At 72.9% G+C, this 57,287-nt stretch carries 48 protein-coding genes and 2 tRNA genes (2 of these 50 cut by a window edge); 10 read left to right on the forward strand and 40 right to left on the reverse strand.

Annotated elements, in window-relative coordinates; genetic code table 11:
- Both ACFV9M_RS01680 and ACFV9M_RS01685 read right to left on the reverse strand, forming a co-directional pair.
- On the reverse strand, positions 1–1,095 hold the 5' portion of the coding sequence (locus ACFV9M_RS01680; RefSeq protein WP_385065306.1) for an MFS transporter. The gene continues 249 nt to the left of window position 1, outside the view; the window shows 1,095 of its 1,344 coding nt (coding positions 1–1,095); it begins with the start codon at positions 1,093–1,095; its stop codon lies off the left edge, out of view.
- A gap of 129 nt (positions 1,096–1,224) precedes the next feature.
- The gene (locus tag ACFV9M_RS01685; protein WP_385065057.1) at positions 1,225–2,514 is read right to left on the reverse strand and encodes a glucarate dehydratase family protein; all 1,290 of its coding nucleotides are present in this window, start codon (positions 2,512–2,514) and stop codon (positions 1,225–1,227) included.
- 171 nt (positions 2,515–2,685) lie between these two features.
- Here ACFV9M_RS01685 and ACFV9M_RS01690 point away from each other — a divergent pair, with 171 nt between their 5' ends.
- The gene (locus ACFV9M_RS01690) at positions 2,686–3,477 is read left to right on the forward strand and encodes an IclR family transcriptional regulator (protein WP_385065060.1); all 792 of its coding nucleotides are present in this window, start codon (positions 2,686–2,688) and stop codon (positions 3,475–3,477) included.
- A 215-nt stretch (positions 3,478–3,692) separates the two neighbouring features.
- Positions 3,693–5,039, forward strand: coding sequence for an MFS transporter (locus ACFV9M_RS01695; protein WP_385065062.1), 1,347 nt, complete (start codon positions 3,693–3,695; stop codon positions 5,037–5,039).
- Positions 5,040–5,216: 177 nt separating this feature from the next.
- Here ACFV9M_RS01695 and ACFV9M_RS01700 read toward each other — a convergent pair whose 3' ends face one another.
- From ACFV9M_RS01700 to ACFV9M_RS01715, 4 genes are all read right to left on the reverse strand, one after another.
- Positions 5,217–7,814: an immunoglobulin I-set domain protein gene (locus tag ACFV9M_RS01700; protein WP_385065065.1), complete on the reverse strand. Its 2,598-nt coding sequence runs from the start codon at positions 7,812–7,814 to the stop codon at positions 5,217–5,219.
- A gap of 90 nt (positions 7,815–7,904) precedes the next feature.
- Entirely contained in the window at positions 7,905–8,441 is a 537-nt protein-coding gene (locus ACFV9M_RS01705; RefSeq protein ID WP_385065067.1) for a hypothetical protein, read from the reverse strand.
- Positions 8,442–8,622: 181 nt separating this feature from the next.
- Positions 8,623–9,651, reverse strand: coding sequence for an HtaA domain-containing protein (locus ACFV9M_RS01710; protein ID WP_385065069.1), 1,029 nt, complete (start codon positions 9,649–9,651; stop codon positions 8,623–8,625).
- Positions 9,652–9,683: 32 nt separating this feature from the next.
- Positions 9,684–10,511: a hypothetical protein gene (locus tag ACFV9M_RS01715; protein WP_385065071.1), complete on the reverse strand. Its 828-nt coding sequence runs from the start codon at positions 10,509–10,511 to the stop codon at positions 9,684–9,686.
- Positions 10,512–10,594: 83 nt separating this feature from the next.
- Here ACFV9M_RS01715 and ACFV9M_RS01720 point away from each other — a divergent pair, with 83 nt between their 5' ends.
- Entirely contained in the window at positions 10,595–11,665 is a 1,071-nt protein-coding gene (locus ACFV9M_RS01720) for a hemin ABC transporter substrate-binding protein (RefSeq protein ID WP_385065074.1), read from the forward strand.
- Between the two features lie 45 nt (positions 11,666–11,710).
- Here ACFV9M_RS01720 and ACFV9M_RS01725 read toward each other — a convergent pair whose 3' ends face one another.
- The 9 genes from ACFV9M_RS01725 to hrcA form a co-directional block, all read right to left on the reverse strand.
- The gene (locus ACFV9M_RS01725; protein WP_385065076.1) at positions 11,711–12,700 is read right to left on the reverse strand and encodes an adenosine deaminase; all 990 of its coding nucleotides are present in this window, start codon (positions 12,698–12,700) and stop codon (positions 11,711–11,713) included.
- A 20-nt stretch (positions 12,701–12,720) separates the two neighbouring features.
- Positions 12,721–13,626, reverse strand: a complete 906-nt coding sequence (locus ACFV9M_RS01730; protein WP_385065079.1) for a ribonuclease Z — start codon at positions 13,624–13,626, stop codon at positions 12,721–12,723.
- 6 nt (positions 13,627–13,632) lie between these two features.
- Positions 13,633–13,986: a histidine triad nucleotide-binding protein gene (locus tag ACFV9M_RS01735; RefSeq protein ID WP_385065081.1), complete on the reverse strand. Its 354-nt coding sequence runs from the start codon at positions 13,984–13,986 to the stop codon at positions 13,633–13,635.
- Between the two features lie 284 nt (positions 13,987–14,270).
- The gene (locus ACFV9M_RS01740) at positions 14,271–17,495 is read right to left on the reverse strand and encodes a S41 family peptidase (RefSeq protein WP_385065084.1); all 3,225 of its coding nucleotides are present in this window, start codon (positions 17,493–17,495) and stop codon (positions 14,271–14,273) included.
- Positions 17,496–17,629: 134 nt separating this feature from the next.
- Complete coding sequence (locus ACFV9M_RS01745; RefSeq protein ID WP_385065087.1) at positions 17,630–18,232, reverse strand: hypothetical protein; 603 nt, start codon at positions 18,230–18,232, stop codon at positions 17,630–17,632.
- Between the two features lie 339 nt (positions 18,233–18,571).
- Positions 18,572–19,318, reverse strand: a complete 747-nt coding sequence (locus tag ACFV9M_RS01750; RefSeq protein ID WP_385065089.1) for a 16S rRNA (uracil(1498)-N(3))-methyltransferase — start codon at positions 19,316–19,318, stop codon at positions 18,572–18,574.
- Positions 19,315–20,403 carry a nitronate monooxygenase gene (locus ACFV9M_RS01755; RefSeq protein WP_385065092.1) on the reverse strand — a complete coding sequence of 363 codons (1,089 nt, stop codon included), beginning with the start codon at positions 20,401–20,403 and terminating at the stop codon, positions 19,315–19,317. Before ACFV9M_RS01755 ends, ACFV9M_RS01750 begins: the two co-directional genes overlap by 4 nt.
- 197 nt (positions 20,404–20,600) lie before the next feature.
- Positions 20,601–21,737 (reverse strand): molecular chaperone DnaJ, encoded by a 1,137-nt coding sequence (gene dnaJ / locus ACFV9M_RS01760; RefSeq protein WP_385065095.1) that lies wholly within the window; start codon positions 21,735–21,737, stop codon positions 20,601–20,603.
- Complete coding sequence (gene hrcA, locus ACFV9M_RS01765; protein WP_385065098.1) at positions 21,738–22,754, reverse strand: heat-inducible transcriptional repressor HrcA; 1,017 nt, start codon at positions 22,752–22,754, stop codon at positions 21,738–21,740.
- A gap of 164 nt (positions 22,755–22,918) precedes the next feature.
- Between hrcA and ACFV9M_RS01770 the strand changes: the two genes are divergently transcribed.
- Positions 22,919–23,650: an MBL fold metallo-hydrolase gene (locus ACFV9M_RS01770; protein ID WP_385065100.1), complete on the forward strand. Its 732-nt coding sequence runs from the start codon at positions 22,919–22,921 to the stop codon at positions 23,648–23,650.
- A 46-nt stretch (positions 23,651–23,696) separates the two neighbouring features.
- On the forward strand, positions 23,697–24,575 hold the full coding sequence (locus ACFV9M_RS01775; protein ID WP_385065102.1) for a DUF3097 domain-containing protein: 879 nt from the start codon (positions 23,697–23,699) through the stop codon (positions 24,573–24,575).
- Here ACFV9M_RS01775 and ACFV9M_RS01780 read toward each other — a convergent pair.
- From ACFV9M_RS01780 to lepA, 5 genes are all read right to left on the reverse strand, one after another.
- Positions 24,544–25,122, reverse strand: coding sequence for a Uma2 family endonuclease (locus tag ACFV9M_RS01780; protein WP_385065104.1), 579 nt, complete (start codon positions 25,120–25,122; stop codon positions 24,544–24,546). The two genes, ACFV9M_RS01775 and ACFV9M_RS01780, sit on opposite strands and share 32 nt — an antisense overlap.
- A gap of 100 nt (positions 25,123–25,222) precedes the next feature.
- On the reverse strand, positions 25,223–26,455 hold the full coding sequence (gene hemW / locus ACFV9M_RS01785; protein ID WP_385065107.1) for a radical SAM family heme chaperone HemW: 1,233 nt from the start codon (positions 26,453–26,455) through the stop codon (positions 25,223–25,225).
- 366 nt (positions 26,456–26,821) lie between these two features.
- Entirely contained in the window at positions 26,822–28,786 is a 1,965-nt protein-coding gene (locus ACFV9M_RS01790; protein WP_385065109.1) for a SpoIIE family protein phosphatase, read from the reverse strand.
- A gap of 492 nt (positions 28,787–29,278) precedes the next feature.
- Complete coding sequence (locus ACFV9M_RS01795) at positions 29,279–31,162, reverse strand: AMP-dependent synthetase/ligase (protein ID WP_385065111.1); 1,884 nt, start codon at positions 31,160–31,162, stop codon at positions 29,279–29,281.
- A 373-nt stretch (positions 31,163–31,535) separates the two neighbouring features.
- Positions 31,536–33,404: a translation elongation factor 4 gene (lepA, locus tag ACFV9M_RS01800; protein ID WP_385065114.1), complete on the reverse strand. Its 1,869-nt coding sequence runs from the start codon at positions 33,402–33,404 to the stop codon at positions 31,536–31,538.
- Positions 33,405–33,624: 220 nt separating this feature from the next.
- On the opposite strand from lepA, the gene rpsT reads away from it, so the two are divergent.
- Positions 33,625–33,891, forward strand: coding sequence for a 30S ribosomal protein S20 (gene rpsT / locus ACFV9M_RS01805; protein ID WP_015660447.1), 267 nt, complete (start codon positions 33,625–33,627; stop codon positions 33,889–33,891).
- Positions 33,892–34,242: 351 nt separating this feature from the next.
- Here rpsT and ACFV9M_RS01810 read toward each other — a convergent pair whose 3' ends face one another.
- Both ACFV9M_RS01810 and ACFV9M_RS01815 read right to left on the reverse strand, forming a co-directional pair.
- Positions 34,243–34,641, reverse strand: a complete 399-nt coding sequence (locus ACFV9M_RS01810) for a nuclear transport factor 2 family protein (RefSeq protein ID WP_385065117.1) — start codon at positions 34,639–34,641, stop codon at positions 34,243–34,245.
- A 166-nt stretch (positions 34,642–34,807) separates the two neighbouring features.
- The gene (locus ACFV9M_RS01815) at positions 34,808–35,143 is read right to left on the reverse strand and encodes an EthD domain-containing protein (RefSeq protein WP_385065119.1); all 336 of its coding nucleotides are present in this window, start codon (positions 35,141–35,143) and stop codon (positions 34,808–34,810) included.
- Positions 35,144–35,210: 67 nt separating this feature from the next.
- Here ACFV9M_RS01815 and ACFV9M_RS01820 point away from each other — a divergent pair, with 67 nt between their 5' ends.
- On the forward strand, positions 35,211–35,585 hold the full coding sequence (locus ACFV9M_RS01820; RefSeq protein WP_385065122.1) for a MerR family transcriptional regulator: 375 nt from the start codon (positions 35,211–35,213) through the stop codon (positions 35,583–35,585).
- 40 nt (positions 35,586–35,625) lie between these two features.
- On the opposite strand, the gene holA is transcribed toward ACFV9M_RS01820, so the two are convergent.
- From holA to leuS, 8 genes are all read right to left on the reverse strand, one after another.
- Positions 35,626–36,615, reverse strand: a complete 990-nt coding sequence (gene holA / locus ACFV9M_RS01825; RefSeq protein ID WP_385065124.1) for a DNA polymerase III subunit delta — start codon at positions 36,613–36,615, stop codon at positions 35,626–35,628.
- Between the two features lie 107 nt (positions 36,616–36,722).
- Entirely contained in the window at positions 36,723–36,968 is a 246-nt protein-coding gene (locus ACFV9M_RS01830) for a hypothetical protein (protein ID WP_385065127.1), read from the reverse strand.
- A gap of 113 nt (positions 36,969–37,081) precedes the next feature.
- A complete protein-coding gene (locus ACFV9M_RS01835) occupies positions 37,082–37,972 on the reverse strand; it encodes an arylamine N-acetyltransferase (protein ID WP_385065130.1) in 891 nt (296 codons plus the stop codon).
- Between the two features lie 4 nt (positions 37,973–37,976).
- Positions 37,977–40,661 (reverse strand): ComEC/Rec2 family competence protein, encoded by a 2,685-nt coding sequence (locus ACFV9M_RS01840; RefSeq protein ID WP_385065133.1) that lies wholly within the window; start codon positions 40,659–40,661, stop codon positions 37,977–37,979.
- Positions 40,662–40,807: 146 nt separating this feature from the next.
- Complete coding sequence (locus ACFV9M_RS01845) at positions 40,808–41,953, reverse strand: helix-hairpin-helix domain-containing protein (protein ID WP_385065135.1); 1,146 nt, start codon at positions 41,951–41,953, stop codon at positions 40,808–40,810.
- A 195-nt stretch (positions 41,954–42,148) separates the two neighbouring features.
- Entirely contained in the window at positions 42,149–42,994 is an 846-nt protein-coding gene (locus tag ACFV9M_RS01850; protein ID WP_385065138.1) for a DegV family protein, read from the reverse strand.
- 93 nt (positions 42,995–43,087) lie between these two features.
- Positions 43,088–43,819, reverse strand: coding sequence for a hypothetical protein (locus tag ACFV9M_RS01855; RefSeq protein ID WP_385065141.1), 732 nt, complete (start codon positions 43,817–43,819; stop codon positions 43,088–43,090).
- A gap of 194 nt (positions 43,820–44,013) precedes the next feature.
- Entirely contained in the window at positions 44,014–46,896 is a 2,883-nt protein-coding gene (gene leuS, locus ACFV9M_RS01860) for a leucine--tRNA ligase (protein WP_385065144.1), read from the reverse strand.
- A gap of 507 nt (positions 46,897–47,403) precedes the next feature.
- On the opposite strand from leuS, the gene ACFV9M_RS01865 reads away from it, so the two are divergent.
- On the forward strand, positions 47,404–48,729 hold the full coding sequence (locus ACFV9M_RS01865) for a cytochrome b/b6 domain-containing protein (RefSeq protein ID WP_385065146.1): 1,326 nt from the start codon (positions 47,404–47,406) through the stop codon (positions 48,727–48,729).
- Positions 48,726–50,336 (forward strand): NADH-ubiquinone oxidoreductase-F iron-sulfur binding region domain-containing protein, encoded by a 1,611-nt coding sequence (locus tag ACFV9M_RS01870; RefSeq protein WP_385065149.1) that lies wholly within the window; start codon positions 48,726–48,728, stop codon positions 50,334–50,336. The genes ACFV9M_RS01865 and ACFV9M_RS01870 overlap by 4 nt, the downstream gene beginning before the upstream one ends.
- Positions 50,337–50,579: 243 nt before the next feature.
- Here ACFV9M_RS01870 and ACFV9M_RS01875 read toward each other — a convergent pair.
- The 10 genes from ACFV9M_RS01875 to ACFV9M_RS01920 all read right to left on the reverse strand — a co-directional run bounded on the left by ACFV9M_RS01875 (position 50,580) and on the right by ACFV9M_RS01920 (position 56,144).
- A tRNA-Ala gene (locus tag ACFV9M_RS01875) sits at positions 50,580–50,652 on the reverse strand.
- 163 nt (positions 50,653–50,815) lie between these two features.
- Positions 50,816–51,049 (reverse strand): hypothetical protein, encoded by a 234-nt coding sequence (locus ACFV9M_RS01880; protein WP_385065151.1) that lies wholly within the window; start codon positions 51,047–51,049, stop codon positions 50,816–50,818.
- Positions 51,050–51,052: 3 nt separating this feature from the next.
- Positions 51,053–51,226, reverse strand: coding sequence for a hypothetical protein (locus tag ACFV9M_RS01885; protein WP_385065153.1), 174 nt, complete (start codon positions 51,224–51,226; stop codon positions 51,053–51,055).
- A 396-nt stretch (positions 51,227–51,622) separates the two neighbouring features.
- A tRNA-Ala gene (locus ACFV9M_RS01890) sits at positions 51,623–51,695 on the reverse strand.
- A 251-nt stretch (positions 51,696–51,946) separates the two neighbouring features.
- A complete protein-coding gene (locus tag ACFV9M_RS01895; RefSeq protein WP_385065155.1) occupies positions 51,947–52,621 on the reverse strand; it encodes a histidine phosphatase family protein in 675 nt (224 codons plus the stop codon).
- Positions 52,618–53,064, reverse strand: a complete 447-nt coding sequence (rsfS, locus tag ACFV9M_RS01900; protein WP_385065158.1) for a ribosome silencing factor — start codon at positions 53,062–53,064, stop codon at positions 52,618–52,620. The genes ACFV9M_RS01895 and rsfS overlap by 4 nt, the downstream gene beginning before the upstream one ends.
- Before the next feature lie 121 nt (positions 53,065–53,185).
- On the reverse strand, positions 53,186–54,904 hold the full coding sequence (locus tag ACFV9M_RS01905) for an LCP family protein (RefSeq protein WP_385065160.1): 1,719 nt from the start codon (positions 54,902–54,904) through the stop codon (positions 53,186–53,188).
- 16 nt (positions 54,905–54,920) lie between these two features.
- Positions 54,921–55,547 (reverse strand): nicotinate-nucleotide adenylyltransferase, encoded by a 627-nt coding sequence (gene nadD, locus ACFV9M_RS01910; RefSeq protein WP_385065163.1) that lies wholly within the window; start codon positions 55,545–55,547, stop codon positions 54,921–54,923.
- Between the two features lie 79 nt (positions 55,548–55,626).
- Positions 55,627–55,791: a hypothetical protein gene (locus ACFV9M_RS01915; RefSeq protein ID WP_385065164.1), complete on the reverse strand. Its 165-nt coding sequence runs from the start codon at positions 55,789–55,791 to the stop codon at positions 55,627–55,629.
- Positions 55,792–55,982: 191 nt separating this feature from the next.
- Positions 55,983–56,144, reverse strand: a complete 162-nt coding sequence (locus ACFV9M_RS01920; RefSeq protein WP_385065167.1) for a hypothetical protein — start codon at positions 56,142–56,144, stop codon at positions 55,983–55,985.
- A 140-nt stretch (positions 56,145–56,284) separates the two neighbouring features.
- Between ACFV9M_RS01920 and ACFV9M_RS01925 the strand changes: the two genes are divergently transcribed.
- Positions 56,285–57,287, forward strand: the 5' portion of a protein-coding gene (locus ACFV9M_RS01925; RefSeq protein WP_385065169.1) for a M48 family metallopeptidase. Its footprint extends 92 nt past the window's final position; the window shows 1,003 of its 1,095 coding nt (coding positions 1–1,003); its start codon is at positions 56,285–56,287; the stop codon falls past the right edge of the window.

Raw genomic sequence — 57,287 nt, forward strand, 5'->3', positions numbered from 1 at the left:
GAATCCGCCCAGGTTGCCGATGGAGTTGATCAGGGCGATGCCCGGTGCGGCGGCGCGGGCGTCCAGATAGCTCTGGGGGATGGTCCAGAAGATCGGGGACGCCGGTTTGAAGCCCGCGGCGGCCAGGCAGAGGGCGCCGAGGCCGGCCCACGGCGACACGAACACGGCGAGGAGGGTGCCGCAGCCGCCCAGGACGAGGAGCGTGATCAGGATCGGGCGCCGCTTGCCGATGCGGTCGGAGACCCGGCCGCTGATGTGGACCGAGGCGATCGCGCACAGCCAGGGCACCGCCGTCAGCAGGCCGACCTGGAAGGAGCTGAGTCCGCCGATGTCGTCCACGATCGACGGCAGCCAGAAGGTGACCGCGTAGAGGGCGACGTTGATGGCGAAGTAGATCCACAGGAAGAGCAGCATCTGGGGGTCGGCCGGCAGCTTCCAGCGGGAGACGCGGACCCGGGCGGTGCCGCGCGCCTCCTGCTCGGCGTCGATGACCTCGGCCAGGCCGTGCTTCTCCTCCTGGGTGAGCCAGTCGGCCGTCTCGATGCCGGAGTCGAGGAAGCGGTGGACGACGAAGCCGAGGACGACGGAGAAGACGCCCTCGGTGAAGAACATCCACTGCCAGCCGGAGTGGCCCCAGACGCCGTGCATCTCCATCAGCGCGCCGGAGACCGGTCCGACGATGACGGTCGCCGTGCCCGAGCCCATCAGGAAGATCGAGGTGGCGCGGCCCCGGTGGGAGTCGGGGAGCCAGCGGCTGAGGTAGTAGATGACGGCGGGGAAGAAGCCGGCCTCGGCGACGCCCAGCAGGAACCGCAGGGCGTAGAACATGCCCGCGCTGTCGACGAAGGCCATCGCGGTGGCGACGACACCCCAGCTGATCATGATCCGGGTGAGCCAGACCTTGGCGCCGAAGCGCTCCATCAGCATGTTGGAGGGGACTTCGAAGAGGGCGTACGCGATGAAGAAGATGCCCGCGCCGAGGCCGAACGCGGCGGCCGACAGTCCCACGTCGGCCCGCAGCTCGTCCTGGGCGAAGCCCAGGTTCACGCGGTCCATGTAGTTCGCGACGAACATCACGAAGAACAGCGGGACCACGCGGCGGAAGATCTTGCGGATCGCCGACCGCACGGCCGGCGGGTGTTCCACGGGGGCGGGTGGTGCTGGGCGTACCGCTGGCACGAGCGGCTCCGATCGTGGGCAGGGTGGTGCGGCGGAGGCGGACGATCACCAGCGGGGGACGGTGGGGGTGACCCAGGCGGGGTCGGCGACGCGCATCGCGGCCGTGTCGTCGCGCTCGCGCAGCGAGCCGTCGTCGTCGAGCCAGCGCCGGTGCAGGACCCGCAGCTTCTCGCGGTCCAGCTCGACGCCGAGACCGGGCGTGTCCGTGACGGCGACCTTGCCGCCGGTGAAGGTGAGGCGCTCGGTCAGGACGTCCTCCGACTGCCAGGGGTAGTGGGAGTCGCAGGCGTGGTGGAGGTCGGGGACGGTGGCGGCGACGTGGGTCATCGCGGCCAGGCTGATCCCCAGGTGGGTGTTGGAGTGCATGGAGACGCCGACGCCGAAGGTGCGGCAGACCGCGGCGAGCTGCTGGGTGTTGCGCAGTCCGCCCCAGTAGTGGTGGTCGGAGAGGACGACCTGCACGGCGCCCCTGGTGAACGCCTCCTGGATCTCGGCGAAGGTCGTCACGCACATGTTGGTGGCGAGCGGCACGCCGGTCTCCGCGGCGACCTCGGCCATGGCGGGGATGCCGAGCGCGGGGTCCTCCAGGTACTCCAGGACGTCGCCCAGCTCCCGCGCCACCTTCAGGGAGGTCTCCACGGACCAGGCGCCGTTGGGGTCGAGGCGCAGCGGGTGTCCGGGGAAGGCCTCGGCGAGGGCGCGGACGGCGGCGATCTCCTCCTCGGGCGGGAAGACGCCGCCCTTGAGCTTGAAGGAGGTGAACCCGTAGCGCTCGGTGAACCTGCGGGCCTGCTCGACGACGCCGGCCGGGTCGAGTGCGGGACCCCAGTCGTCCTTCTCGCAGGGCACGCCCTCGGGGTGGTCGGCCCATTTGTAGAAGAGGTACGCGCTGTACTCGACGGCGTCGCGCACCTTGCCGCCGAGCAGCGCGTGCACGGGCAGGCCGAGGGCCTTGCCGAGGGCGTCGAGGCAGGCGACCTCGAAGCCGGAGACGACGGAGAGCCGCAGCTTGTCGGCGGTCTGGACGCCGCGCAGGCCGCCCACGTCCACCTGGCCGAGGACCCGGGACCGGTCGACGGCCAGCTCGTCGGCGACGGTGAACAGGCCGTTGAGGTCGCTGACCTCGCGCCCCTTCAGCCTCTCGGCGAACGGCCGGGCCAGCTCCAGGTACTTGCTGTCGCCGTACGTCTCGCCGACGCCGGTGACGCCGTCGGCCGTCTCCACCTCCACGATCAGTCGGGGGGTGTACGGCTGGTGCACGCCCTGGGTGTTGAGCAGCGGCGGGTCGGCGACGAGGATCGGCGTGAGGCGGACGTCGGTGACGGTGAGGTTCACAGGTCGGCTCCTCCGAGGGCGAGTCCGGTGGCGAGCGGGTTCTTCGGGTCGGCGAGGTCGGCGGCCGATCACTCATCTCCCTATGTAGACGTCATCCACGTATGGAGATGGAGGTTAGGTAGGCGCACCGCACCCGTCAATGGGCCGAAGTGATCGGATTACGATCGGCGCATGTCGGAGACGGTAGGCGGGGGCGGCGTCCGCGAGGTGAAGTCGGCCGCGCGCACGGTCGAGCTGCTGGAACTGCTCGCGGCGCGGGGCGACCGCCCGGCACGGCTCCAGGAACTGGCGGACGAGCTGGGCGTGCCGCGCAGCTCGATGTACGCCGTGCTGCAGACCCTGATCGGCCGGGGCTGGGTACGGACGGACGCCACCGGCTCGCTCTACGGCATCGGCATCCACGCCCTGCTGACCGGCACCAGCTACCTCGACTCCGACACTCGGGTCCGGCTGGTACGACCGTACCTCGACGAGGCGTCCGAGGCACTGGGCGAGACGCTCCACCTGGGGCGGCTGGACGGGCGGGACGTGGCGTACCTGGCGACGCGCGAGTCGCACGCATACCTGCGCACCATCAGCCGCGTCGGCCGGCGGCTGCCCGCCCACGTGGGCGCCCTCGGCAAGGCGCTGCTGGCCGAACGCCCCGACGGGGAGCTGCCCGACGGCCCGTACGAGGCGCTGACCCCGCACTCGCACACCAGCCGCGCCTCACTGGCGGCCGACCTCGCACAGATCCGGGCGCGCGGCTACGCGGTGGACCGCGAGGAGGGCGTCCCCGGCATCGTCGGCTTCGGGTTCGCGCTGCGCTACGAGGTGCCCGCCCAGGACGCGGTCAGCTGCTCGGTGCCGGTGGCCCGGCTGACGCCGGAGCACGAGGAGCGGATCGTCGCGGTGATGCGGGAGATCCGGGCGCGGATCGAGGCCGCGGCGCCGGGGGCGGGCGGGGCCGTCAACTGGCGTTAGCCGCCGCGTCTACCCGCCCTGCCGCACCACAAACCGACAAGTGATCCAGATCATAGGACCCGCGCTTCTGCTCGCACTGCGTGCTTGATACAAATTTCCCGCGCGTTCCTGTCCGTCGACGGTCGGCGCCCTCCCCCTTTTCTTTTCTCGTCTTTTCTCGTCTTTTCTCGAGCTTCTTCTCTCGAGTCGCTCCTTTCGCACGCCCTGGAACGCCCGTGTTCTCCCCCCGCACCACTCCCTGGCCCCTCGTCGCCCTGTTCACGGCCGGGTACCTCGCTCCCTATCTGCTGCCCACGGTCGTGGGCCGGCTGGACGCCGGGCTGCCGCTGTCCGCCACGCAGGCCGGTGCCGTCGGCAGCGCGCTGCTGCTCGGTTCGGCCTCCGCCGGCTTCGCCCTGGCCTCCCGCGTCGAACGGATCGGGGCGCGGACCCTGGCCCGGGCCGGACTGGCGCTCGCCGTCCTCGGATACGGCGGGGCCGCGCTCGCCGGGAGCGTCCCGGCCGTCGTCGCGGGCGCCGTCCTCGGCGGCTTCGGCTCCGGTACGGCCACCACGGTCGCCGCCACCCGGATCGCCGCCCAGCCCGACCCGCACCGCGCCTCCTCGCTCGGCCTGCTGGCCGTCTCCGCGCTCGCGGGCGCCGTCTATCTGACGGTCCCGCACCTCGGCGGGGGCCACGGGCAGCCGCTGGCCGCGATCGCGCTCACCGCGCTCGCGGTGTGGCCGCTGACCGGACGGCTCCCGCGGGCCACGGCCACCGCCCCCGCCCGGCCCGGCACCGCCGACGCCCGCCGTCTGCCCCACCCGCGCTCCGGGCTGGTCCTGGTCGCGGCCATGCCCTGCTGGTCCCTCGTGCAGAACTCCCTGTGGGGCGTCAGCGGGCGGATCGGCCTGACCCAGGCCCACCTCGGCGAGGCCACCGTGGGCGCCGTGTTCGCCGTGGCGCTCGGGGCCGGGCTGCTGGGCGTCCTCGGCGCGGGCGCGCTGGGGCCCCGGCTGGGGCGGGCGGTGCCCATCGGCGGCGGGACCGTGCTGATCGCCGGGTGCGTCGCGGTGAGCGCGTCGGCGACGGGGCTGGCGACCTTCGCCGCCGGCGAGATCGCCTGGAACGCGCTCTACCCCGTTGTCCTGTCGTACCTCATCGGCCTGGCCGCCTCACTCGACCCGCGGGGGCGCTGGGCGGTGCTGGCCGGCTCGGCCGCCTCCCTGGGAACGGCGGCGGGCCCGCTCACCGGCAGCCTGCTGTCGGCCCGCGCCGGATTCCCGGTGATGGGGCTCGTGCTGGGCGCGGGACTGCTGGTCGTGGCCGTACCGCTGACCGCCGTCGCCCTGCACACCGGCGGCCGCCCCCTCCTGCCGGGCACGGTCCGCCGCCGGGGCGGCACCCCGGCCGCCGTGGTCGCCGCGTCCACCGGCACCCCCCAGGGCCCGGTCCCCCAGATCGGCGCCCCCGAGCAGCAGATCGTCGACATCCCGGTACCCGCCCCGGCCCAGCCCGCCCGCGACGCCTACGACACGGCCGGCCCACGCCGGGCCGGGGGCGGGCCGGGGCCCGGAACCTGAGCGGCGTTCCCGGCCGACGGCAGGGAGAGCGGGCCGAGAGCGGCCCGGCACCGGAACCTGAGCGGCGTTCCCGGCCGACGGCAGGGAGAGCGGGCCGGGGGCGGCCCGGCACCGGCCGCACCGGCCGCACGGGCGGAACGCCCGCGCACCCGGCCGGCCGGGCAGCGGCGGTCGGGGTCAGTCGCTCCCGTGGGGTGCCCGGGCGCGGCGGCGGAGGTACCAGCCCGCCGTCGTGAGCAGGGCCGCCGCGGCGGCCGCCGTACCGATCGTGGCGCCGGTCGAGGCGAGGCTGCCGCCGGTGGCGGCCGTCGCGGCCGTGCCGCCCGTCGTGCCGGTGCCGCCGGAGGCGGCCGTGCCGCCGGACGTCGACCCGGTTGCGCCGGACGAGCCGCCGGAGGTGCCGGCGGACGTACCGGCCGACGTGCCGCCGGTGCTCGTGTCGTCGTCCGTGTCCACCGGGTCCTGGCCGACGAAGGCGACCGGGACCTTCACGTCCTGGGAGCGGTCGCCGGAGAGGGTGTGGTCGGCCCGGGTGGCCAGGACGCACTTCGCCTCGAAGCAGTCCGTGTACTCGTCCGCGGCGTCGACGGTCAGCTCGACCGAGAAGGTGCCGCCGGTGCCGTACGGGGTCGCCAGGTCCTCGCCGTAGTCCGGCGGGTCGGAGGAGATCCACGCCGAGCTGTGCGAGCCGCCGGTCATGTCGACGCCGCCGATGCAGGGCGTGGGCAGTTCGCCGTCGCCGTTGTCGACGCAGAGGGCGACGTAGATGCCCTTCTCCATGTCGTAGCCGGAGCCGGTGACCTTGAGGACCTGGTCCTCGGTGGCGAGGCCGTTCACCGGGGTGACCGTGAGCTTCTGGCCGTCGGCTCCGGTGACGGTCCTGGTGCCGGACGGCTCGGTGGCCTCGCCGTCGCCGCCGGTGCCGCCGCCGGTGCCGCCGGTGTCCGTGACGGTCAGGGTGATCGGCGCGGTGCGGGTGGTGCCCGCGGTGTTCTCGAACTCGGCGCGGTAGGCGTAACCGTCGTGCGCCGCCTTCGCGGTGAAGGAGTACGCGTTCTTCGTCGCGCCCTCGATCGTGGACCAGGTCTGGCCGCCGTCCGGGCTGACCTGCCAGCTCACGGTCGGCGCGGGGGTGCCCTCGGCCGCCGCGACGAACGTGACCTCGTCGCCGGGGGCGGCGGTCCGGTCGGTGGGGGCCTGGGTGACCTCGGGGGACATCCGCAGGTCGTACCTGAGGACCTTGCTCTCGGCCGCCCGGGTGAGGTAGACGGACGTGGCGCCGGGGGTGACGGCGACGCCGGCGTAGGTGCCCACCCTGACACTGCCCGGCAGCGGGACCGCGTCGGCGGCCGGCCGGAAGGTCGCGCTGTCGAGGATCTCGAGCGATCCGGTGTCGTCGGTGGTGCCGTCGGAGACGTCCTCGCGCAGCACGAAGGCCCGCCCGGTGGTCCGGTCGAAGGCCGCCGCCATGGCGCGGTCCTCGCCCGTCAGGGTGGCCAGCGGCTCGGCGTTCCGGTCGAAGACGAGCACGGAGGTCCCGTTGCCCACCCAGACGTTGCCGGTCGCCGGGTCCGGCTCGACGAAGGTGAGGACGTCGACGGTGAGCTCGGCCGTGGCGGTGACCTCGAAGGTGGTGGTGTCGACGCGGCGCAGCACCGGCTCGCCCCCGTCGGTGCCGACGGACCACGCGGCGCCGTGGGCGGCGTCCACGCCGAGTTCGCCGCCGCCCTCCAGGGTGACCGTGTCCTCGACGGTGCCGGTGGCGAGGTCGACGCGGCGCAGCTCGGGGCCCGCCGCGATCAGGACGGTGGAGGTGTCGGCGTCCTGGCCGACGCCGGTGTACGACGCGCCGTTGGCCCAGATGCCCTGCGCCGTCGCGTCGCCGGGCCTGGCGGTGCCGATGCCGCGCAGCGGGTAGTGGAAGACCACGCCGTCGCCCGGAAGCGGGGCGACGATCCGGCGGACCACGCGGGCCGCCATCGCGCCGTTCGCGCCGGGGGCCTGGGCGATGTGGCCGAGGGCCGTGCCGTTCGCGGCGTCCAGGACGTACAGGCCCTGCTCGGCCACGTCGGAGGTGTCGGGGATGTTGTCCGCGCCGACGTACAGCTTCCCCGAGTCGGGGTGCAGCAGGAGGTCCAGCGGGCGGCCGGCGTTCGTGGTGGCGAACTCCTTCCCGCCCGCCTCCACATAGCTGACGGTGCCCGGCGGGACGTCCACGCCGTCGCCGCCGCCGTCGCCGGGTTCCTGGCCCTGGAAGGCGAGGGGGACGCGGACGTCCTGGGAGCGGTCGCCGGCAGCGTTGTGGTCGACGCGGGTGACGACCGAGCAGGCGACCTGGAGGCAGTCGAGGCCGCCGTCCTTCGCCTTGACGTCCAGCTCGACGTCGAAGGTGCCGCCCGCGCCCCAGCGGACGGCGACCGTGCCCGCACCCTCGTCGGAGGCGTCCGCGGGGATGATCCACGCCGAGGAGCCGCTGGTCCCGCTCTGGTCGGCGCCGCCGAGGCAGGGGGTGGGGACGCGGCCGTCGCCGTTGTCCTTGCAGACGGCGACGTAGATGCCCTTGGTGTCGTCGTAGCCGGAGCCGGTGACGCGGAGCTGCTCGCCGTCGGGGTCGAGGTTCGCGGACGCGGACACGGTGAGCCTCTGGCCGTTCGCGCCGAGGGCGGTCCTCGGGGTGTCGGAGGCCCGGGCGGCCGTGCCGGTGGTGACGGCGGTCGCCGCGGCGGCCACGAGCGCGGCGGCGCCGAGGAGCGCCGCCGGGCGTCTGTGCTGCATGGGAGTGTTCCTCACTGGTCGAGTGCCGCCGGACGCCGTGGGCCGGGCCCCGGCGTGCGGGGCCCGGCCTGACGGTCGGTCAACCGGCGCTCACTGGAAGGTGATCGGGACGTGGACGTCGTACTTGCGGTCGCCGCTGTCGAAGTGGTCCGCGCGGGTGACGACGGCGCACTCGACGTCCTGGCCGCAGACGCTGCCGTCGTCGAGGGTGGCCTTGACGTAGATGTTCACGTCGAAGGTGCCGCCGGTGCCGAACTTGGAGCTGTTGGCGAACAGCCCGCCGAAGACGTTGTTGACCCAGTGCGAGGCGCCGGTCGAGCCGTTCTCGTCCTGGCCGCCGAGGCACGGGGTCGGCTTGTTCACGCCGGGCGCTCCGTCGACCACGCACAGGCCGACGTAGATGCCCTGGCTCGGGTTGAAGCCGGAGCCGGTGACGTTGATGACCTGGCCGGCCGCGGAGGCCGTGCCCGGGGCGGTCACCGACAGGTTGTAGGTGGTGCCGCCGTCGACGATCGTGCGGGTCGAGGTGGCGGCGGAGGCGGAGGTCGCCAGACCCAGGGTGAGCGCGGCGGAGGCGGCCACGGCGAGGCCGGCACGGGCGGCGGTACGGGCGGTGGGGACTCTCATGGCGGGAACCTCTCCATCGGGAATGGAACTTAGGTAAGGCAAACCTAAATACGATCTGGCGGCAGTTGTCAACGGATCGCAAAAAACACCGCTCGACCTGCGGGAACGCAATATCCAGGCATGCCGAGGAGCGGACCGGCGGTCCGCTCCTGTTTGCCTGCACAAAGGGTCGACACGGCCGTCAGCGCGGCGCTTGGACCTCGAACCGGGCGCTCACGACGGCCCGCTCACCGCTCACGGCCGTCAGCTCCACCGTGTGCTCGCCCGGGAAGGCGCCGGCGTACACGGGGAAGGTCCGGCTGATCCCGCCCTCGGCGTCGGCGACCGCCTGGTAGCGCGTGTCGCCGTCGATCGTGACGAGGACCACCGCGCCGGGCGCGAACCCCGTGCCCGTGACGGTCTGTTCGCCGCCCGCGGCGAGCGCGGCGCGCGCCACGGCGGCGGCGGGCCCAGCGGGTTTCTCCTGCCCGGCGGGCCGCGGTGCCCCCGAGCCCGGGGCCGCCTGCGCGGACCCGCCGGCCGTCGCGCCGGAGGCGGTGCCGGCCGCCGTACCGGAGGCGGTGCCGGACGTGGTGCCGGACGTGGTGCCGGACGTGGTGCCGGACGTGGTGCCGGACGTGGTGCCGGAGGCGGTGCCGACCGTCACGTCGAACGCGCCGAGCGCGTCCCCCGCCGCGAACGGGCTCCCGCTCCAGGCGGACAGCAGCGCGGCCCCCTCCTCGGTGAGCGCGGCCCGCAGGCCGGTCCAGGTCACGCCGGCCGCCCGTACGGCGGGCCCGGCGCCGGAGGCGGCCACCTCGGCCAGTTCCAGCTCCCGCGCCCGCCCGTCGACGACCGCACGGGCGTACAGCGCGCCCTCGCCGCCGGCCAGTTCCAGGCGCAGTCCGGCGAGGACGAGCGGGCGGTCCGCGGGTCCGCCGAGACGCGCCGCGCCGCCCAGTTCCACGTCGGCAGAGCCGCCTTCGGCCGCGACGGTGCCGTCCACGGCCGGGAACCGGGCCTGCCCGGCCGTCCCGGAGGCGGGCGCGGTGACCTCCAGCGAGACGCCCCGCCCGGCCAGGTCCCCTTCGGACGCCGACCAGTTCGCATACCCGCCGGACACCTCACGGGACTCCCCCGCGGCCCGGCCCTGAGCCACCGCCGCCCCCGGACAGCCCAGCGCGAACAGGGCGCCGGCCGCCAGAACGACGGCACCGGGTCTCTTCACCATCTTCGTTTCCCCCTACGGGACATGAGATCGCGTCAGTTCGTGCGGGAGTGGGCGGTGCGCCGCCGGCGGGCCCAGAGCCGGCTCCCGGCGCCGGCCGCGACCAGCGCGGCCGCGGTGAGCCCGAGGGGCACCGCGAGGCCGGATCCGGTACTGGCCATGGAGCCGCCGGAGGCCTTGGCCGTGCCGCCGTCACCGGACCCGCCGGTCGCGCCCGCCGCGGACGTCGCGCCCGCGCCCGGCGTCGCCGCCGAGGAGCCGGAGCCCGCACCGGACCCGGACCCGGACCCGGAGCCGGACCCCGAGCCGCTCTGCGCGCCGCCCGCGGCGGCGAACGTCACGGGGATGCGGACCGTCTGGCTCTGGTCCCCGCCCCGGGTGTGGTCGTTGCGCGTGATGACGGCGCAGGTGACCCCGGCGGCGGTGCAGTCGGTGTTGGCGTCCTCGGCGCGCACCTTGATCCGCACGCTGAAGGTGCCCTTGTGCGCGCTGCCGCCGTAGGGCTTCGCCAGGCCCTCGCCGTAGGAGGGCGGGTCGGAGGAGATCCAGACGGAGGCGCCGGACTCGCCGGACATGTCGACCCCGCCGACGCAGGGCGTGGGTGTCCTCCCGGCGCCGTTGTCGACACAGAAGGCGACGTAGATGCCCTTCTCGGTGTTGTAACCGGAGCCGGTCACGGTGACCGTCTCGCCCGCCGGGTCGAGTCCGGACGAGCGGGACACGGTGAGTTTCTGCCCCTCCGGCCCCGTCGCCGACGCGCCCGCGGCCCGGGCCGGTGAGGCCGTGAGCAGCAGGGCGGACGCCGAGGCGACCGCGAGGAAACAGCCAACTCCGTGGCCGCGCAGGCCACTTGCCGATGTCATGGCACACCCCCACCACCAGATACTAAGGGAAGGCTAACCTAAACTATCCGCTGACTGTGTGCCAGATGAGGGAAGGGAAGATCATGCGCGCATCCCGGAGAGAGCCGTCCGGCAGACGCCCCGCACGAGGCCGCCTCGCCGCTCTCGGACTGGCCCTCGCGCTGCTGACCGGCGCGTGCGCGGGCGGCACCACGGGGACCGGCGGCAGCGCCTCGCAGGCGTCACCGGCGTCCGCGGGCGCGCGGGCCACCGCGGCCGCGGAACAGCTCGCGAAGAACACGGTCGTCCCGCTCGACGGCGCGCCGCCGACACCGGAGCTGCCGGTCACCGTCGACTCCTCCGACGGCCGCCGGGTCACCGTCTCCGACGTCTCGCGCATCCTCCCCCTCAACGGGGGCGTGGCGGAGATCGTGTTCACGCTCGGGCTCGGCGACCGGGTCGTCGGCCGGGACATCACGGCGACCTTCAAGGAGGCGAAGAAGCTCCCCCAGGTCACCAAGGCGCACGACGTGAGCGCGGAGAGCGTGCTGTCGCTGCGGCCGACGGTCGTGCTCGCCGACACCGACACCGGACCGAAGGAGGCCGTGCGGCAGATCCGGGACGCCGGGATCCCGGTCGTCGTCCTCGACCCGGCGACGAAGCTCTCCGACGTCACCACCCGCACCACCCGGATCGCCGAGGCCCTCGGCGTGCCGGAGGCGGGCCGGGCGCTCGACCGGCGGATGAGCGACGACCTGGCGGCGGCCCGCGCGGCCGTGCCGGAGGGCAGCCGGCCCAAGGTCGCGTTCCTGTACATGCGCGGCAGCGCGGCCGTCTACCTCATCGGCGGCAAGGGCTCCGGCGCCGACTCCCTGCTCGCGGCGGCCGGCGCGGTGGACGCGGGCACGGCGGCGGGCCTGGACAAGCCGTTCACCCCGATCACCACCGAGGCGCTGGCCCAGGCGCAGCCCGACGTCATCCTGATGATGACCAAGGGCCTGGAGTCGGTCGGCGGCATCGACGGCCTCCTGCGGATCCCGGGCATCGCCCAGACCCCGGCCGGCCTGAACCGCCGGGTCGTCGACATGGAGGACGGCGTGCTCCTCGGCTTCGGCCCGCGCACGCCGCTCGTCATCGACATCCTGGTGGACCGGATCCACCAGGGGATCGGCTAGAAGACCCGTCGACCAGAGGACGTATCGGCCGGGAAGAAGTACCGGCTAGAAGACGTAGGCGTCCACCTCGGCCAGGTAGCGTGCCCGCCGCTCCTCGTCGTCCTCCAGGAAGGAGGCGGTGAAGGAGTTGCGGGCGAGTTCGCGCAACCGGTCCTCGCCCAGGCCCAGGGTGCGCCGTACGGCGTCGAAGTTGTCGCCCGCGTAGCCGCCGAAGTAGGCCGGGTCGTCGGAGTTCACCGTGCACAGCAGCCCGGCGTCGAGCATCGCCGGCAGCGGGTGGTCGGCGAGGGTGTCGACGGTGCGCAGCCGGACGTTGGACAGCGGGCACAGCGTCAGCGGGATCCGCTCCCGCACCAGCCGCTCCACCAGCGCCGGGTCCTCCATGCACCGCAGCCCGTGGTCGACGCGCTCCACGCCGAGCACGTCGAGGGCCTCGGTGATGTACTCCGGCGGCCCCTCCTCACCCGCGTGCGCCACCCGCCGCAGGCCCAGCGCCGCGGCGGCCTCGTACACCTCGCGGAACTTCACCGGCGGGTGCCCGACCTCGGCGGAGTCCAGGCCGACGCCGGTGATCCGGTCCAGGAACGGCCGGGCCGCCTCCAGCGTCCGGAGCGCCGACTCGGCGGACTCGTCGCGCAGGAAGCACAGGATCAGCCGGGTGGAGACGCCGTGCCGCTCCTCGCTGCGGCCGAGCGCCCGCCACAGCCCCTCGACCACGGTGCCCATCCCCACGCCCCGGGAGAGGTGGGCCTGCGGGTCGAAGAAGATCTCGGCGTGCCGCACGCCCTGCGCGGCGGCCCGGGCGAGGTAGGCGTCGGCCAGGTCCTCGAAGTCCCGCTCGGTGCGCAGGACCGCCATCAGCTCGTAGTACAGGTTCAGGAAGGACTGGAGGTCCTCGAACCGGTACGCCTCGCGGAGCTCGTCCGTGTCGGCGTACGGCAGGGCGACGCCGTTGCGGGCCGCGAGCGCGAACGCCAGCTCCGGCTCCAGGGTGCCTTCGATATGCAGGTGCAGTTCAGCTTTGGGGAGGGGCATCAAAGCATCGTACGGGGATTTCACCGCCGTTTCGGAACCGGCACCCGGAGGAGGTCGTGCGCCACCGTCAGCTGGCCCTCGAAGCCGGCCGCCCGCGCCTGCCGCTCGAACGCCTCGGGATCGGAGTAGCGCTGGCTGAAGTGGGTGAGCACGAGATGCCGTACGCCGGCGTCCCGCGCGACCCCCGCCGCCTGGCCGGCCGTCAGGTGGCCGTGCTCGATGGCGAGTTCCCTGTCCTCGTCCAGGAAGGTCGACTCGATGACGAGCATGTCGCAGCCGTCGGCGAGCGCGTGCACCCCGTCACACATACGCGTGTCCATGACGAACGCGAAGCGCTGTCCGCGGCGCACCTCGCTGACGTCCTCCAGCCGCACCCCGCCGATCGCGCCCTCCCGCTGGATCCGGCCGACGTCCGGGCCCTTGACGCCGTGCGCGGCGAGCAGGTCGGGCAGCATACGGCGGCCGTCGGGCTCGACGAGCCGGTAGCCGTACGACTCGACGGGGTGGGAGAGCCTGCGGGCCTCCAGGGTGTAGGCGTCCGTGACGGCGAGGGGCCCGTCCGTGTCGACGGGCGCCTCGGTGACGCCGACCGTCTCGCGGTAGGCGGTCGCGTACCGCAGCCGGTCGAAGAAGCGCTGGCCGGAGCGGGGGTAGTGCGCGGTGACCGGGTGCGGCACCTTGTCGAGGTTGACGCGCTGGATGACGCCGGCCAGGCCGAGGCAGTGGTCGCCGTGGAAGTGCGTGACGCAGATCCGGTTCAGGTCGTGGGCGGCCACCCCGGCGCGCAGCATCTGGCGCTGGGTGCCCTCGCCGGGATCGAAGAGGAGGCCCTCGCCGTCCCAGCGCAGCAGGTAGCCGTTGTGGTTGCGGTGCCGGGTCGGGACCTGGCTGGCGGTACCGAGGACCACCAGTTCACGGACGGACACGGGGGCCTATCCGGGAGGCCAGTGCAGGCCCCGGCCGCCGAGGACGTGCGCGTGGGCGTGCCAGACGGTCTGCCCGGCGCCGCTGCCGGTGTTGAAGACGACGCGGTAGCTCTCCAGGTTCTCCTGGTCGGCGACCGCCTGCGTCTCGCGCAGGACGTCCGCGGCGAGCTGCGGCGCCTCGGCGGCGAGGGCGGCGGCGTCCTTGTGGTGCGCCTTGGGGATGACCAGGACGTGGGTGGGCGCCTGCGGGTTGATGTCCCGGAAGGCGAGGGTCGTCTCGGTCTCGCGCACGATCGTCGCCGGGACGTGCTTCTCGACGATCTTGCAGAACAGGCAGTCGTCCTGCGGCTCACCTGACATGCGGCCTCCTCCGGGCGGTGATCGCGTACGGGGGCATGCTATCGCCGTCGCCCGCGGGGCAGCGGCGTCGGCTGCGCGCCGGGCGCACGCCGGGGTTGTGGGGGCCGGGCGCGCAGTTCCCCGCGCCCCTTTCACGGCGTGCACCCACCCTGGGCGAGCGGTTGACTCCCGCACCCCTCGCCCCGGCGGGCGGGCGGCCGTCGCACGCTGCGGGCCGTGCGGGGCCGGGCGCGCAGTTCCCCGCGCCCCTTCGGGGCGTGGGGTTGACGCGTGCTTGCGGGGGCTCACGGCAGTGTGGGGGGTGCTTTCGCCGGGGTCTGTTCCAGGGCGGCCAGTGCCAGGCGGATCGCCTCGTCGAGTTGGGGGTCGCGGCCCGCCGCGTGGTCCTGCGGGCGGATCACCACCTCCACGTCGGGGTCGACGCCGTGGTTCTCCACGCCCCACCCCTGGCCCTCCAGCCAGATCGCGTACTTGGGCTGGGTGACCAGTGTGCCGTCCACCAGGCGGTAGCGGCTGTCGATGCCGACGGTGCCGCCCCAGGTCCGCGTCCCGACCACCGGCCCGATCCCGAGCGCCTTGACCGCCGCGTTGACGATGTCCCCGTCGGAGCCGGAGAACTCGTCGGCGACGGCGACGACGGGCCCCCGGGGCGCGTCCTCGGGGTAGCTGGACGGCCGCATCCCGCGCGGCACGTCCCAGCCGACGATGCGCCGGGCCAGCTTCTCCACGACCAGCTGGGAGGTGTGCCCGCCCCGGTTCTCCCGCACGTCGACGACGAGTCCCTCGCGGGCCACCTCGACGCGCAGGTCGCGGTGGATCTGCGCCCAGCCGGGCGCCTGCATGTCGGGCACGTGGAGGTAGCCGAGCCGCCCGCCGGACTTCTCGTGCACGTACGCCCGGCGGTCCGCGACCCAGGCGTGGTAGCGCAGCGGCTCCTCGTCGTCGACCGGGACGACGACGGCGTGCCGCGGCTCGCCCCCGCCCGACGGCGAGATCGTCAGCTCGACGACCCGGCCCGCCGTACCGACGAGCAGCGGCCCGGGCCCGGTGACCGGGTCCACCGGATGCCCGGCGACGGCGACGATCGCGTCACCGGCGCGCACGGCGACACCGGGCGCGGCCAGCGGGGAGCGGGCCTCGGGGTCGGAGGTCTCCGCGGGCAGGACGCGGTCGATGCGCCAGCCGCCGTCCTCGTGGCGGGAGATGTCGGCGCCGAGCAGGCCCTGGCGGGCGCCGCGGCCGCGGCCGCCGTTCGGGACGACGTAGGCGTGCGAGGTGCCGAGTTCACCGTGCACCTCCCACAGCAGGTCGACCAGGTCGTCGTGGGTGGCGATCCGGTCCAGGACGGGCCGGTAGCGGTCCAGGACGCCGTCCCAGTCGACGCCGCCGAGGTCGGGCCGCCAGAAGTTGTCCCGCATGACGCGGCCGGTCTCGTCGTACATCTGCCGCCACTCGGCGGCCGGGTCGACCGTCTGGCGGACGCGGCCGAGGTCGACGGTGATGTTGGTGTCGCTGTCCTCGTCCCCGGAGGCGCGCCGGTCGGCGGGAACGACCTTGAGCTTGCCGTCGGACCACAGCAGGAGCCGTTTGCCGTCGCCGCTGACCTCGAAGCCGTCGACGTCGGCGGCGAGGTGTTCCAGGCGGTGCTGGGCGAGGTCGTAGCGCTCCAGCTCGGTGTGCGGGTCGGGGGCGTCGGGCGTGGCGCGGGAGGCGCCGAGGACTCCGCGCACCGGATGGCGCAGCCACAGCACGCCGTCCTTCGCGGCGCGCAGCCCGGAGCAGCGGCCCGCCTCCACGGGGAACGGGATGATCCGGTCGGCGAGCCCCTCGAGGTCGACGCGGGTCGCCGGGGTGCCCTCGCTGTCGGGGGTCTCGTCCTTGTCGGACGTCTCGAAGGGGCGGCCGTGCCGCTGCGGGCCGAACGGCGAGGGCGTGGTGGCGGCCAGGGTGATCAGGTGCGGCCGGGCGCCGGCGACGAAGGAGAGGTCGAAGGCGTGCTGGTCGTAGACCGGGTCGAAGGCGCGCGTGGACAGGAACGCCAGGTGCTTGCCGTCGAGGGTGAAGGCGGGCGCGTAGTCGCGGAAGCGCAGCGGGGTCGCCTCGGTGACCGACAGGTCGGTGGTGTGGGCGAGCTTGATCTGGCTGAGCGGGCGCGGGCCGGGGTGCGACCAGGCCAGCCAGCCGGAGTCGGGGGAGAAGGCCAGGTCGCCGACGTCACCGTCCTCGCTGCGGTCGACCTCGCGGACCTCGCCGGTCTCCCGCTCGACGAGCAGCAGCCGCCCGTCGTGCGCGGCGACGGCGGCACGGCTGCCGTCCGGGGCCATGGCCAGCTCCAGGACCCGGCCGAGGCGTCCCGCGGCCAGCCGGCGCGGCGCCGCCCCCGCGGCCGGCCCGGTGGCCGGGGCGAACTCCAGGGCGTCCTCGCCCTCGGCGTCCGTCACCCACACCACCCACTCCTCGCCGTCCGCGCGGAAGGTCCGCGGCAGCCGGGCCCGCACCCCGGGTTCGGCGGCGAGCGCGCGGGCGGGACCGGAGCGGTGGGTGACCCAGTGGACGGCGCCGCGCACCTCGACGGCGCTGCCGCGCCCGGTGTGGTCGGGTACGGCGGAACCCAGCCAGCGGGCGGCGCTCACCGGGTACGGCCGCCGGTCGGTGCGCTGCCCGCCGAGCCGCACGTCGAGCCGGCGCGGCTCGGCACCGTCCAGGTCGTCGAGGATCCACAGCTCGCCGGCGCGGACGTACACGACGCGCCGGCCGTCGCCGGCGGCCTGCCGGGCGTAGAAGCCGTCGAGGGGTGTGTGCCGCCGCAGGTCCGATCCGTCGGCGAGGGAGGAGTACAGCGCCCCGGTGCCCTCGTGGTCGGAGAGGAACGCGATCCGCTCCCCCACCCAGACCGGGTGCTCGATGTTCCCGTCGAGGTCGTCGTGCAGCCGTACGAACTCGCCGGCGCCCTCCCCGTCGCGGGCGTCCCGCTCGATCCGCTCGATCCACAACTTGCCCGCCGTACCGCCCCGGTAGCGCTTCCAGTGGGCGGCCTCGCGGCCCATGGACACGGACTGCAGCACGGTGTGCGGGCCGTAGGCGACGGCGCCGACGGGCCCGTACGGCAGGGTGGTCGCCGGTCCGCCGTCGAGCGGGACGGCGCGCGCCCAGGTGCGGCGCAGGCTCGCCCGGTCGTGGGCGCTGAGCGCGAGGACATGGCCGTCGGGGGTCCAGCCGCGCACCTGGGTGCGCCAACTCCCCCAGTACGTCAGCCGGGTGGCGGGGCCGCCGTCCACCGGCGCGACGTGCACCTCGGGGGCGCCGTCGCGGGTGGAGGTCCAGGCGACGGTGGTGCCGTCGGGCGAGATGCGGGGCAGGGAGACCGGCACGTTGTCGGCGCTGACGCGCCAGGCGCGCCCGCCGTCGAGGGGCGCGAGCCACACGTCGTCCTCGGCGGTGAAGACCACCGACTCGCCGTGCAGGTGCGGGAAACGGAAGTACGCAGCAGGCGTCGCGGACTGTGTCACCCGATCACTCTAGGCAAGGGCGCGTGCCGCCGACAGGGGTACGGATCATTCCCCCTGCGGATGACTTGTCGCCGCGTCACTTCTTCTGCGCGTCACTTCTTCTGCGCGTCACTGGGCGTCAGTTCTTCTGGGCGTCACTTCTTCTGGGCGGGGCCGCAGTCGCCGCCGTCCTGGCACCAGACGGTGTGCGTGACGGTCACGGTGACCGTGGGCCGCCCCGGCTCCGCGGGCTGCGCGGGCTGCGCCGAGGCCGGCGGGTCGACGGGCGAGGGCGTCGCGGAGGCGCAGTCGCCGAGCCCGGCGACCCGGAACAGCTGCTTGTCCCCCACGACCGCCCGAAGGTCCCCGCGCACGCAGGAGCCGTCGACCGCGCGCGTGACCTGCCCGTCGACCGTGATGTCCCGCCCGTCGCCGGTCTCGCCCTCGCAGTCGACGGAGGCGACGGAGACGGCGGTCTCCGCACCGGAGCCGCCCGTCCCGCCGTCGCCGTACTCGGCGGTGCACGTCAGCCACCGCACGTCCACGTCCCGCCGTTCGATCTCGGCCGTCGCCGTCTCGTCGGTCGTGTACGCCACGCTCGTGGCACTCAGCCCGCCCGGCTCGCACGCCGCGACCCCGCCCACGGTCACGACCGCGAGCCCCGCGACGGCCACCGCGCGCATCCGGTACGGCCCGCCGTGCCACCGTGCGTGCGGCCGGCCGTGCGGCCGGAGCCGGATCCGTCTGGAAACCCCCATGCGGGGCAGCCTGCCACCGCCGCGACGGCCGCGGTAGAGCACATACCGCCACTCGTCACCCGCCCACTACCGTGACCCCATGAGCTCCTCCCGCCGCGTCCGCACCCTCACCGTCGACGGCCGCGCCCCCGTCCGGTGGACGGTCCGCCACCGGCACGGGGACGGTGACGTGTGCCGGGAGATCCTCGCCCAACGCCGAAGCAGGCGGCGCGGGCGGGCGGCACATGCCGGACGAGCAGCGTCGGTCAGGACGAGCAACGTCCGTCACGGCAGGCGACGTCCGCCAGGACGAGCGCCGTCCATGGGCACGGGCAGCGCCCGCCGGATCGGCACCGTCCGTCAGGACCAGCGGCCGGTCCGGCCCAGGACCAGGGCGGCGGCGGCGGTACCGGCGGTCGACGTCCGCAGCACGCTCCGGCCCAGCCGGTACGCCTTCGCGCCGGCCTCCTCGAAGAGCGCCAGCTCCTCCGGGGAGACGCCCCCTTCGGGGCCCACGACGAGCACGATCTCGCCCTCGGCGGGGAGCGGGACGGTGGCGAGGGGCTCGCTGCGGTAGTCGCGGTCCTCGTGGAGCACGGCGGCGAAGTCGGCACCTGCGAGAAGGGCCGCGACCTGCCGGGTGGTCGCAGCGTCGGCGACCTCGGGGAAGCGGACCCGGCGGGACTGCTTGCCGGCCTCGCGCGCGGTGGCCCGCCACTTGGCGAGCGCCTTCAGCCCGCGCTCGCCCTTCCACTGCGTGATGCAGCGGGAGGCCGCCCACGGCACGATCGCGTCGACGCCGGTCTCGGTCATGGTCTCGACGGCCAGTTCGCCCCGGTCGCCCTTGGGCAGCGCCTGCACGACGGTGATCCGCGGCGACTGGGGCGGCTCCTCCACCACCTCGGTCAGACCGACCGTCAGCCGGTCCTTTCCGTCGGCCGCGAGGACCTCGCCGCGCGCCCAGCGGCCGGCCCCGTCGGTGAGGACGACCTCCTCGCCGGGCCGCAGCCGCTTCACCGACACGGCGTGCCGGCCCTCGGGCCCGTCCAGCACGAACTCGGCCGGTGCGGGCGGCAGTTCCTCGACGACGAAGACGGGCGCGGTCACCGTCCGCCGCTCCCGTCGGCCGCGCCGGCCGCCATCGCCGTCCGTGCCGCGTCCAGTTCGGCCGCCAGCACCTCCACCAGCTGCCCGGCGGGCAGCTCGCGGGCCATGCGGTGGCCCTGCCCCGCCCACAGCGCCATGCCCTGCGCGTCGCCCGCCTTGGCGGCCGCCTTGCGCAGCGGCGAGGTGAGGTGGTGGACCTCCGGGTAGGCGGCGGGCGCGTACGGGCCGTGCTCGCGCAGGAAGCGGTTGACCAGGCCGCGGGCCGGGCGGCCGGAGAAGGCGCGGGTCAGCGCGGTGCGGGCGAACAGGGGGTTCGTCAGCGCCTGCTTGTGCACGGCGGCGGCACCGGACTCGGGGGTGGCGAGGAAGGCCGTGCCCAGCTGGGCGGCGCTCGCGCCGGCCGCGAGGACCGCGGCGATCTGGCTGCCCCGCATGATGCCGCCGGCCGCCACCAGCGGCAGCCGCACGGCCTCACGGACCTGGGCGGTCAGCGACAGCAGGCCGATGCCGGAGCCGTCGTTCTCCGGGGCGTCGCGGTGGGTGCCCTGATGGCCGCCGGCCTCCACGCCCTGCACGATCACCGCGTCCGCGCCCGCCCGTTCCACGGCCAGGGCCTCCTCGGCGGTGGTCGCGGTGACCAGCGTGAACGTTCCGGCGCGGCGCAGCGAGGCCAGCACCTCCGGGGTGGGCACGCCGAAATGGAACGACACCACCGGCACCGGGTTGTCCAGCAGCACCGCGATCTTGGCGTCGTAGCCGTCGTCCCGGCCGCTGTCCGGGTCGCCCAGCTCCGTCCCGTACCAGGAGGACTCGCCGGCCAGTTGGTGGGCGTAGACCTCGACGGCGCCGGTCTCCGCGTAGGGCGGCTGCGGCATGAAGACGTTCATGCCGAAGGGGCGGGCGGTCAGCCCCCGCATCTGCTTGATCTCCTGGTACATGCCGTCGGCGGTCTTGTACCCGGCGGCCAGGAACCCGAGTCCGCCGGCCTCGGACACGGCGGCGGCGAGCTGCGGGACGGAGACGCCGCCCGCCATGGGCGCCTGCACGATCGGGTAAGGGAAGAGATCGGTCAGTGCGGAGGACATGACGGCATGGTGTCATGTCCCCCGGACAAGTCCGAATCGGCCTTCCCCACGGCACCTCTTCGGCAGATGTCGACCGTTCAAGCCCGTCCGGCGGGTGAGGACGAGGCCCGTCCAGGGCCGAACGGGGGTCCGGGGGCAGAGCCCCCGGGGACGGGAAGGGGCGGCGGGGGCGGAACACCCTCGACGCCCACCACCCGTCACCGCCCGTTGAACGCGTCCTTCAGCCGCGAGAACAGCCCCTGCTGCCCGGGCTGGAACTGCCCCTGCGGCCGCTCCTCGCCCCGCAGCTTGGACAGCTCGCGCAGCAGCCGCTCCTGCTCCGGGTCCAGCTTCGTCGGCGTCTGCACCTCGACGTGCACGATGAGGTCGCCGCGGCCGCCGCCGCGCAGATGCGTGACACCGCGCCCGTGCAGCGGGATCGACTGGCCGGACTGGGTGCCGGGCCGGATGTCGACCTCCTCCATGCCGTCCAGCGTCTCCAGCGGCACCTTCGTGCCGAGGGCCGCCGCGGTCATCGGGATCGTCACCGTGCAGTGCAGGTCGTCGCCGCGCCGCTGGAAGGTGGTGTGCGGCAGCTCGTGGATCTCGACGTACAGGTCACCGGCGGGACCGCCGCCCGGGCCGACCTCGCCCTCGCCGGCGAGCTGGATGCGGGTGCCGTTGTCGACACCGGCCGGGATCTTGACCGTGAGGGTGCGCCGCGACCGGACGCGGCCGTCACCGGCGCACTCCGGGCAGGGGGTGGGGACCACGGTGCCGAAGCCCTGGCACTGCGGGCAGGGACGCGAGGTCATGACCTGGCCCAGGAAGGACCGCGTCACCTGCGACACCTCACCGCGCCCGCGGCACATGTCGCACGTCTGGGCGGTGGTGCCCGGCGCGGCGCCCTCACCGTTGCAGGTGGAGCAGACGATCGCCGTGTCGACCTGGATGTCCTTGGTCGTGCCGAAGGCCGCCTCGTCGAGCTCGATCTCCAGCCGGATCATCGCGTCCTGGCCGCGGCGGGTGCGCGAGCGCGGGCCGCGCTGGGACGCCGTGCCGAAGAACGCGTCCATGATGTCGGAGAAGTTGCCGAAGCCGCCGGCGCCGAAGCCGCCCGCGCCACCGCCGCCCGCCTGCGAGAGGGGGTCGCCGCCGAGGTCGTAGACCTGCTTCTTCTGCGGGTCCGACAGCACCTCGTAGGCGGCGTTGATCTCCTTGAACCGCTCCTGGGTCTTCGGATCGGGGTTGACGTCCGGGTGCAGCTCGCGTGCGAGCCGCCGGAAGGCCTTCTTGATCTCTTCCTGCGACGCGTCGCGGCGCACGCCGAGAACGGCGTAGTAGTCCGTGGCCACTTACGACTCCGCCAGGATCTGTCCGACGTACCGTGCCACTGCGCGTACCGCTCCCATCGTTCCCGGGTAATCCATGCGGGTCGGTCCGACCACGCCGAGCTTGGCGACTGCCTCGCCGCCCGAACCGTAGCCGACCGACACCACGGAAGTGGAGTTGAGTCCCTCATAGGCGTTCTCGTGGCCGATGCGCACGATCATGCCCGAATCGCCCGCCTCGCCCAGGAGTTTGAGGAGCACGACCTGCTCCTCAAGGGCCTCCAGGACGGGCCGGATGGTGAGGGGAAAGTCATGTCCGAAGCGGGTGAGATTGGCGGTGCCGCCGATCATCAGCCGCTCCTCGTTCTCCTCGACGAGGGTCTCCAGCAGGGTGGAGAGCACCGTCGAGACCGTGCCGCGGTCCTCCGCCTCGAAGGCGTCGGGCAGATCCTCCAGCAGCCGTGGCACGTCCGTGAAGCGGCGGCCGGCGACCCGGCTGTTCAGCCGCGCCCGCAGGTCCGCCAGCGAGGCCTCGCCGAACGGCGCCGGGCAGTCCACCATCCGCTGCTCGACCCGGCCGGTGTCCGTGATGAGCACGAGCATCAGCCGGGCGGGCGCGAGCGACAGCAGCTCCACGTGCCGCACGGTGGACCGGGTCAGGGACGGATACTGCACGACGGCGACCTGCCGGGTGAGCTGCGCGAGCAGCCGTACCGTGCGGGCCACGACGTCGTCGAGGTCGACGGCGCCGTCGAGGAAGTTCTGGATGGCCCGCCGCTCGGGGGCCGTCATCGGCTTGACGCCGGCCAGCTTGTCGACGAACAGCCGGTAGCCCTTGTCGGTGGGGATGCGCCCGGCACTGGTGTGCGGCTGGGCGATGTACCCCTCGTCCTCCAGGGCCGCCATGTCGTTGCGGACCGTCGCCGGGGAGACGCCGAGGTTGTGCCGCTCGGTGAGCGCCTTGGAGCCGACCGGCTCCTCGGTGCCCACATAGTCCTGGACGATGGCCCGCAGTACCTGGAGCCTTCGTTCACTCAGCATCGCGCGCGCACCTCCAGTCGATCGTCCCCTGGCGCTCTGCCTGGCACTCTTCACTTCCGAGTGCCAGCGTTCCCCGGCCCAGTGTACGGCGGTGGGGTACACCTGCGGCAAGGTCGGTTCCGTGGCGGCTCTCACGGGCGGGCCGTCACCGCTAGCGTCGCGGTATGACGGTGACTTGGGAAGAGCTGGGGTGGGAGCGGGTCGCGGCCGGGGTCGGGCGGTGCCGGCTGCCGGGCTGGGACTGCACGGCGGGGCTGGTCGTCGGGGCCGGCGCGGCCCTGGTGGTCGACGCGGGGTCGAGCCTCGCGGAGGGGGCCCGGCTGCGCATGCGGGCGGAGGAGCTGGCCGGCCACCGTGTGACCCATCTCGCGCTCACCCATCCCCACTTCGACCACGTCTTCGGGGCGGCCGCGTTCGCGGGCGCGGAGGTGTACGCGGCGGTGGGCGCGGAGACGCTGCTGACGCGGCGGGGGCGCGGGGCCGAGGAGCTGCGGGCGGACGCGGTGCGCAACGGGCTCGACGAGACGGCGGCGACGGAGGCCGTGGACACGCTCGTGCGCCCCCGCCACCTGGTCTCCGGGGAGTGGACGCTCGACCTGGGCGGTGGGCGGCAGGTGCTGCTGGCGAACCTGTCCCCCGGGCACACGGCACACGATCTGGCGGTCCTGGTGCCGGGCTCGCCGGAGGTGGTGTTCTGCGGCGACCTGGTCGAGGAGTCCGGCGCTCCGCAGGCCGGCCCCGACGCCGTGCCGTCCCACTGGCCGGCCGCCCTGGACCGGCTGCTGGACCTCGGCGGGGAGGACGCGTTGTACGTGCCCGGTCACGGGGCGGTGGTGGACGCGGGGTTCGTACGGCGGCAGCGGGACGAGCTGGCGGCACGTTTCGGCGTGTCGTGAGCCGTCGGGCGGACTTCGGGGGGCGGCTTCTCCTATCGTCATCCGAATGCGCCCACCCGTCTCCCACCACCGCCCTTCCGGCGAAGGACCTGCGGGCCCGCGCCCTCGTACGTACTCCGCCGATCTGACCCCTCCCTGGAAGAAGCCGCAGCCGGTCCCCGAGGTCGCGGCGGAGCCCGGCCTGGTGGTGGAGGAGCCCGGCACCGGTTTCTGCGGCGCGGTGATCCGCTGCGAGGCGGGCACGGTCACCCTGGAGGACCGCTTCGGCAAGCACCGCGTCTTCCCGCTGGAGCCTCGCGGGTTCCTCCTGGAGGGACGGGTGGTGACCCTCGTACGGCCGTCCTCCGGGCCCGCGCGTCCCACCCGCACCGCGTCCGGTTCGGTCGCCGTGCCCGGCGCCCGCGCCCGGGTGGCCCGCGCCGGCCGCATCTACGTCGAGGGCCGGCACGACGCCGAGCTGGTCGAGAAGGTGTGGGGCGACGACCTGCGGATCGAGGGCGTGGTCGTGGAGTACCTGGAGGGCGTGGACGACCTGCCGTCGATCGTGGCGGAGTTCGCGCCCGGGCCGGACGCGCGGCTGGGCGTGCTGGTGGACCACCTGGTGCCGGGCAGCAAGGAGTGGCGGATCGCGCGGTCGGTGACGAGCGAGCACGCGCTCGTGGTCGGCCACCCGTACATCGACGTCTGGGAGGCGGTGAAGCCGTCGTCGCTGGGCATCGCGGCCTGGCCGCGCGTGCCGCACGGGCAGGACTGGAAGACGGGGGTGTGCCGGGCGCTGGGCTGGCCGTCGGAGAACACCGGGGCGGTGTGGCAGGCGATCCTGAAGCGGGTGGGGTCCTACAAGGACCTGGAGCCGGAGCTGCTGGGGCGGGTGGAGGAGCTGATCGACTTCGTCACGGCAGGTGGTGACGCCGGACTCCGGTAAGGGTTCCGAACTCGCTGGTGTCCAGTTCGACGCCGATCGGTTCCAGCGGAAGGGGGTCACCGAACTTCGTGATCCGCTGCGCTCGATAGTCGGCGATCTCGCCCACACCGACGGGTTCGGTGAGCAGAACACAGTGCGCGACGATCGGGTCGATGATCAAGTAAGCAGGGATCCTGCCCGCGGCGTAGATGGAACGCTTGACCCCGTAGTCCCGATCGACGCTCGTCCTGGACACCACCTCGACCACCAACGTGATCAACTGGGACGGCAGCAGACGCCCCGAACCCGGGGCAACCCCTCGTTGCAGCACCAGCAGGTCCGGCACCGGCTCACTGGCCTCGTCAAGGATGTCCACATCCGTCGTCTGGAGCCGTTCCCAGTGCTTGCGCGGGATCTGGTCCTGGACATCCGCCACGATCCGGTTGTGCACCAGATCGGGAGTGGCCATCATCACGATTTCTCCCCGGAGAAGCTCGACCTTGACGCCCTCCGGAGGCTCGAACTCCTCGAAGAACCTGGTCATCCCGCGTTCGTCCACAGCGGTCATCTCCGTGGCCCTCCACATCCGCCGCGTCCTTTTGGCGGCAGCCTACGAACCAGGTTAGGGACCGAACCCCCGTTCCGCAGGGATTCACTCGCCGGAGTGATCAGTCCACCAGGTCCCGCACCACCGCGTCCGCCAGCAGTCGCCCGCGCAGGGTCAGTACCGCGAACCCCTCCCCGTACGGGCCTTCCTGAAGCAGCCCGTCCGCCAGCGCCCGGCGTGCCGCCGCGAGCCCCGCCTCCCGCAGCAGCGACAGCGGCGCGCCCTCCCGGAGCCGCAGCTCCAGCAGGATCCGCTCCACCCTGCGGTCCTCGTCCGACAGCAGCTCCCGCCCGGCGCCCGGCGACCGTCCGTCCGCCAGCGCCGCCGCGTACGCGCCCGGATGCTTCACGTTCCACCAGCGCGCGCCGCCGACGTGGCTGTGCGCGCCGGGGCCCGCGCCCCACCAGTCGGCGCCCCGCCAGTACAGCTCGTTGTGCAGGCAGCGGCCCGCTTCCGAGGTGGCCCAGTTCGACACCTCGTACCAGTCGTAGCCCGCGGCCGACAGGGTCTCCTCGGCGATCAGGTAGCGGTCGGCGTGGACGTCGTCGTCGGTCATCGGGACCTCGCCGCGGCGGATGCGGCGGGCGAGCTGCGTGCCTTCCTCGACGATCAGGGCGTACGCGGAGACGTGGTCGGGACCGGCGCCGAGGGCCGCTTCCAGAGAGGCCCGCCAGTCGTCGTCGGACTCCCCCGGTGTGCCGTAGATCAGGTCCAGGTTGACGTGCTCGAAGCCGACCGCGCGGGCCTCCGCGACGCAGGCCTCCGGCCGCCCGGGCGTGTGGGTGCGGTCCAGCACCTTCAGCACGTGCTGCCGGGCGCTCTGCATGCCGAAGGAGATCCGGTTGAAGCCCCCGTGGCGGAGAGCGGCCAGGTACGCCGGGTCGACCGACTCCGGGTTCGCCTCCGTCGTGACCTCCGCGTCGGCCGCGAGCCCGAACTCGTCCCGGATCGCGGCCAGCATCCGCACCAGGTCACCGGCGGCCAGCAGGGTCGGCGTACCGCCGCCGACGAACACCGTGCGGACCTCGCGCGGGTCGTCGCCGAGGACCTTGCGGGCGAGGCGGATCTCGTCGATCAGGGTGTCGGCGTAGTTGTCGCGGGAGGCGAGGACACCGCCGCTGCCGCGCAGCTCGGTGGCGGTGTAGGTGTTGAAGTCGCAGTACCCGCAGCGGGTCGCGCAGTACGGGACGTGCAGGTAGAACCCGAGGGGGCGGTCGGCGGCCCCGGCGAGCGCGGACGCGGGCAGCGCGCCGTCGGCGGGGACGGGCTCGCCGTCGGGGAGAGCGGAAGGCATGTCTTCCATTGTCCCGTACGCCACGCCGGAAGCGGGTCGGCGTCGTGCGTCGGCGTCGTCCGCCGCGACACCGTCCACCCGCGGCACCGTCCACCCGCGACACCGTCCACCCGCGGCACCGTCCACCCGCGACACCGCCCGCGACGCCATCGGCTGACGCGCGCCGGAGGCCGGTCGGTGATGCCCCGGGGCGGGCGGGGGCGGGGCCGAGCAGGGGCTCGGGGCCGGGGCTCAGGGCCGGGGCGGCGCGGGGCAGGCCGCAAGCGGGCCGCCGGGGCTCGGGGCGGCCGGGGCCGGGGCCGGGGCAGGGCCGGGGGCCGCCCCGGCGGTCGGCACGCCCTCCCCGGCGGTCCGGCCCGCCCCCCGTCACTCCGCCTGGAGCACCAGCAGCGCCAGGTCGTCCTCGGGCGGCTCGACGCCGAAGTCGTGGACGAGGCGGCGGATGCGTGCGGCGATCAGGTCGGCGCCGAGGCCGGCGCAGCCGGACAGTGCGACGGCGAGGCCGTCGCCGTCGTCGAACTGGCGGGAGCCGGAGCGTCGTTCCGTGACGCCGTCGGTGACGCACAACAGGCTGTCGCCGGGGCGCAGGTCGAGGGTCTCGCTGGTGTAGGTGGCGTCCTCGATCACCCCGAGGAGGGTCTGCGGCTGCGCGGCCGTGGTGACGCCGCCGTCGGGGCCGAGCAGCAGCGGCAGGGGATGGCCGGCGGAGGCGAGGGTGCAGCGGACGCCGCCCTCGAAGGGGGCCAGCTCGCCGTAGAGGAGGGAGAGGAAGCGGGTCTGCGGGCCGTCGGCGGGTCCCGCGGGGCCGACGAAGGCGCGGGCGGCGGCGTCGGCGGCCTCGGTCGCGTCGTCGAGGAGGAGCTGGTTGAGGCGGTCCAGGACGTCGGCGACGCCGTAGCCCTCGCGGGCCAGCAGCCGCAGCCAGGGGCGGGCCAGGCCGATGACGACGGCCGCCTCGGGGCCCTTGCCCTGCACGTCGCCCACCGCGAAGCACCAGCGGCCGTCGCCCGCCGGGAACAGGTCGTAGAAGTCGCCGCTCGGCCCGCCCTTCTCGCGCGGCTCGTAGACGAGGGCGCTGCGCAGCCCGGGGATCTGCGCGACCGCGCCGGGCAGCAGTCCGCGCTGGAGGACGGCGCTGATGGTGGCCTGCCGGGCGTACTGGCGGGCCGCGCCGATGGCGAGCGCCACCCGGCGTCCGAGGTCCTCGACCAGTCCGGTGACCTCGTCGGGGAAGCGCAGCAGCCCGACCCGGCCGATGACGAGCGTGCCGAGCGGGCGGCCGCCGGCCACCAGCCGGTAGGCGAGGGCGGCGCCGTGCGGACCGAGCGCGGTGTCCGGCCAGGGGTGGCCGGCGGGCCCGGAGCGCAGGCCGTCGGGCGGGAGCGGCGGGTCCTTCTCCAGGGCTCGGCGGAGTTCCTCGACGTGGGTCTCGCTGACGTGCCAGACCCCGGACAGCCACGGACCGGGCCCGCCCGCGCCGCCACCACCGCCACCGCCACCGGGGGCGCCACCTCCGGCGCCGCCCCAGCCGCCTCCGCCGCCCGGCTGGCCGGACGTCCAGCGCCCGCTGAGCTCGTCCTCCAGCCACACCGCGCACCAGTCCGCGAGGCGCGGCACGAGCAGTTGGCCGGTGAGCGAGGCGACCAGGTCCTCGTCGAGCTGCCCGGCGAGCAGGTCGGAGGCCTCGGCGAGGAAGGACAGGGCGCCCCGGCCCAGCCAGTCGTGGTCACGGGCGGAGGGCCGGGGATCGGGGGCGAGGGCCCCGGCGAAGGCGAGCGAGGCGGCGGGGGCGCCGGTGGCGGCGACCGCGCGGGGCTGCGCCGGACCCCCGTCGTCGAGCACCACCCCGGGCAGCAGCCGCGCCCACACGGTCTTCGTGCCCCTGCGGTACGTCACCCCCCAGGCATCGGCCAGCGCGGCGACCAGACGCAGACCCCGGCCGTACTCGGGGGTCTCCGGGGCGGACTCGGCGGTGCCGTCGCGGGGAGCCCGGGAGGGGTGGTGGTCGGTGACCTCCACGACGACCGCGCAGCTCTCGGTCTCCGCCTCGAGCCGGCAGACCAGGTCGACGTCGGTGCCGGCGTGCACGACGGCGTTGGTCACCAGTTCGCTGACGACGAGCACGGCCGCCTCACCGAGATCCTGGGCGAGGGGGCCGGTGAGGCCGAGGTCGGTCCACTCCGCCAGCGCGGCGCGTACGACGTCGCGGGCGGCGCCGGGCGCGAGGGAACCACCGGTCAGGGTCGCGCGCCTCGCCGGCTGACCGCCCGCGTGCGCGGGCGCACCGCCGGCCCAGGACACGGTCTCCCGTTGCGTCGGAATGGCCCCCATGGGCAGCTCCCCGGACGGTCGGACGATTGGGCCTCGGTTTTCAGACAGTTCATGCCTGAACCAATGCCGACAGAGTGACAGACCGACCCCACCCATAAGCAACGAGTTACCGAAGTGGGCCGTCATGAGGGAGATCAGTGCTTCGCAAGTGTTCGAACACTGCCCGTTCCCGACCGGATCACCGACCGCAACGCCCATTTCCGCACAGAGGCCCGGCTCGGGAAACCACGCGGGCGGCCACCGCACTCCGGTGGCCGCCCGCGCTCTTCTGCCGTCGCCGTCCCCGCCGCCGTCCCCGTCCCCGTCCCCGTCCCCGGCACCATCGCCGCAGCCGTAGTCCGTAGCCCTGGGCCCTGGGCTACGGACTACGGGCCCCGGGCCCCGGGCCCCGGCTGGTCGGCTGGCCGGCTGGCCGGCTGGCCGGCTGCCCGGCTGCCCGGCTGCCCGGCTGCCCGGCTGGCCGGCTGGCCGGCTGGCCGGCTGCCCGGCCGACTACGCCTCCCGCGCCCCCGCGTACATCTCGTCGATCAGGTGCTTGTACTCCCGCTCCACGACCGGCCGCTTCAGCTTCAGGCTGGGCGTGATCTCACCGTGCTCCACGTCCAGATCACGGGGCAGCAGCCGGAACTTCTTGATGGTCTGCCACTTCTGGAGCCCCGCGTTGAGCTGCTGGACGTACCCGTCGACGAGGGCGACCGTCTCGGGCGCGGCCACCACCTGCGCGTACGACTTGCCGCCGAGCCCGTTCTCCTCGGCCCAGGCCAGGATGGAGGCCTCGTCGAGGGCGATCAGCGCGGTGCAGAAGTTCCGGTCGGCGCCGTGGACGAGGATGTTCGAGACGTACGGGCACACCGCCTTGAACTGCCCCTCGACCGCGGCCGGCGCGATGTACTTGCCGCCGGACGTCTTGATGAGGTCCTTCTTGCGGTCGGTGATGCGCAGGTAGCCGTCGGGCGAGAGCTCGCCGATGTCACCGGTGTGGAACCAGCCGTCCGTCTCCAGCACCTCGACGGTCTTCTCGGGCAGCTTGTGGTAGCCCTCCATGACGCCGGGGCCGCGCAGCAGGATCTCGCCGTCGTCGGCGATGCGCACCTCCGTGCCGGGCAGCGGCTTGCCGACCGTGCCGGTGCGGTACGCCTCGCCGGGGTTCACGAAGGAGGCCGCCGACGACTCGGTGAGGCCGTAGCCCTCCAGGATGTGGATCCCTGCGCCGGAGAAGAAGAAGCCGATCTCCGGCGCGAGGGCCGCGCTGCCGGACACGCACGCCCGCAGGTTCCCGCCGAACGCCTCGCGGATCTTCGCGTACACGAGCGCGTCGGCCACCTTGTGCTTGGCGCCGAGCCCGAACGGCACGGAGGCCGTCCCGGTGCGCCGGAAGTTGTCCTGCGAGACCTTGGCGTACTCGCGGGCGACCTCCGCCGCCCACTGGAAGATCTTGTACTTGGCGCCACCGCCCGCGCGGGCCTTGGCGGCGACCCCGTTGTAGACCTTCTCGAAGATGCGCGGCACGGCCGCCATGTACGTGGGCCGCACGACCGGCAGATTCTCGACGATCTTGTCGGCGCGGCCGTCGACGGCCGTGACGTGACCGACCTCGATCTGGCCGGAGGTGAGGACCTTGCCGAAGACGTGCGCCAGCGGCAGCCACAGGTACTGCACGTCGTCGACGGTGACCATCCCGGTCGCCCCGATCGCCTTCGCCATGTACGACCAGTTGTCGTGCGGCAGACGCACACCCTTCGGGCGGCCGGTGGTGCCGGAGGTGTAGATGAGAGTGGCGAGCTGGTCCCGGGTGATCGTGCCGACCCGCTCCTCGATCAGCTGCGGGTCCTTCTCCAGACGGGCCGCGCCACGCTTCTCCAGCTCGTCGAGGGTGAGGATCCAGTCGGCGGTCTCCACGTTCTCCAGACCCGCAGGGTCGACGACGACGACGTGGGTGAGGTCGGGCAGCTCGGCGCGCTTCTCCACCGCCTTGGCGAGCTGGGCCGCGTCCTCGGCGATCAGCACCCGGCTCTCGGAGTCGGAGAGGATGTACGCCGATTCGTCGGCGTTGGTCTGCGGATAGACGGTGGTGGTGGCGGCCCCCGCGCACATGATGCCGAGGTCGGCGAGGATCCACTCGATCCGGGTGTAGGAGGCGAGCGCCACCCGCTGCTCGGGCCGGACGCCCAGCTCGATCAGACCGGCCGCGATGGCGTACACCCGCTCGGCCGACTGCGCCCAGCTCAGCGACTTCCAGTCGTCCGGACCCTGGCCGGCCGGGCCCGGTACGGGATAGCGGTACGCCTCCGCGTCCGGCGTGGCCGCAACGCGCTCCAGGAAGAGGCCCGCTACGGACGGCGGACGGTTCTCGATCAGTGTCTGTGTGTCGCTCACGACATCCTCCGGGGCCCGCGACGGTGCGGCTGGCTCAGTGCGACGGTTGTCTGACTCTGTTGTCTTGCTCGGTCGTCTTGCTCGGTCGTCTTGCTCGGTCGTCTTGCTCGGTCGTCTTGCTCCGCTGTCCTGCTCCGCTGTCCTGCTCGGTCGTCTTACTCGGTCGCCCGTTGTTGCTCGGTCGCCCGTTGTTGCTCTGTGGTCCGCTGTTGCTCTGCTGTTTAACTCGCGAGTAACTATCGAGCAGGGTTCAGGGTAAGGGGCGACCGCCCGGCACGTAAGGGGCCACGTACTGTCACTTTCTACAAGTCAACGGAACGGGGCCCGCCGCGCAACCGCGCGACGGGCCCCGGAACCGGGCGGGAGGGACGGGCTACTTCTTGCCCTTGCCCGACCCCGCGCTGTCGTCACTGGACAGGACCGCGATGAAGGCCTCCTGCGGAACCTCCACGGAACCCACCATCTTCATCCGCTTCTTGCCCTCCTTCTGCTTCTCCAGCAGCTTCCGCTTACGGGAGATGTCACCGCCGTAGCACTTGGCTAGGACGTCCTTGCGGATGGCACGGATGGTCTCGCGGGCGATGACCCGCGAACCGATGGCGGCCTGGATGGGCACCTCGAAGGCCTGCCGCGGGATCAGCTCGCGCAGTTTGGCGACGAGCCGCACACCGTAGGCATAGGCGGCGTCCTTGTGGGTGATCGCCGAGAAGGCGTCCACCTTGTCGCCGTGCAGCAGGATGTCGACCTTGACCAGGCTGGAGGTCTGCTCGCCGGTGGGCTCGTAGTCCAGGGACGCGTAACCGCGTGTCTTCGACTTCAGCTGGTCGAAGAAGTCGAAGACGATCTCGGCGAGCGGCAGGGTGTAGCGGATCTCGACCCGGTCCTCGGAGAGGTAGTCCATGCCGAGCAGGGTGCCGCGCCGGGTCTGGCACAGCTCCATGATCGAGCCGATGAACTCGGTCGGCGCCAGGATGGTGGCGCGCACGACCGGCTCGTACACCTCGCCGATCTTGCCCTCGGGGAACTCGCTCGGGTTGGTGACGATGTGCTCGCTGCCGTCCTCCATGACCACGCGGTAGACCACGTTCGGCGCGGTGGCGATCAGGTCGAGCCCGAACTCGCGCTCCAGCCGCTCACGGATCACGTCGAGGTGCAGCAGCCCGAGGAAGCCGACGCGGAAGCCGAAGCCGAGGGCGGCGGAGGTCTCCGGCTCGTAGACGAGCGCGGCGTCGTTGAGCTGGAGCTTGTCCAGGGCGTCGCGCAGCTCGGGGTAGTCGGAGCCGTCCAGCGGATACAGGCCCGAGAAGACCATGGGCTTGGGGTCCTTGTAGCCGCCGAGCGCCTCGGTGGCCCCCTTGTGCTGGCTGGTGACGGTGTCACCGACCTTGGACTGGCGGACGTCCTTCACACCCGTGATCAGATAGCCCACCTCGCCGACGCCGAGGCCGTCGGCCGGCAGCATCTCGGGCGAGTTGGTGCCGATCTCCAGCAGCTCGTGCGTGGCGCCCGTCGACATCATCCGGATGCGCTCGCGCTTGTTGAGCTGTCCGTCGATGACACGGACGTACGTCACCACGCCCCGGTACGAGTCGTACACGGAGTCGAAGATCATCGCGCGGGCGGGGGCGTCCTTCACCCCGACCGGGGCGGGGATCTCGGCGACCACCTTGTCGAGCAGGGCCTCGACCCCGAGACCGGTCTTGGCGGAGACCTTGAGCACGTCGTCGGGCTGGCACCCGACCAGGTTCGCGAGCTCCTCGGCGAACTTCTCGGGCTGGGCGGCCGGCAGGTCGATCTTGTTCAGCACCGGGATGATCGTGAGGTCGTTCTCCATCGCCAGGTAGAGGTTGGCGAGGGTCTGGGCCTCGATGCCCTGGGCGGCGTCCACGAGGAGGATGGTTCCCTCACAGGCGGCGAGCGACCGGGAGACCTCGTAGGTGAAGTCGACGTGCCCCGGGGTGTCGATCATGTTGAGGATGTGCGTGTTGCCCTTGTCCTGGGTGGGCGCCCAGGGCAGGCGCACGGCCTGGGACTTGATCGTGATACCGCGCTCGCGCTCGATGTCCATGCGGTCGAGGTACTGGGCACGCATCTGCCGCTGCTCGACCACGCCGGTCAGCTGGAGCATCCGGTCGGCGAGCGTGGACTTGCCGTGGTCGATGTGCGCGATGATGCAGAAATTGCGGATCAGAGCCGGGTCGGTACGGCTCGGCTCGGGCACATTGTTAGGGGTCGCGGGCACGCAGGGTCCTGTCTCTTGAGGCGCCTTATGCCTCGGGTCGGATCTATACGTAGGCTCCATGGTCCCACGCGTGGCGACCGGGAGCCGGTTTGGGCCGTTCTCCGGCCCGCTGGTAGCCTGGGTGGCTGTGTCTCATGCCCTCTCAGCGCGAGACACGTCCAAGAAATCACCTGGTGCGGGACCCGCGCGGCCCCGTGCCTGAACCTGTAAAGGCTCATTCGTGGCGAACATCAAGTCCCAGATCAAGCGGATCAAGACCAACGAGAAGGCCCGGCTGCGCAACAAGGCCGTCAAGTCCTCCCTGAAGACCGCGATCCGCAAGGCCCGTGAGGCCGCTGCCGCGGGTGACGTCGAGAAGGCCACCGAGTACCAGCGCGCCGCCGCGCGTCAGCTCGACAAGGCCGTCTCCAAGGGCGTCATCCACAAGAACCAGGCCGCCAACAAGAAGTCGGCGCTTGCTTCCAAGGTCGCGTCCCTCAAGGGCTGAACCTCTTCTTGATCTGACCGGTCCCCGAGTCCCCTGGTCTCCAGGGACCGAACCGTCGGAAGGACCCAGAGCGGGCCCTCTCTCATCCGCTCCCGACCGGCATCCACGGATCCGCGCGCGGCCTGCGTTCGCCACGCGGGCGCGGATCCAGCAGCGTGAACCGAAGGCCCCGGCTCCCCCACCCTTCCCCAGGGCGGGAGCCGGGGCCTTCGGCGTGTCCGCCGGGGGTACGGGCCGGGGGACAGCGGAGGGGTTCGGCCGTAGCCGGACGGCCGGGGGAACGGCGGGAATGGTGAGAACCGCGGGAACGGTGGAAACCGCGGAGCCGTGTGCCCCAGGGGTACGACGCCCTCACGACCAGAACGCGTCGCTCTTGTCCATGTCCTCGACGCACTCGTCGAGGTCCGTGATCTTGTCCCCGACGATCCGGAAGACGATGCCCCCGTTCTCGTCGATGTGCCTGGCGCCCCGGTCGGCCGTGACCCGGTGGACGGAGACGGCGTGCCCACGGCCGTCGACGAACACATTGAGCAACGCGACCCGGAACGAACCGTCCGTATCCGAGAAGAGCCTGCCGTAGTACCCGTCGATGATCGAGTCGATCCCCTTGTGATCACCCGACAACGGATGGGAACCGGGCACATGGTGCGTACAGTCCCCGGTCATCATGGCGCGGAGGGCGTCCATGTCTCCCCGCATGAAGGCGTCGTACCCCTTGCGGACGAGCAGCGCGTGCGGGTGTTCAGCCATGACGATCGCCACCTTTCCCACTCCGGCGATGAACGGCTGACACGCACGATTCTCCTCCGCCGGGAGCGAAGGGCCACTGGCGACCGGCGCGGTCGTCCCAGCTAGACCGTTTGTACGCGGGTCGGCCGCAAGAGCTGAGTTCGTATCCGCCCGTCGAGCCGGTCCGTCAGATGACCTCCTTCTCCTCGGTGACCATCACGGCCACCGAGTCCATGTCGATGAAGCGTGCTTCGTCGGGGTTGACCATCGTCCGGTAGTTGTCGGAGGCGAAGAAGGCGTCGTGGTCCTCCCAGTCCTCGAACCAGATTTCCGTCAGGCCGTCGTAGGCCCGGGGCGGGTAGTTCTCGGCGGGGACCGGGTGGGACACGGTGTACTTGCGCACGTAGCGCTCCGCCTCCGGGATGGAGGTGAACAGCGGCGCGTGCCGATCCCGGTGGTGCTCGACGAAACGCTCGTACGACATTCCCTCGACGCGGTTGATCATGAAGATGAGCTTCAGCATGGAGCTAACCTAAAAGCTCACATCGATGTCAGGGGCAAGTGAGCCAGGAGCATGGGAGGAGTTCGGCATGCGGATAGGCGAATTGTCCGCCCGGACGGGAGCCAGCCGCCGGTCGCTGCGCTACTACGAGGAGCAGGGCCTGCTCGTCAGCTCCCGCTCGCCCAGCGGACAGCGCCACTACGAGGACGAGCACGTCCAGCGGGTGCGCCTGGTGCAGGCGTTCCTGGCGGCGGGCATGTCCAGCGGCACCATCGCCGAGATGGTGCCCTGCATGACCGAGCCGAGCGAGGAGAGGGCGCGGCAGGCACTGGAGATCATGGGCCGCGAGCGGGCCCGGCTGTCCGGGGACATCGACGGCCTCTCCGCCGCCAGGGACGCGCTGGACCACCTCATCAAGGACAACCACGCGTACCTGACCCGGTCGGCGGACGACGAGGCGTGAACTGGGCCAGCCGCGTCACCAACCTGCCCGGACAGCACACCTAGGCGCGTCCTCGGGAGCGAGCCGCCCGCGCGATCGTCACCACGGCCTTCTCCAGGGCGTACTCGGGATCGTCCCCGCCGCCCTTGACGCCCGCGTCGGCCTCGGCCACGGCCCGCAGCGCGACCGCGACCCCGTCCGGCGTCCAGCCCCGCATCTGCTGGCGCACCCGGTCGATCTTCCACGGCGGCATGCCCAGCTCCCGTGCGAGGTCCGCCGGCCGGCCGCCGCGCGCGGAGGACAGCTTGCCGATCGCCCGCACGCCCTGCGCGAGCGCACTGGTGATCATCACGGGCGCGACGCCGGTGGCCAGCGACCAGCGCAGCGCCTCCAGCGCCTCGGCGGCCCGCCCCTCCACGGCCCGGTCGGCGACGGTGAAGCTCGACGCCTCGGCCCGCCCGGTGTAGTACCGCCCGACGACCGCTTCGTCGATGGTCCCCTCGACGTCCGCGACCAGCTGCGAGACGGCGGACGCCAGCTCCCTCAGATCGCTGCCGATCGCGTCGACGAGCGTCTGACACGCCTCGGGCGTGGCGGACCGCCCGGTCGCCCGGAACTCCTGGCGCACGAACGCCAGCCGGTCCGCCGGCTTGGTCATCTTCGGACAGGCCACCTCGCGCGCACCCGCCTTGCGCGCCGCGTCCAGCAGCCCCTTCCCCTTGGCCCCGCCCGCGTGCAGCAGCACCAGCGTGATCTCCTCGGCGGGCGCCCCGAGATACGCCTTCACATCCTTGATCGTGTCGGCGGACAGGTCCTGCGCATTGCGGACGACCACGACCTTGCGCTCCGCGAACAGCGAAGGGCTGGTCAACTCGGCGAGCGTGCCGGGCTGCAACTGGTCCGAGGCCAGGTCACGCACGTCCGTGTCGGCGTCGGCCGCCCGCGCGGCGGCCACCACCTCCTGCACGGCACGGTCGAGCAGAAGGTCCTCCTGCCCCACAGCGAGCGTCACGGGAGCAAGAGGGTCGTCATTCGCAGTCTTCCTGGGCATCGGGTCAAGCATGGCACGCGGCACCGACAGCCCCGGCCCACCAGGAGGGGCCCTCCCCCCTCCCCCACCCTCGCCCTCCCCCCGCCCTCCCCCCGCCCCGGAGCCTCCTACGGCTCCTCCCGCCACCCCTCCCACTCCCCCGCGAACGCGTCCAGCTCCTGCGGGTCGAGGCGCTCTTCCTCGTCCCGCAGCACGATCAGCCACTGCGCGTCCTCCGCGTCGTCCTCCCCGGCCAGCGCGTCCCGGACGACCTGCGGCTCCTCCCGCACCCCGAACCGCTCCGCGAGCGCATCGACCGCCTCCTCGGCGGCGTCACGATCGGGCAGCACCAGCACATGTCTCACATCGCTCACGCAGCCATTTTCGGCTACGCCCCACACCACCGACCCACAGCCCCCGCCACCGGCATCTGCACCGGCACCGGCATCTGCACCGGCACCGGCACCGGCACCGGCACCGGCACCGGCTAGACGGCCGTCCCCGCCGCCCGCACCACCGGCACCCGGTCCAGCGTGATCCCGAACCGCTCCCGGTACACGGCCAGTACCTCCTCGTCCCCCGCCACCTCCCGTTCCTCGCTGCTCCCGTCGGCGGACGTCGTCTTCAGCCGACGCCCGCTGAGCGTGATCCTGCCTCCGTCCTGCGTGACCCGCGAACACACCAGCGATCTCGTGAAGTGCGAGTCCGGCGAGGTCCGGTGCCACCACGCCCCGACCAGGAAGTCGTCCAGCAGCCGGGGCCGCACCTCCAGCCGGTACACACGCGTGCCGTTGCGGTGGACGTCCACGTCGGCGCCCGGAACTCCGTTCCCGGATCCGGCGAGCCGTCCGGCCCCGCCCTTCACCCCGGCCGCGTCCGGGCCCGCCTCCGCGATCCGGAACAGGCCGCCGGGGTCCTGCTGTTCGCCCCGGTGCTCCCACCGGAGCGGGTAGTGGCTGTGCGCCCCGAATCCGACGTCGGCCAGCCACTCCCCGGCGTCCACCGTCCGCACGAGCAGCGCGAGGTGGTCGTAGGGGATACCGAGCCGCCCCTCCTCTCCGTACACCCGTCCCGCGAGCAGCGTCACGTCGAAGCCCACCGCCCGCAGCAGCGTCGAGAACGCCCCGTTCAGCTCGTAACAGAACCCGCCCCGCCCCGCCACGACCACCTTCTCGACCAGCCGCTTCTCCTCCAGCACGATCTCCTCGCCGAGATGGACCGAGAGGTTCTCGAACGGGACGGTCTGCAGGTGCCGCAGTTGCAGCTCCCGCAGCACGTCGGCGGTGGGCCATGCCGGATACGCGACCCCGAGACGGCGCAGATAGGCGTCCAGCAGGGTGGCGTCGAGGGGCGAGGTGTCGACCTGGGCGGAGTGCATGCCCTCAGTCTCCCGTCACCCGCAGCTCCGCGCCCGTACCGGCGACCGCGAGTGCCCCGTCCAGGTCGGTCCGCAGCACCGTCGCCCCCGTGGCCCGCAGCGCCGCCACCGTGCCGGGAGCGGGATGGCCGTACGGGTTGTCCTCGCCGCACGAGATCAACGCCAGCCGCGGCGCCACCGTCCGTATCAGGTCCGGGTCCTGGTAGGCCGAGCCGTGATGGGCCACCTTCAGCACGTCCACCCCGCCGAGCAGCCCGGCCGCCGGAGACCGCGCCAGCGCCCGCTGCGCCGGGGGTTCCAGGTCCCCGAGCAGCAGCATCCGCAGCCCGCCCGACCGCACCAGCAGCGTCACGCTCGCGTCGTTCGGCCCCTCCGGCCCGGGCACGGCATGCCCCGGGGGTGTCCCCCCGCCCGGATGCCGCCCGGTGCCGGCGAGAGGCCACAGCACCTCCCAGTCGAGGCCGCCGAGACGCCGGCGCTCCCCCGCCGCCGCCCTCGCCAGCGGAATCCGCCGTTCCCGTGCCTCCCTCCGTACGAACTCCACCTGGTCGACCGGCTCCTCGAACCCCGTCGTCTCGATCGCGCCCACCGACCGCCCCCGCAGCACTCCCGGCAGTCCCGCGACGTGGTCGGCGTGGAAGTGGGTCAGCACGACGAGTGGGACCGTGGTGATGCCGAGCGTGCGCAGACACCGGTCGACCCGTGCGGGATCGGGTCCGGCGTCCACCACCACGCCGGTGCCGTCGCCCGCCGCGAGGACCGTCGCGTCGCCCTGGCCCACGTCGCACATCGCCAGCCGCCAGCCGGGAGGCGGCCAGCCGGTGATCACCCGGGTCAGAGGTGGCGGCTGCACCACCACGAGCAGGAGCAGCACCCCGCAGACCGCGCACAGCCCCGGGTGCCGCAGCATCCGCCGGCCGAGCGGCACCGCACCGGCCGTGGCGAGGGCCAGCAGCAGCGCCCCGCCCCAGTCGCCCGGCCAGTCCACCCCCGCTCCGGGCAGCGCCGCCCCGGTCCGTGCGACGCCCGCGATCCACTCGGCGGGCCAGCTCGCGCACCAGGCCAGTGCCTCGGCCACCGGCAGGGCGACCGGCGCCGCCGCCAGCGCCGCGAATCCCAGCACCGTGGCCGGTGCCACCGCGAACTCCACGAGGAGGTTGCACGGCACCGCGACCAGGCTCACCCGCGCCGACAGCACCGCCACGACCGGCGCGCACACGATCTGCGCGGCACCCGCGGCCGCCAGCGCCTCCGCGAGCCGTGGCGGAACCCGGCGCCGCCGCAGCGCGGCACTCCAGCGCGGCGCCAGCGTCAACAGCGCTCCGGTGGCCAGCACCGACAGCAGGAACCCGTAACTCCTGGCCAGCCACGGGTCGTACAGCACCAGCAGCAGAACCGCCGTCGCCAGCGCCGGGACCAGGGATCTGCGGCGGCCGGTCGCGAGGGCGAGCAGCACCACGGCTCCGCAGGCCGCCGCCCGCAGCACACTCGGATCAGGCCGGCACACCACGACGAACCCCAGGGTGAGTGCTCCGCCGAGCAGCGCGGTCATGCGGAGCGGGATCCCGAGCCGGGGCGCCAGGCCGCGGCGCTCGACGTGCTGGGCCAGGCCGGGCGGTCCGAGGAACAGCGCCAGCATGATCGTGAGGTTGCTGCCGGACACGGCGAGCGTGTGGGCCAGGTCCGTCTCCTTGAACGCCTCGTCCAGTTCGGGGGTGATCCGTGAGGTGTCGCCGACGACCAGCCCCGGCAGCAGCGCCCGCGCGTCGGCCGGCAGCCCGTCGGTGGCCGCCCGCAGGCCGGCCCGCAACCGGCCCGCGAACCGCTGTGCCGCGGTCGGCTCGTGCACGACCACCGGCCCGGCCCGGTCCCGCACCCGCAGCACCGCCGCGATCCCGTCCCCACCGGTCGGCGGGGCCAGCCGTCCGCCGACCCGTACCCGGGTGGACGGCAGCAGTGCGAGCCACGACGCCCGCGTCGCTCCGGGCGGACGGTGTGCCGGGCCCTGCCGGCCGTCTCCCGCGTGCTCCCCGACGTCCCCGACGTCCACGACGTCCACGATGTCCACGACCAGCAGCACCGGTGTCCGCGTCGCCACCGCCGCCCCGGCCCGCTCCTCGACTCCGCGCACCTCCGCGTCGATGAGTACGGAGTCCGGGCTCATGCGATCTCCCCGCACCCGTGGCCGGGCGAGCCGTGGATCGGAGGTGAGCTCCACCTCGGCGGTGACACCGGCGTACACCCGCGCCAGCTCGGGCACGGGTCCGCGGCGCAGATCGGCCCCGTGCAGCCCGGCCGACGCGGCCGCCGCCGCCGCGCAGAGCAGCACCGCGGCCACGGTCGCCCGCGGTCGGCCGGCCCGTCCTTCCGGCGGCCGGCCGTCCCGTCCTTCCGGCGGCCGGCCGTCCCTCGCCCCACGCCGTGCCTGTTCCCGCCTCCGTTCCTGCCTCCGCCCCGGCGCCAGGAGGACACCGGCGGCGATCGCACAGGCGAGCGCTACGCCGGTCACCGTCCACGGTGACGCGTCCAGCGTCGACGCCGCGGTCGCCCAGGCCGCGAGCGCGGGCGGCACGAGCCGCAGATCCACCGGCCCCTCTTGGCGCGGGTGAGCGGCCCCCAACCGCTTCCCGGACGCGACGTGCACGGCCTTGCGAGGGCGAGGACCACCCGTGCGGACTGCGCCGCCCATCCCATCCGCGCCACCCGCGCCGCTCGGGCCACCCGCACTACCAGCGCCACCCGCGCCACCCGCATGGGCGGTATCGGCCGTATCGGCCATACGGACCGTATGAGCCGTGTGGGCCGACGAAACGCCGTCCTCTCCACCGGCGGCGTTCACGGCCGCACCAGGTCCCGCAGATCGGCGAAGCGCCGCTCGCCGATGCCGTTCACCTCACGCAACTCGTTCACGGAGCGGAAACCGCCGTGCCGTGTCCGGTAGTCGACGATGTGTTGCGCCAGTACGGGCCCGACGCCCGGAAGCGTGTCGAGTTGCTCGACGGTGGCCGTGTTGAGGGAGACCGGGCCCACCGGTGCTCCTCCCGTCGTACCGCTCACCGACCCTGCGCCCGCCGCGCCCGTCACTCCGCCGGCCGCGGGGCCTCCGACGACCACCTGCTCGCCGTCCACGAGGAAACGGGCCCGGTTGAGGCCGCCGGTGTCGGTCCCCGGGCGTACGCCACCCGCCGCGGTCAGCGCGTCGACCACGCGTGAACCGGCGGGCAGCCGATGGATCCCGGGGTTGCGCACCTTCCCGCTGACGTCCACCACGATCTCGGGCGTGGTCCGGGCGGCGGTGCCCCCGCCGTCCGGCGCTGCTGCCGAAGCGGCCGGCCCGGTCGGTCCGCTCCGTTCCTGCGCGCCGTAGGGCGCCGCCGCCCGCACCACCTCCGGCGCCCGCACGGGCTGGGGCCGCCCGGTCCAGAAGTGCTGCACGGCGAAGGCCGCCACGGCGACCACCAGCACGGCGAGCGCGAGCACACCCCCGCGTTCCAGCCCGCACCGCGCCTGGACCCACACGGGCGTCCGCTCCCGCAGCGCGAGCCCGGCCCTCCGCCACCGGTTCCCCGGGCCGCGAACGGCCCTCGCGCCCTCCTCGCCCTCCTCGCCCTCCTCGCCCTCCTCGGTCTCCATCGGGGCAGGCGGCTCCCCCACCCGTGCGTGCGACCGATCCGGTACGCCGGCCGGAGCCGCGCCCGCCCTGGAACGCGATCCTCCCCTGTCCTCGCCCGCACGGAGGTGGTCACCGATGCCTTCGCCGTCCCCGTCAGGCGGCGGCCCGGTACCCGATTCGTCCCGTTCCTCGTCCCGGTCCCCGAACAGCAGCTCCGCCCGCCGGCGCAGTTCCTCCGCCGGGACATGACGGTTCCTCACCCGGCCCTGAGCGAGCGGCCGTCGGAGTGGGACGCGGCCGTCGGAGCCGGGTTCGCGACCGGGTCCGCTGGTCGGGTGCGTCGTACGTGAGCGTGATCGAAGTGCCATGCGTCGAGGATCGGGCACTTCGCGACACCGCGATGATCTTGCTCGATTTCCGTGGAGAGCGCGCCAGTTGTGGACAACTCGGCCACCCGCACGAGTGACGATCGGACAGTCACCCCGCATCCCCCACCGCTGGAGGGGCCGCGCTCACCACACACCTCCAGGTCGTCCCCCTTCAGCACCTCACCCTTCAGCACCTCACCGCGTCGAGACCACGGCCCCCAGCAGTCCGGGCCCGGTGTGTGCCCCGATCACCGCGCCCACCTCGCTCACATGGAGCTCGCCGAGGTCCGGCACCCGTGCCCGCAGCCGTTCCGCCAGGGCTGACGCCCGGTCCGGTGCGGCGAGGTGGTGGACGGCGATGTCGACCCGTGCGCCGCCGGCCCGGTCGGCGACCAGCTCCTCGAGGCGGGCGATCGCCTTCGACGCCGTCCGCACCTTCTCCAGGGGCTCGATGCGCCCCCCGTCGAGCTGGAGCAGCGGCTTCACCGCGAGCGCCGAGCCCAGCAGGGCCTGCGCGGCACCGATGCGGCCACCGCGCCGCAGATAGTCCAGGGTGTCGACGTAGAAGTAGGCGGAGGTGCCGGAGGCGCGTTTCTCCGCGGCCGTGACAGCCTCGTCGACCGTGCCGCCCGTCTCGGCGGTCTCGGCCGCGGCCAGCGCGCAGAACCCCAAGGCCATCGCGACCATGCCGGTGTCGACCACGCGCACCGGCACCGGTGCCTCGCGTGCCGCCATGACCGCCGCGTCGTAGGTGCCCGACAGTTCGGCGGACAGGTGGAGGGAGACGATGCCGGTGGCGCCGGCCTCGGCGACCTTGCGGTAGGTCTCCGCGAAGAGCTGAGGGCTGGGGCGCGAGGTGGTGACGGAGCGTCGCTTCTGCAGTGCCTGGGCGAGGGACCGGGTCGAGATCTCGGTGCCCTCGTCGAGTGCCTGGTCGCCGAGGACGACGGTCAGCGGCACCGCGGTGATGCCGTGGCGCTCCATCGTCCGCTGCGGCAGATAGGCCGTTGAATCCGTGACGATCGCGACATGGCGGGACATGAGCTGGAGGTTACCTGCCGTAGCGTGCGCGCGGCAGCCCGGCCCCCGCACGGCTCCGCCGACGCCCGGCCGTGGCGGCGTCCCGCCCCGGGGTCAGGTGGTGCTCTCCGGCCGGGGCTTCTTCTGCCAGGGGTAGGTGGGACGCGGTCCGGGCGGGGTGATGGCGGGCCGCGCGGGCTGCTCCGCCGTGGGCGAGGCGGCGGTCCCCGGCCAGGTCTGCTGTCCGGCCGGGCTGTCGGTGGCGGGTGCCTCGGGCCATGTCGAGGTGGGTTCGGGCTCCGGGGCCGTCCAGTGGCGCAGGGCGCCGGCCTCGACGTCGATCTGGGCGCTGAGGGTGTCGAGGTCCTCGTCCGCGAAACGGCGGGCCCGGTCCCGGGCCGCCCAGCGCAGCGAGTCCGCCGAGGCCGTGATCTGCTCGGTGCGCTCCCGCAGCGACGGCAGCCGCTCGGCGAGAGCGGCCCGGTCGGGCTCGGACTCCAGCCGCTTGAGTTCGCCGTCCAGCTCCGCCCCGTGCGCGCTGAGCCGCTGGAAGAGGCCGAGGGACTCCTTGAGGGACTCGTCCTCCGCCGCGCCCGCGCGTAGCGCGTCCTGGGTGGCCCGCATCGAGGTGCGCAGGCTGAGCCGGAGCTGGGCGATCTCGCCGGCCGGCCCGGGCTGCGCGAAGGACTTGGCCCGCAGCGTGTGGTCCTCGACGGTGCGTCGGGCGGTGGTGAGGGTGCGGTCCACGCCGCGCTTGGCGGCGCCGACGACCTTGACCGTGGCGTAGGCGCCCAGCGCCAGGAACAGCACGAAGAGCAGGGCGACGACTGCGATCACTGCTTCCACCAGCTCCTCCTTCGGCCACCGTCTCCGGCGCTCCACGCGCCGCTCTTCAACGGTAAACGCAACGGGCAGGCCCGAAGTTCCTTCAGAACCCCGAACCTGCCCGTAGGGGACTACCCCGGCATCACACGTCGTGGGGGACTACGCCGTAGGGGACTACGCCGTAGGGGACTACCCCCGGCATCACACGGGACGCGTCACGCCGGAACGATGTTCACCAGCTTGGGCGCCCGCACGATGACCTTGCGGATGCCCGCGCCGCCCAGCGCGTTGACGACGTGCTCGTCGGCCAGCGCCACCTTCTCCAGCTCCTCGTCGGAGATGGCCGGCGACACCTCCAAGCGCGCCTTGACCTTGCCCTTGATCTGCACCACGCAGGTCACGGTCTCGTCGACGACGTACGCCGGGTCGGCCACGGGGAAGTCCCGGTGGACGACCGAGTCGGTGTGGCCCAGCCGGTGCCACAGTTCCTCGGCGACGTGCGGGGCCAGCGGGGCGACCAGCAGCACCAGCGCCTCGGCGACCGGCCGCGGCACCGGGCCGCCGGCCTTGGTCAGGTGGTTGTTCAGCTCGGTGATCTTGGCGATGGCGGTGTTGAACCGCATGCCTTCCAGATCCCCGCGCACGCCGTCGATCGCCTTGTGCAGCGCCCGCAGCGTGTCCTCGTCGGGCTCGCCGTCGACGACGGTGACCTCACCGGTGTTCTCGTCGACGACGTTGCGCCACAGCCGCTGCAGCAGACGGAACTGGCCGACCACCGCGCGCGTGTCCCACGGCCGGGAGACGTCCAGGGGGCCCATGGCCATCTCGTACAGGCGCAGCGTGTCGGCGCCGTACTCGGCGCAGATCTCGTCGGGGGTGACGGCGTTCTTCAGGGACTTGCCCATCTTGCCCAGCAGCCGGGAGACCTTCTCGCCCTGGTAGTAGTAGGCGCCGTCGCGCTCCTCCACCTCGGCGGCCGGCACCGCGATGCCGCGGCTGTCCCGGTAGACGTAGGCCTGGATCATGCCCTGGTTGAACAGCTTGTGGAACGGCTCCACGGAGGAGATGTGCCCCAGGTCGTACAGGACCTTGGACCAGAAGCGGGCGTACAGCAGGTGCAGCACGGCGTGCTCGGCGCCGCCGACGTACAGGCCGACACCGCCGTGCGGCCGGCCCTCGCGCGGGCCCATCCAGTACCGCTCGATCTCCGGGTCGACCAGCCGCTCGCTGTTGTGCGGGTCCAGGTAGCGCAGCTCGTACCAGCAGGAACCTGCCCAGTTGGGCATGGTGTTGGTCTCGCGGCGGTACCGCTTGGGGCCGTCACCCAGGTCCAGGGTGACGTTGACCCACTCCTCGTTGCGCGACAGCGGCGTCTCGGGCTGGGTGTCGGCGTCGTCCGGGTCGAAGGTGCGCGGCGAGTAGTCCTCGACCTCGGGCAGTTCCAGCGGCAGCATCGACTCGGGCAGCGCGTGGGCGACGCCGTCCTCGTCGTAGACGATGGGGAAGGGCTCGCCCCAGTAGCGCTGGCGGCTGAACAGCCAGTCGCGCAGGCGGAAGTTGACGGTGCCCTCGCCGACGCCCCGGCGCTCCATCCACTCGGTGATGCGCGCCTTGGCGTCGACGACGCCCAGGCCGTCCAGGGAGACCTCGGCGTTCGACGAGTTCACGATCTTCGCGTCGTACGACGCGAAGGCGTCCTCCCACGTCGACGTGTCCGTACCACGGCCGTCGGACGGCTCGACGACGCAGCGGATCGGCAGCTCGAAGGCGCGGGCGAACTCGAAGTCACGGCTGTCGTGCGCCGGAACGGCCATGATCGCGCCGGTGCCGTAGCCCATCAGGACGTAGTCGGCGATGAAGACCGGGACCTGCTCGCCGTTGATCGGGTTGGTCGCGTACGCGCCGATGAAGACACCGGTCTTGTCCTTGGCCTCGGCCTGCCGCTCGACGTCGGACTTGGCGGCGGCCTGCGCGCGGTAGGCGGCGACGGCCTCGGCGGGCGTCGCGTGGCCGCCCGTCCACACCTCGTGCGTGCCCTCGGGCCAGGCGTCCGGGGTGAACTTCTCGACCAGCGGGTGCTCGGGCGCCAGCACCATGTAGGTGGCGCCGAACAGGGTGTCCTGACGGGTGGTGAAGACCGTGATGCGCTCGCCGTCGATCGGGAAGTCGACGCGGGCGCCCTCGGAGCGGCCGATCCAGTTGCGCTGCTGCAGCTTGATGGCCTCGGGCCAGTCCAGCCCCTCCAGGTCGTCCAGCAGCCGGTCGGCGTAGGCGGTGATGCGCATGTTCCACTGGCGCAGCTTGGCCTTGAAGACCGGGTAGTTGCCGCGCTCGGAGCGCCCCTCCGCGGTGACCTCCTCGTTGGCCAGCACGGTGCCCAGGCCGGGGCACCAGTTGACGGGCGCGTCGGAGGCGTACGCCAGGCGGTACTCGCCCAGGACGTCGGCGCGCTCGCCGGCGCTCAGGTCGCTCCACGCGCGCGTGGAGCCGTCGGCGGCGGGCACGGGACGCTCACCGGACTCGAACTGCGCGATCAGCTCGGAGACCGGACGGGCCTTGTCCGCCTCCTGGTCGTACCAGGAGTTGAAGATCTGCAGGAAGATCCACTGGGTCCACTTGTAGTAGTCCGGGTCGATCGTGGCGAACGACCGGCGCTTGTCGTGGCCCAGGCCCAGCCGGCGCAGCTGGGCCTTCATGTTCTCGATGTTGGCCTCGGTGGAGACCCGCGGGTGCGTGCCGGTCTGCACGGCGTACTGCTCGGCGGGCAGGCCGAAGGCGTCGAAGCCCAGGGTGTGCAGGACGTTGTGGCCGGTCATGCGCTGGAAGCGCGCGACGACGTCGGTGGCGATGTAGCCCAGCGGGTGCCCGACGTGCAGGCCGGCGCCCGAGGGGTACGGGAACATGTCCATGATGAACTTCTCGGGCCGGGCGACCTCCTCGGGGTCCCCCGCCAGGTCACCCTTGGGGTTCGGCGCCGCGTAGGTGCCCTCGTCGTCCCAGACGTCCTGCCAGCGTGCCTCGATCTCGGCTGCCATGGCGGCCGTGTAGCGGTGCGGCGCGGCTGCCTCGGCGGCGGCAGCGGGGTTCGTCTCGCTCATGATCCTCAAAGCTCCATCGATCGTCTCTGCCAGCGGCTGTCACACTCAGGAAACGAAAAATCCCCTCGCACAGGAGGGGATGCCGCGCCGATTCCGAACCGTCCGGTCACCGGCGGTCGGGACTGATCAGCGCGGCTCGCTAAGCAGAAGGCGTACGGCACGCATGGCCTCAGGGTACCGCAGCGCCTGAGCACGCCGCGACGGGCTTCCCTCCGCACCCTCCTCGGCCACGGCCGCCACCGGCTTCCCTTGAGCACGACTGAGCACGACACGACGCGCTTGCGTATGCCTGGTGGACACGGTGCGACCGGCACCGGCACGACCGAAACAGAGCCCGTTGTACAGAGGAGCCAAGGATTACTTCGCGTAACAGCCGCTAAGGGACATCACAAGAGTCACCCAGTCCTTTGATAACAGCGCAATAACTCAAACCTCCTACCCACCGGTATGGCGCCACTTAGAGTGCGGCGGCGGGACCGCTTTCCCGAACTGCTCGGAGTTGCCCCCATGAACCCTCGTCGTAGTAACAGCTCGCTTCCCCAGCCGGGCCGGTCGGCCTACGGGGTGGCGACCGCTGTCGTCCTCGTCCTGATACCCGTGGTCGTGCTGGTCGGAGGCGACCGGTTCCGCGAGTTCCTGAACTTCGGCGCGGGCGTGCTGTCCCTCGTCTCGCTCAGCTGTTCGGTGATCTGGGGCCTGGTCGCGCAGGACCGGATCCTGCTCAACACGCGCCAGCGGATCATCGGTCAGGCGGTGCACCGGACGACGGCGGTCGCCTCGATCGCGTTCCTGCTGCTGCACATCACCACGAAGATCGCGCTCGAGCACACCCGGTTCATCGCCGCGGTCGTCCCGTTCTCGCTCGGCTTCACCGGAAGCGCCGGCCTGATCGGCCTCGGGTCCCTGGCCGGCCTGCTCATGATCTTCGTGGGCTTCACCGGCGCACTGCGCGGCAGGTTCGCCTCCCCGGCTCCGGTCGCGGCGCGCTGGCGCGCCATGCACATGCTCGCCTATCCGGCCTGGTGCGCCGCGCTCGTCCACGGACTCTACGCGGGTCGCCAGGCCAAGCCGGTCTTCGTCGTCCTGTACGGCCTCTCCCTGCTGGGTGTCATGGCGGCCCTCGCGCTGCGCGCCGCCCCGCGCCCGGTCAAGCGCAAGGTGGCCGACCGGATCACCGCCGTCCTGGGCAGCGACGAGCCGGCGGGCCGCGACGCCCTGGACGCGAGCCGCGCGCGCGTGGCGGAGGCGTCGTCCTCCTCACTGCCGGGCTACGAGAGCCGCCCGTCGGCGGCCGGCACGGTGGGCCCGGCCCGCACGGCGCCGCCGTCATCGGCACCCCTGTACGACATGCCGCCGTCGGCACCCCTGTACGACACGGCCGCGCGGGAGCCCGCGGGCGGCTTCGCCGCCGCCTACCGCGCCGTCTCCACGCCCCCGCGCGCGCAGCCGCCGTTCGAGGCCGACCGCACCGCGCGCATGGACGTGCCGTTCGACATGCGGCCCACGGAGGCGATCCCCCGGGCCGACAGCGGCGGCAGCACGTCGGGCAGCTGGCCGATCCCGTCCCCGCCGCCGGTCGGCGAGGCACCCCCGTCGGCCTACGACCCGCTCCAGGACACGGGATTCAACATCCCGGTCTACGGCGATCCGGGCGCCGGGGGATACGGCGGAAGTGATGTGTACGACACCGGTGAGACGAACACCCGGTACGACACGTACAACCCGAACGACACGTACAACAGCGGTCCCGCCGATGAACCATCACCCGGCGCGTCGTTCGACGCACCGGGTTCGGGCGAACCTTGGAACACGCCTTCCGGAGGCTATAGGTGAACGAGGCCCTGCCCGACGTCCCAGAAGTCCGCGTGGTCGGCCTTCCGCAGCTCACGTCGGGCTTCGACCTTGTCGACAGGCTCGACCTGCCCATGCACCTGAAGGTGCACGGGCCGCTGGAACCCATGGGCGGGGAGAAGCTCGCCCAGCTGTCCGAACGCATCAACCTCAAGGGCCGCGGGGGCGCCGGCTTCCCCTTCCACAAGAAGCTGCGCTCCGTCGCCGACGCGGCGATCAAGCGCGGCGTACGGCCGGTCGTCGTCGTCAACGGCAGCGAGGACGAGCCGGCCTGCCGCAAGGACACGGTGCTCATCAACCGTGCCCCGCACCTCATCCTCGACGGCGCGCTACTGGTCGCGGAGGCGCTGGGTGCCCGCACGCTCGTGGTGGGGGTCACCCGCGAATCCACCCAGCGGTCCATGGAGGCCGCGCTCGCCGAGCGCGGCCTGAGCAACGGCCGCCGCTCGGCGCTGAAGGCGTTCGTGCAGCGCAACCCGATCCGCATGGTCACCGGCGCCGCCGCGTCGCTGATCCGCTCCATCGACGGCGGCCCGGCGATCCCGCCCGGCCGCAAGGTGAGCGCCTCGCAGAACGGCGTGGGCGGCGCCCCGACCCTGCTGTCCAACGCCGAGACCTTCGCGCAGCTCGCCATCGCCGCCCGCATCGGCCCGGAGCGCTACGGCAACACCGGCCTGTACGACGAGCCCGGCACCGTCATGCTGACGGTCTCCGGCGCGGTCGCCCGCCCGATGGTGATCGAGGTCCCCACGGGCGTCCCGCTGCGCTACGTCCTCCAGCTGGCCGGCGCCCCGCCGGTTCCGCAGGGCGTGCTGACCGGCGGCTACCACGGCAAGTGGATCGACGCGGCCACGGTCGACGAGGCGGTCGTCTCCCGCAACTCCCTGGACGCCGTGGGCGGTTCGCTGGGCGCCGGCGCGATCCTGCCGATCAGCCAGGAGACCTGCCCGCTGGGCGAGTCGCTGCGGGTGGCGCAGTGGCTGGCGGAGGAGAGCGCGGGCCAGTGCGGCCCCTGCTACCTCGGTCTGCCGGCCGCGGCCCGCGGTATGGAGGACATCCTCAACGGCGGCGGCCCGGCCGCTCTGGAAGCGCTCAAGCAGGTCGCCAAGAACGTCAAGCGGCGCGGCGCCTGCTCGCACCCGGACGGCTCCGCGATGTTCCTGGAGTCGACCGTCAAGGCGTTCACCGACGACCTGGCCGCGCATGTCCTCGGCAACGGCTGCGGCAGGCCCGTGGAGGGCGTCCTGCCCCTCTTCGAGGGCGGCAGGGCCCCGACGGGCATCCCGGGCGGCGGAGAGCCCGAGGAGTCCGGCGACAGCCGTCAGAAGATCTTCGTGGACTGGACGCTGTGCCGCGGCCACGGCCTGTGCGCCGACATCCTCCCGGAGGTCTTCCAGCTCGGCGCCGACGGCTTCCCGACCGTCGCTCAGGCGAAGGTGCCGCGCTACGCGGAGGCGAAGGCGCTGCGCGCGGTGCGCCGCTGTCCGGCGCTGGCCCTGCGCATCGAGGAGGACACCCGCGCGAAGGAGCCCTCCCGCAACCTCCCGGTCCTCTCCCAGGGCCGCGGCCGCCGCGCCCTGGGCCGCTGAGCCGGTACGCCACCGGGGCCGCCGGGAGCCGGGGCGGCCCCTCCGGGCCTTCGGCGTGAACGGGCGTCACACCCGCGGGAGTTCCCCGACCGCGAGGGCCACGCGGGCCACGAGAGCCACGCGGATCCCCGGGTCCCGCGCACCCGCGCGTGGACCCGCGCAGCGCGCGCATACGCAGGCGCACGCACGCGTGGGGACACAAAAAATCCCGCCGGATCATTCCGATCCGGCGGGATCTGCTTGTGGAGCTAAGGAGAATTGAACTCCTGACCTCCTGCATGCCATGCAGGCGCTCTACCAACTGAGCTATAGCCCCTTGTGGTCCTGCGGGGAAGCCGCATCCCGACCGTGTCGCCCGGTTTCCCCGGCGGCGACGCCAACATTACACGGTCCAGGGGGTGAACCACCAAATCGTTTCCGTTGCGTCCGGATTCGGGCGGGATGTCACGCGCGGTCAGCTCGGGTCGGGCCGGGTGCGGTCACGCGGTGACGAAGGAATAGAACCTCTTGAGCGTGCAGTGCTCCTCGAGGAGCCGGCCGTAGATCGGCTCGCCCTCGAGTTCGCGGTACGTCTCGATCGGGTCGCCTTTTATGATCAGCGCCCGCGCGCATTCCTCGCACCAGTACTGGTAGTCGGAGTTGACCGGTTCCATGTCGCGGACGATCGGGGTGCCGTTGCCGCACCAGTCGCACTTTCGCCTGTGTGCACCCATCGATCAGCTCCAGCTGTGGCCGCAGGCCGTGCACACGTAGGAGATCCCGCCGTTGTCCCCGAGGACCTGGGCGACGAACGCGGAACCGCAGGAAGGGCAGCTGAGCCGGGTGGCCGTCCCCCGTGTCGACGCCGCTTCGAAGAGGTGGCCGACCTCTCCGAGGATGCTCGTAGGCATCGCTGCTCCCTCCCGTCGGGCCGCGCCCCCTTCCGGCCGTTTGATTCTGCCACGGCCGGGCCAATACGGTCAGCGACGCCTCAGTACCAGTCCGGACACGGCACCGGGCGGCGGTCGCGACGAGCACGAACATGCATGTGAGAAGCGCTTCCACAGAGGTATACGCCTGCGGGGCCCGAGTCACTCAGCCGCTGCGGGAACAGTCTGCCGAAATCGGCTGTGCGCGGCGGTCACCCGGATCTCGGCGGGGGTGTCACCCGGTGGACGTGGTCGGCGGAGGGAGCGGAAGGCACCCGCACGGCCGGGAACTGTTGCTCCGGCAATGAAAAATCCCGCCCCCTGAGGGACGGGATCTTCCTTGACCGATCTTTGACGACTCCGGAGAGTGTCGATCAGTGGAGCTAAGGAGAATTGAACTCCTGACCTCCTGCATGCCATGCAGGCGCTCTACCAACTGAGCTATAGCCCCTCGTGTTCTTCCCGCTCGGCGGGGCGAACAAGAAGAACTTTAGCCTGCGACCTGCCGGAAAGTGAAATCCGGGTCCCGGCCCGGTCCCCGGCGTCCGGAGGGCGGCCGGTCGGACGACGGCGGCGCCGGGTGCGTACCGGCCGTCCGGTGACCGCGAACGGCCCGGCCGTCCGGTCCACGCTCAGCCACCGTCGCCCGGCCACCGTCGCCCGGCCGCCGACGCTCGGCCGCCCTCACCCGGTCGCCCACGCTCAGTCGTCGTCGCCGAGCACCGGCTCCGGCAGGGTGCCGGCGTTGTGCTCGAGGAGGCGCCAGCCGCGGGCGCCCTCGCCGAGGACGGACCAGCAGCAGTTGGACAGGCCGCCGAGGCTCTCCCAGTTGGGGGCCTCCAGGCCGAGGAGACGGCCGATGGTGGTGCGGATCGTGCCGCCGTGGCTGACGACGACGAGCGTGCCGTCCTCCGGCAGCTTCTCGGCGTGCCGCAGCACGACGGGAGCGGCGCGGTCGGCGACCTCGGTCTCCAGTTCGCCGCCGCCGCGGCGGACCGGCTCGCCGCGCTTCCACGCGGCGTACTCCTCGCCGTACCGGGTGATTATCTCCTCGTGCGTCAGCCCCTGCCACACACCCGCGTACGTCTCGCGCAGCCCCTCGTCGTAGGTGACCTCCAGGCCGGTGAGCGCGGCGAGCTCGGCGGCCGTGGACGCCGCCCGGGACAGGTCCGAGGCGACGATCGCGTCGGGCTTGAGGGAGGCGAGCAGCCGGGCGGCGCGGCGGGCCTGGGCGACGCCGGTCTCGGTCAGCCGGACGTCCGTGGTGCCCTGGAAGCGGCGCTCCACGTTCCACGCGGTCTGGCCGTGCCGCCAGAGGATGACGCGGCGGCCGCGGCCCGGCGGCCGGCCGGCCGCGGCCTGCGGAGCGGCGCTCACCGCAGGTCCCCGAAGCCGCTGGTCTCCTCCTCGGCCTCCTGCAGCCGGGCGTGCTCGGCGGCCTTGCCGCGGGTCGCCTTGGCGTCCGCGGGCAGGTCGAGCTCGGGGCAGTCCTTCCACAGCCGCTCGAGGGCGTAGAAGACGCGCTCCTCGCTGTGCTGGACGTGCACGACGATGTCGACGTAGTCGAGCAGGACCCAGCGGGCCTCGCGGTCGCCCTCCCGGCGCACCGGCTTGGCGCCGAGCTCCTTCTGGAGGCGCTCCTCGATCTCGTCGACGATCGACTTGACCTGGCGGTCGTTGGGGGCGGAGGCCAGCAGGAAGGCGTCCGTGATCGACAGCACGTCGCTGACGTCGTAGGCGATGATGTCGTGCGCGAGCTTGTCGGCGGCCGCCTGGGCGGCGGCGGTGATGAGCTCGAGGGAGCGGTCGGTGGCGGTCACTACACGGCTTTCCGTCGGCGGTCGTTTGCCCTCAAGGGTCTCACGGACCGCCGACGGGACCTCGGGTGACGGAGGCGACCACACCCCGGTGGCGGCCTCCGTCGGTTCGTCGGCGGCCCGGCTAGGACGACGAGGGCTCGTAGTCCTGGCCCAGGACGACGGAGACGTCGGCGTTGGCGGCGACCGTGCCCTTCTGCACGGCGCTGGTGGGCAGGCCCAGGGTCTTGGCGACCTCGGTGGCGTTCTCCTTCTGGGCGGCGTCCGCGTAGAGCACCTCGGAGGCGGACTCGGTGCCGGACGGCGTGCCGCCCTCCAGGAAGGTGAAACCTCCGTTGAGGAGCACCACGCGCGCGTCCTCGGTGTTGGCCTTGGTGCCGCTGGCGTTCTGCACGGAGACGCTGACGGCGGCGTCCTGGTCGGGGCTCTTGGCGGTGCCGCCGAGGACGTCCTTGACGACGCTCGCGCTGGCCTCGGCGTCGAGCGTGCCGTCGGCCTGCACGGGCAGCAGGGCGGTCTTGTGGTCGCCGCCCTTGGCGAGGTCGGCGAGGCCGGCGAGGAACGCGCCGAGGTCCTTGTCGGTGAGCGAGGGGTCGAGGATCTGGGCCAGCGTCTGGACGGTGACCGTGGCGGCCTGGGCGTCGGAGGACACCTTGCGCAGCACGCCCTGCATGACCTGGCCGAACCGCTCCAGCTGGGCGTTCTGGGCCTCGCCCTCGGCGCGGTAGGTGGCGTAGGCGACGGCCATCTTGCCGCTGAGGGTCTGGTTCTCGCCCTTGTTGACCAGGGGGGCCTGGCCCTTCTTCGTGGCGTCCGGGTCGGGGACGTCGGTGTCGGTGTCGACCTCGATGTTGCCGACCAGGTCGACGAGGTTCTGCAGGTAGGGGGTGTCCAGCCGCCAGGTGCCCTCGATGTCGGTGCCGAGGACGGTGTCCAGCGCCTCGCGGGTGCCGGCCGAGCCGTCCTCGTCGACCGACTTGGCGAGGGTGGTCGTGGTGCCGTCGTCGGTGGTGACGACGAGGGAGTTGGGCAGCAGGACGGTGGTGCCCTGCCGGGTGGTGGCGTTGTCGACGAGCAGCACCGTGGAGGTGCCGCCCTGGGCGGTGTCGTGCAGGTGGACGACGACGACGTCGCGCTTCTGGGCGGCGGCCGCGGTGGTGGTGCCGGTCGCCTTGTCGTCCGAGGAGGACAGGCCGGGCAGCTTGCCCGCGGACCAGAGGTAGCCGACGCCGCCGACCGCGGCCAGGGCGAGCACCACGGCCAGGGCCACGAGGCGGCTGCGGGCGCGGCGCTTGGCCTCCTCGCGGCGCTCGGTGCGGTTCTCGGTGAAGTTCAGCCAGTCGATGACGTCCTCGGAGTCACCGTCGGGCTCCTCGACGAAGGCGAACTGCTCGGTGCGGTAGTCCCGTTGGCGCGGGACGGAGGCGTCCTGGTCCGGCGCCGTCGCGGTCTCCCGCGCGGCCGGTGCGGCCTGCTGGGGGATGTGGGCGGTCTGCTCGGCGACGCGCGGCTGCTGCTGCCCGCCGGCGGCGGTCTGCTGCCCGTAGGGGTCGTAGGGCGCGTCGGACGGGGTGCCGCCCTGCGGGGCGTACGCGCCGGCGCCGTAGGGGTCGTGGACCGGGGCCTGCTGTCCGGTGTCGTACGGGTCGTAGGCGGGCGTCTGCTGCTGCCCGGCCGTGGCGTACGGGTCGTAGCCGTAGCCCTGCTGCTGCCCGTACGGGTCGTAGGCCTGCTGCGGGACCTGCTGCTGCGGGACCTGCTGGTACACGGGCCGGCCGTACTCGTCGTAGCCGACGAGCTCGTAGGCGTCTTCCCCGTGGCCCGTGTCGTATCGGTCGTTCACCGGTACCCCTCTCGGCTCACTCGCCGCGGTACAGCTCGCGTTTGTCGATGTAGCGCACGACTCCGTCCGGCACCAGATACCAGATGGGGTCGCCCTTGGCGACTCTCGCTCGGCAGTCCGTGGAGGAGATGGCCAGGGCGGGCACCTCGACGAGGGAGACGCCGCCTTCCGGGAGTCCGGGGTCGTTGAGATGGTGTCCCGGCCGGGTCACCCCGACGAAGTGGGCGAGGGAGAACAGTTCCTCGCTGTCCCGCCAGGTGAGGATCTGGCCGAGGGCGTCGGCGCCGGTGATGAAGAACAGGTCGGTGTCGGGGTTGAGGGCCCGCAGGTCGCGCAGGGTGTCCACGGTGTAGGTGGGGCCGCCGCGGTCGATGTCGATGCGGCTGACCGAGAACTGCGGGTTCTCGGCGGTGGCGATGACCGTCATGAGGTAGCGGTCCTCGGCCGGGGAGACCCTGCGGTGGCTCTTCTGCCAGGGTTCGCCGGTCGGGACGAACACGACCTCGTCCAGGTGGAACTGCGCGGCGACCTCGCTGGCCGCCACGAGGTGCCCGTGGTGGATCGGATCGAACGTTCCGCCCATGACGCCGAGGCGGCGCTTGCCCGGGTTCGACGGGCCGGTAGGCATGTCCTGCTCTCCCATGCGTGCAGACCCTACCGGCCCGCCCTGAGGGCCCCGGCCGACGGATGTCCGGGGTGCCCCGGTATGGACATGGTGTGCCTCAGCGGTCGCGGTTGAAGCGGGTGGTGACCCACAGCAGGAGCAGCAGGATGACGAACGCGGCCCCGCCGGTCACCAGCGGGTTCAGGCTCTCGTGGTTGCCGCCGTGCTCCTCGCCCTCGGCGGCGAGGGTGACCAACTGGGCAGCGGCGCTGTGGAAGCTCATCTTCGGCAGAACCTAACGGATGGGGGTCCCCCCGCTCGAGCGGAGCCGAGAGTGGGGGAGGGCGGGATAAAGATGTCGGTTCATCGTAAGCGGGCGCCGCTTCGTCCCTCACGCCGACTCCACTCTTGGGGAGACCTGTTGCGTCCCGGCGGCGGCGCGGCGGGCTCCCGGGGGGGAACCTTCCCGCCCGCTCAGTCGTCCTTCCGCTTGTAGCCCCGCAGCAGGAACCAGGCGGTCAGCGCGCAGCCCAGGACCATCACGATCAGGATGATCCGGAGAAGGTTCCCCGTCCCCTGCTGCTGGGCGGCGCCGGCGGCCTGGGCGATCCAGGCGGCTGCGGGGTGGTGCTCCATGGCGCGGGACTCCTTCGGTGTGGTGCCCGTCCACCGTAACTCCGCCTAGGCTGGGCCCCGCTTCGGGGGCGCAAAGGGCAGTACAAGGGTCCGCAAAGGGCCAGACATACGAGGGCCAGACACACGCACTGGGGGAAGACATGTCCGACGACGGCCACGAGCAGACCGGCCACGCGAAGGTGCCCAGCAGGCAGCGCAGGCGCTTCCCCGGGATCTCCTCGCGCGCGTACGAGCACCCGGCGGACCGTTCCGCGCTGGTGGCGCTGCGCAAGCTGAGCGGCTTCGACACGGTCTTCAAGGCGCTGAGCGGGCTGCTGCCCGAGCGGAGCCTGAGACTGCTGTTCCTGTCCGACTCGGTCCGCGTCTCCGACCAGCAGTTCGCCCATCTGAACGACATGCTGCGGGACGCCTGCTACATCCTGGACCTGGAGAAGGTCCCGCCGATGTACGTCAACCAGGACCCGCAGCCCAACGCGATGTGCATCGGCCTGGACGAGCCGATCATCGTGGTCACCACGGGCCTGGTCGAACTGCTCGACGAGGAGGAGATGCGGGCGGTCATCGGGCACGAGGTGGGGCACGCGCTGTCCGGCCACGCCGTCTACCGGACCGTCCTGCTGTTCCTGACGAGCCTCGCCCTCCGGGTCGCCTGGATCCCGCTGGGCAACCTGGCGATCATGGCGATCGTGACCGCCCTGCGCGAGTGGTTCCGCAAGTCGGAGCTGTCCGCGGACCGGGCCGGGCTGCTCGTCGGACAGGATCTGAAGGCGTCGATGCGCGGCCTGATGAAGATCGCGGGCGGCAACCACCTGCACGAGATGAACGTGGACGCGTTCCTCCAGCAGGCCGAGGAGTACGAGGCCGGCGGCGACCTCCGCGACTCCGTGCTGAAGATCCTCAACGTGCTGCCCCGCTCCCACCCCTTCACCACGGTCCGCGCGGCCGAGCTGAAGAAATGGTCGGAGTCCCGTGACTACCAGCGGATCATGGACGGCCATTACCCGCGGCGCAGCGAGGACAAGGACACCTCGGTCGCCGACTCCTTCCGCGAGTCGGCGTCGCACTACGCCGACCACGTCAAGAGCTCCAAGGACCCGCTGATGAAGCTGGTCAGCGACATCGCGGGCGGGGCCGGCGGTCTGG

The sequence above is a fragment of the Streptomyces sp. NPDC059895 genome (assembly GCF_042731035.1).
In the GTDB taxonomy this organism is placed as follows: Bacteria; Actinomycetota; Actinomycetes; order Streptomycetales; family Streptomycetaceae; genus Streptomyces.

Coding starts and splice junctions, on each gene's coding strand:
- ACFV9M_RS01690 (WP_385065060.1), top strand. CDS start 2,686: ATGTCGGAGACGGTAGGCGGGGGCGGCGTCCGCGAGGTGAAGTCGGCC.
- ACFV9M_RS01700 (WP_385065065.1), bottom strand. CDS start 7,814: ATGCAGCACAGACGCCCGGCGGCGCTCCTCGGCGCCGCCGCGCTCGTG.
- ACFV9M_RS01705 (WP_385065067.1), bottom strand. CDS start 8,441: ATGAGAGTCCCCACCGCCCGTACCGCCGCCCGTGCCGGCCTCGCCGTG.
- ACFV9M_RS01710 (WP_385065069.1), bottom strand. CDS start 9,651: ATGGTGAAGAGACCCGGTGCCGTCGTTCTGGCGGCCGGCGCCCTGTTC.
- ACFV9M_RS01715 (WP_385065071.1), bottom strand. CDS start 10,511: ATGACATCGGCAAGTGGCCTGCGCGGCCACGGAGTTGGCTGTTTCCTC.
- ACFV9M_RS01720 (WP_385065074.1), top strand. CDS start 10,595: ATGCGCGCATCCCGGAGAGAGCCGTCCGGCAGACGCCCCGCACGAGGC.
- ACFV9M_RS01725 (WP_385065076.1), bottom strand. CDS start 12,700: ATGCCCCTCCCCAAAGCTGAACTGCACCTGCATATCGAAGGCACCCTG.
- ACFV9M_RS01735 (WP_385065081.1), bottom strand. CDS start 13,986: ATGTCAGGTGAGCCGCAGGACGACTGCCTGTTCTGCAAGATCGTCGAG.
- ACFV9M_RS01745 (WP_385065087.1), bottom strand. CDS start 18,232: ATGGGGGTTTCCAGACGGATCCGGCTCCGGCCGCACGGCCGGCCGCAC.
- ACFV9M_RS01755 (WP_385065092.1), bottom strand. CDS start 20,403: ATGTCCTCCGCACTGACCGATCTCTTCCCTTACCCGATCGTGCAGGCG.
- hrcA (WP_385065098.1), bottom strand. CDS start 22,754: ATGCTGAGTGAACGAAGGCTCCAGGTACTGCGGGCCATCGTCCAGGAC.
- ACFV9M_RS01770 (WP_385065100.1), top strand. CDS start 22,919: ATGACGGTGACTTGGGAAGAGCTGGGGTGGGAGCGGGTCGCGGCCGGG.
- ACFV9M_RS01775 (WP_385065102.1), top strand. CDS start 23,697: ATGCGCCCACCCGTCTCCCACCACCGCCCTTCCGGCGAAGGACCTGCG.
- ACFV9M_RS01780 (WP_385065104.1), bottom strand. CDS start 25,122: ATGACCGCTGTGGACGAACGCGGGATGACCAGGTTCTTCGAGGAGTTC.
- hemW (WP_385065107.1), bottom strand. CDS start 26,455: ATGCCTTCCGCTCTCCCCGACGGCGAGCCCGTCCCCGCCGACGGCGCG.
- ACFV9M_RS01790 (WP_385065109.1), bottom strand. CDS start 28,786: ATGGGGGCCATTCCGACGCAACGGGAGACCGTGTCCTGGGCCGGCGGT.
- ACFV9M_RS01810 (WP_385065117.1), bottom strand. CDS start 34,641: ATGGCTGAACACCCGCACGCGCTGCTCGTCCGCAAGGGGTACGACGCC.
- ACFV9M_RS01815 (WP_385065119.1), bottom strand. CDS start 35,143: ATGCTGAAGCTCATCTTCATGATCAACCGCGTCGAGGGAATGTCGTAC.
- ACFV9M_RS01820 (WP_385065122.1), top strand. CDS start 35,211: ATGCGGATAGGCGAATTGTCCGCCCGGACGGGAGCCAGCCGCCGGTCG.
- holA (WP_385065124.1), bottom strand. CDS start 36,615: ATGCCCAGGAAGACTGCGAATGACGACCCTCTTGCTCCCGTGACGCTC.
- ACFV9M_RS01835 (WP_385065130.1), bottom strand. CDS start 37,972: ATGCACTCCGCCCAGGTCGACACCTCGCCCCTCGACGCCACCCTGCTG.
- ACFV9M_RS01840 (WP_385065133.1), bottom strand. CDS start 40,661: ATGGGCGGCGCAGTCCGCACGGGTGGTCCTCGCCCTCGCAAGGCCGTG.
- ACFV9M_RS01845 (WP_385065135.1), bottom strand. CDS start 41,953: ATGGCACTTCGATCACGCTCACGTACGACGCACCCGACCAGCGGACCC.
- ACFV9M_RS01850 (WP_385065138.1), bottom strand. CDS start 42,994: ATGTCCCGCCATGTCGCGATCGTCACGGATTCAACGGCCTATCTGCCG.
- leuS (WP_385065144.1), bottom strand. CDS start 46,896: ATGAGCGAGACGAACCCCGCTGCCGCCGCCGAGGCAGCCGCGCCGCAC.
- ACFV9M_RS01865 (WP_385065146.1), top strand. CDS start 47,404: ATGAACCCTCGTCGTAGTAACAGCTCGCTTCCCCAGCCGGGCCGGTCG.
- ACFV9M_RS01880 (WP_385065151.1), bottom strand. CDS start 51,049: ATGGGTGCACACAGGCGAAAGTGCGACTGGTGCGGCAACGGCACCCCG.
- ACFV9M_RS01885 (WP_385065153.1), bottom strand. CDS start 51,226: ATGCCTACGAGCATCCTCGGAGAGGTCGGCCACCTCTTCGAAGCGGCG.
- nadD (WP_385065163.1), bottom strand. CDS start 55,547: ATGGGAGAGCAGGACATGCCTACCGGCCCGTCGAACCCGGGCAAGCGC.
- ACFV9M_RS01915 (WP_385065164.1), bottom strand. CDS start 55,791: ATGAGCTTCCACAGCGCCGCTGCCCAGTTGGTCACCCTCGCCGCCGAG.
- ACFV9M_RS01920 (WP_385065167.1), bottom strand. CDS start 56,144: ATGGAGCACCACCCCGCAGCCGCCTGGATCGCCCAGGCCGCCGGCGCC.